This window comes from Chryseobacterium sp. 2P, from assembly GCF_059579425.1.
The window spans coordinates 1,672,468-1,729,685 of the sequence record NZ_CM184194.1; the positions used below are offsets into that span (position 1 = coordinate 1,672,468).

62 protein-coding genes and 1 tRNA gene (2 of these 63 only partly in view) are annotated in these 57,218 nt (G+C 35.5%); 52 read left to right on the plus strand and 11 right to left on the minus strand.

From position 1 onward, the window contains the following. A protein-coding gene (locus AC52CF_RS07625) for an NADP-dependent glyceraldehyde-3-phosphate dehydrogenase (protein WP_214590146.1) crosses the window boundary here: on the plus strand, window positions 1–411 show its end. The gene continues 1,218 nt to the left of window position 1, outside the view; the window shows 411 of its 1,629 coding nt (coding positions 1,219–1,629); its start codon lies off the left edge, out of view; the stop codon is at window positions 409–411. A 303-nt stretch (window positions 412–714) separates the two neighbouring features. On the opposite strand, the gene AC52CF_RS07630 is transcribed toward AC52CF_RS07625, so the two are convergent. After that, window positions 715–1,569, minus strand: coding sequence for an alpha/beta fold hydrolase (locus AC52CF_RS07630; RefSeq protein WP_496518028.1), 855 nt, complete (start codon window positions 1,567–1,569; stop codon window positions 715–717). Window positions 1,570–1,671: 102 nt separating this feature from the next. On the opposite strand from AC52CF_RS07630, the gene AC52CF_RS07635 reads away from it, so the two are divergent. From AC52CF_RS07635 to AC52CF_RS07655, 5 genes are all read left to right on the plus strand, one after another. Next, window positions 1,672–2,175: an RNA polymerase sigma factor gene (locus tag AC52CF_RS07635; RefSeq protein ID WP_214590144.1), complete on the plus strand. Its 504-nt coding sequence runs from the start codon at window positions 1,672–1,674 to the stop codon at window positions 2,173–2,175. Window positions 2,176–2,191: 16 nt separating this feature from the next. After that, window positions 2,192–3,010 carry a hypothetical protein gene (locus AC52CF_RS07640; RefSeq protein WP_214590143.1) on the plus strand — a complete coding sequence of 273 codons (819 nt, stop codon included), beginning with the start codon at window positions 2,192–2,194 and terminating at the stop codon, window positions 3,008–3,010. 95 nt (window positions 3,011–3,105) lie between these two features. Then, window positions 3,106–5,118 carry a M4 family metallopeptidase gene (locus AC52CF_RS07645; protein ID WP_290266218.1) on the plus strand — a complete coding sequence of 671 codons (2,013 nt, stop codon included), beginning with the start codon at window positions 3,106–3,108 and terminating at the stop codon, window positions 5,116–5,118. A 122-nt stretch (window positions 5,119–5,240) separates the two neighbouring features. Then, on the plus strand, window positions 5,241–5,738 hold the full coding sequence (locus tag AC52CF_RS07650) for an RNA polymerase sigma factor (RefSeq protein WP_214590141.1): 498 nt from the start codon (window positions 5,241–5,243) through the stop codon (window positions 5,736–5,738). A 20-nt stretch (window positions 5,739–5,758) separates the two neighbouring features. After that, complete coding sequence (locus AC52CF_RS07655; RefSeq protein ID WP_214590140.1) at window positions 5,759–6,355, plus strand: hypothetical protein; 597 nt, start codon at window positions 5,759–5,761, stop codon at window positions 6,353–6,355. 39 nt (window positions 6,356–6,394) lie between these two features. On the opposite strand, the gene AC52CF_RS07660 is transcribed toward AC52CF_RS07655, so the two are convergent. Continuing rightward, the gene (locus tag AC52CF_RS07660; RefSeq protein ID WP_290266220.1) at window positions 6,395–6,958 is read right to left on the minus strand and encodes a YdcF family protein; all 564 of its coding nucleotides are present in this window, start codon (window positions 6,956–6,958) and stop codon (window positions 6,395–6,397) included. A gap of 3 nt (window positions 6,959–6,961) precedes the next feature. After that, window positions 6,962–8,443 carry a S41 family peptidase gene (locus AC52CF_RS07665; RefSeq protein ID WP_250902165.1) on the minus strand — a complete coding sequence of 494 codons (1,482 nt, stop codon included), beginning with the start codon at window positions 8,441–8,443 and terminating at the stop codon, window positions 6,962–6,964. A 499-nt stretch (window positions 8,444–8,942) separates the two neighbouring features. Here AC52CF_RS07665 and AC52CF_RS07670 point away from each other — a divergent pair, with 499 nt between their 5' ends. Further along, the gene (locus tag AC52CF_RS07670; protein ID WP_214590137.1) at window positions 8,943–10,040 is read left to right on the plus strand and encodes an MBL fold metallo-hydrolase; all 1,098 of its coding nucleotides are present in this window, start codon (window positions 8,943–8,945) and stop codon (window positions 10,038–10,040) included. A gap of 1 nt (window position 10,041) precedes the next feature. Here the strand turns inward: AC52CF_RS07670 and AC52CF_RS07675 are convergent, their stop codons facing one another. Continuing rightward, on the minus strand, window positions 10,042–10,329 hold the full coding sequence (locus AC52CF_RS07675) for a GNAT family N-acetyltransferase (protein ID WP_087710810.1): 288 nt from the start codon (window positions 10,327–10,329) through the stop codon (window positions 10,042–10,044). A 245-nt stretch (window positions 10,330–10,574) separates the two neighbouring features. Between AC52CF_RS07675 and AC52CF_RS07680 the strand changes: the two genes are divergently transcribed. The 22 genes from AC52CF_RS07680 (at window position 10,575) to AC52CF_RS07785 (ending at window position 26,959) form a co-directional block, all read left to right on the plus strand. Continuing rightward, on the plus strand, window positions 10,575–10,997 hold the full coding sequence (locus AC52CF_RS07680) for a hypothetical protein (RefSeq protein ID WP_194304437.1): 423 nt from the start codon (window positions 10,575–10,577) through the stop codon (window positions 10,995–10,997). A gap of 120 nt (window positions 10,998–11,117) precedes the next feature. Continuing rightward, window positions 11,118–12,011 carry a helix-turn-helix domain-containing protein gene (locus tag AC52CF_RS07685; RefSeq protein ID WP_076394570.1) on the plus strand — a complete coding sequence of 298 codons (894 nt, stop codon included), beginning with the start codon at window positions 11,118–11,120 and terminating at the stop codon, window positions 12,009–12,011. Window positions 12,012–12,099: 88 nt separating this feature from the next. Further along, on the plus strand, window positions 12,100–13,101 hold the full coding sequence (locus tag AC52CF_RS07690) for an aldo/keto reductase (protein ID WP_496518029.1): 1,002 nt from the start codon (window positions 12,100–12,102) through the stop codon (window positions 13,099–13,101). 75 nt (window positions 13,102–13,176) lie between these two features. Continuing rightward, window positions 13,177–14,367, plus strand: a complete 1,191-nt coding sequence (locus AC52CF_RS07695; protein WP_214590135.1) for an MFS transporter — start codon at window positions 13,177–13,179, stop codon at window positions 14,365–14,367. Between the two features lie 286 nt (window positions 14,368–14,653). Then, window positions 14,654–15,151 carry a thiol peroxidase gene (tpx, locus tag AC52CF_RS07700; RefSeq protein WP_214590134.1) on the plus strand — a complete coding sequence of 166 codons (498 nt, stop codon included), beginning with the start codon at window positions 14,654–14,656 and terminating at the stop codon, window positions 15,149–15,151. A 120-nt stretch (window positions 15,152–15,271) separates the two neighbouring features. Further along, window positions 15,272–16,483: a DUF763 domain-containing protein gene (locus tag AC52CF_RS07705; protein ID WP_214590133.1), complete on the plus strand. Its 1,212-nt coding sequence runs from the start codon at window positions 15,272–15,274 to the stop codon at window positions 16,481–16,483. A gap of 244 nt (window positions 16,484–16,727) precedes the next feature. Then, window positions 16,728–17,318: a Crp/Fnr family transcriptional regulator gene (locus tag AC52CF_RS07710; RefSeq protein WP_214590132.1), complete on the plus strand. Its 591-nt coding sequence runs from the start codon at window positions 16,728–16,730 to the stop codon at window positions 17,316–17,318. Window positions 17,319–17,394: 76 nt separating this feature from the next. After that, the gene (locus tag AC52CF_RS07715) at window positions 17,395–17,802 is read left to right on the plus strand and encodes a VOC family protein (protein ID WP_214590131.1); all 408 of its coding nucleotides are present in this window, start codon (window positions 17,395–17,397) and stop codon (window positions 17,800–17,802) included. Window positions 17,803–18,145: 343 nt separating this feature from the next. Beyond that, window positions 18,146–18,577 carry a VOC family protein gene (locus tag AC52CF_RS07720; protein ID WP_214590130.1) on the plus strand — a complete coding sequence of 144 codons (432 nt, stop codon included), beginning with the start codon at window positions 18,146–18,148 and terminating at the stop codon, window positions 18,575–18,577. Between the two features lie 74 nt (window positions 18,578–18,651). Beyond that, complete coding sequence (locus tag AC52CF_RS07725; protein ID WP_185204943.1) at window positions 18,652–19,065, plus strand: SRPBCC family protein; 414 nt, start codon at window positions 18,652–18,654, stop codon at window positions 19,063–19,065. 42 nt (window positions 19,066–19,107) lie between these two features. After that, window positions 19,108–19,344, plus strand: a complete 237-nt coding sequence (locus AC52CF_RS07730) for a helix-hairpin-helix domain-containing protein (RefSeq protein ID WP_250902164.1) — start codon at window positions 19,108–19,110, stop codon at window positions 19,342–19,344. 215 nt (window positions 19,345–19,559) lie between these two features. Then, window positions 19,560–20,426 (plus strand): VOC family protein, encoded by an 867-nt coding sequence (locus AC52CF_RS07735; protein ID WP_214590128.1) that lies wholly within the window; start codon window positions 19,560–19,562, stop codon window positions 20,424–20,426. Between the two features lie 133 nt (window positions 20,427–20,559). After that, window positions 20,560–21,393: an SDR family oxidoreductase gene (locus AC52CF_RS07740; RefSeq protein ID WP_214590127.1), complete on the plus strand. Its 834-nt coding sequence runs from the start codon at window positions 20,560–20,562 to the stop codon at window positions 21,391–21,393. 38 nt (window positions 21,394–21,431) lie between these two features. Continuing rightward, window positions 21,432–21,860, plus strand: a complete 429-nt coding sequence (locus tag AC52CF_RS07745; protein WP_214590126.1) for an SRPBCC domain-containing protein — start codon at window positions 21,432–21,434, stop codon at window positions 21,858–21,860. A 17-nt stretch (window positions 21,861–21,877) separates the two neighbouring features. Further along, complete coding sequence (locus tag AC52CF_RS07750; RefSeq protein ID WP_214590125.1) at window positions 21,878–22,324, plus strand: SRPBCC family protein; 447 nt, start codon at window positions 21,878–21,880, stop codon at window positions 22,322–22,324. A 106-nt stretch (window positions 22,325–22,430) separates the two neighbouring features. After that, entirely contained in the window at window positions 22,431–22,889 is a 459-nt protein-coding gene (locus AC52CF_RS07755) for a DoxX family protein (protein ID WP_214590124.1), read from the plus strand. 456 nt (window positions 22,890–23,345) lie between these two features. After that, window positions 23,346–23,900: an RNA polymerase sigma factor gene (locus tag AC52CF_RS07760; protein WP_250902163.1), complete on the plus strand. Its 555-nt coding sequence runs from the start codon at window positions 23,346–23,348 to the stop codon at window positions 23,898–23,900. 13 nt (window positions 23,901–23,913) lie between these two features. Then, window positions 23,914–24,255 carry a hypothetical protein gene (locus AC52CF_RS07765; protein ID WP_214590122.1) on the plus strand — a complete coding sequence of 114 codons (342 nt, stop codon included), beginning with the start codon at window positions 23,914–23,916 and terminating at the stop codon, window positions 24,253–24,255. 87 nt (window positions 24,256–24,342) lie between these two features. Beyond that, window positions 24,343–24,615 carry a hypothetical protein gene (locus AC52CF_RS07770; protein ID WP_214590121.1) on the plus strand — a complete coding sequence of 91 codons (273 nt, stop codon included), beginning with the start codon at window positions 24,343–24,345 and terminating at the stop codon, window positions 24,613–24,615. A 14-nt stretch (window positions 24,616–24,629) separates the two neighbouring features. Then, window positions 24,630–24,773, plus strand: coding sequence for a hypothetical protein (locus tag AC52CF_RS07775; RefSeq protein WP_496518030.1), 144 nt, complete (start codon window positions 24,630–24,632; stop codon window positions 24,771–24,773). Between the two features lie 141 nt (window positions 24,774–24,914). Next, window positions 24,915–25,877, plus strand: a complete 963-nt coding sequence (locus AC52CF_RS07780; RefSeq protein ID WP_496517329.1) for an IS256 family transposase, variant Zn-binding type — start codon at window positions 24,915–24,917, stop codon at window positions 25,875–25,877. Between the two features lie 434 nt (window positions 25,878–26,311). Then, window positions 26,312–26,959: a J domain-containing protein gene (locus AC52CF_RS07785; RefSeq protein ID WP_375181729.1), complete on the plus strand. Its 648-nt coding sequence runs from the start codon at window positions 26,312–26,314 to the stop codon at window positions 26,957–26,959. A 289-nt stretch (window positions 26,960–27,248) separates the two neighbouring features. On the opposite strand, the gene AC52CF_RS07790 is transcribed toward AC52CF_RS07785, so the two are convergent. The 3 genes from AC52CF_RS07790 to AC52CF_RS07800 all read right to left on the minus strand — a co-directional run bounded on the left by AC52CF_RS07790 (window position 27,249) and on the right by AC52CF_RS07800 (window position 32,244). Then, window positions 27,249–27,320 (minus strand) — tRNA-Arg (locus AC52CF_RS07790). 87 nt (window positions 27,321–27,407) lie between these two features. After that, complete coding sequence (locus tag AC52CF_RS07795; RefSeq protein ID WP_375181730.1) at window positions 27,408–29,174, minus strand: TonB-dependent receptor; 1,767 nt, start codon at window positions 29,172–29,174, stop codon at window positions 27,408–27,410. A gap of 106 nt (window positions 29,175–29,280) precedes the next feature. After that, entirely contained in the window at window positions 29,281–32,244 is a 2,964-nt protein-coding gene (locus tag AC52CF_RS07800; protein WP_375181731.1) for a tetratricopeptide repeat protein, read from the minus strand. Window positions 32,245–32,493: 249 nt separating this feature from the next. On the opposite strand from AC52CF_RS07800, the gene AC52CF_RS07805 reads away from it, so the two are divergent. The 4 genes from AC52CF_RS07805 (at window position 32,494) to AC52CF_RS07820 (ending at window position 35,525) form a co-directional block, all read left to right on the plus strand. Further along, window positions 32,494–34,164 (plus strand): APC family permease, encoded by a 1,671-nt coding sequence (locus AC52CF_RS07805; RefSeq protein ID WP_496518031.1) that lies wholly within the window; start codon window positions 32,494–32,496, stop codon window positions 34,162–34,164. A 4-nt stretch (window positions 34,165–34,168) separates the two neighbouring features. Then, the gene (locus AC52CF_RS07810; RefSeq protein WP_375181733.1) at window positions 34,169–34,720 is read left to right on the plus strand and encodes a hypothetical protein; all 552 of its coding nucleotides are present in this window, start codon (window positions 34,169–34,171) and stop codon (window positions 34,718–34,720) included. 63 nt (window positions 34,721–34,783) lie between these two features. Beyond that, on the plus strand, window positions 34,784–35,122 hold the full coding sequence (locus AC52CF_RS07815) for an Mpo1-like protein (protein ID WP_375181734.1): 339 nt from the start codon (window positions 34,784–34,786) through the stop codon (window positions 35,120–35,122). A 55-nt stretch (window positions 35,123–35,177) separates the two neighbouring features. Beyond that, window positions 35,178–35,525, plus strand: a complete 348-nt coding sequence (locus AC52CF_RS07820; RefSeq protein ID WP_375181735.1) for a DUF4377 domain-containing protein — start codon at window positions 35,178–35,180, stop codon at window positions 35,523–35,525. Between the two features lie 35 nt (window positions 35,526–35,560). Here AC52CF_RS07820 and AC52CF_RS07825 read toward each other — a convergent pair whose 3' ends face one another. Next, a complete protein-coding gene (locus AC52CF_RS07825) occupies window positions 35,561–36,511 on the minus strand; it encodes an SPFH domain-containing protein (protein WP_375181736.1) in 951 nt (316 codons plus the stop codon). Between the two features lie 235 nt (window positions 36,512–36,746). Continuing rightward, window positions 36,747–38,102 carry a deoxyguanosinetriphosphate triphosphohydrolase gene (locus tag AC52CF_RS07830; protein ID WP_375181740.1) on the minus strand — a complete coding sequence of 452 codons (1,356 nt, stop codon included), beginning with the start codon at window positions 38,100–38,102 and terminating at the stop codon, window positions 36,747–36,749. A gap of 162 nt (window positions 38,103–38,264) precedes the next feature. On the opposite strand from AC52CF_RS07830, the gene AC52CF_RS07835 reads away from it, so the two are divergent. The 13 genes from AC52CF_RS07835 to AC52CF_RS07895 all read left to right on the plus strand — a co-directional run bounded on the left by AC52CF_RS07835 (window position 38,265) and on the right by AC52CF_RS07895 (window position 48,957). Next, a complete protein-coding gene (locus AC52CF_RS07835; protein WP_214590097.1) occupies window positions 38,265–38,807 on the plus strand; it encodes a hypothetical protein in 543 nt (180 codons plus the stop codon). A gap of 92 nt (window positions 38,808–38,899) precedes the next feature. Continuing rightward, on the plus strand, window positions 38,900–39,715 hold the full coding sequence (locus AC52CF_RS07840; protein WP_290266224.1) for an SDR family oxidoreductase: 816 nt from the start codon (window positions 38,900–38,902) through the stop codon (window positions 39,713–39,715). Between the two features lie 7 nt (window positions 39,716–39,722). Continuing rightward, a complete protein-coding gene (locus AC52CF_RS07845; protein WP_214590096.1) occupies window positions 39,723–40,094 on the plus strand; it encodes a DoxX family protein in 372 nt (123 codons plus the stop codon). Between the two features lie 69 nt (window positions 40,095–40,163). Next, complete coding sequence (locus AC52CF_RS07850) at window positions 40,164–41,081, plus strand: helix-turn-helix domain-containing protein (protein WP_214590095.1); 918 nt, start codon at window positions 40,164–40,166, stop codon at window positions 41,079–41,081. 175 nt (window positions 41,082–41,256) lie between these two features. After that, window positions 41,257–41,991 carry an endonuclease gene (locus AC52CF_RS07855; protein WP_214590094.1) on the plus strand — a complete coding sequence of 245 codons (735 nt, stop codon included), beginning with the start codon at window positions 41,257–41,259 and terminating at the stop codon, window positions 41,989–41,991. A 15-nt stretch (window positions 41,992–42,006) separates the two neighbouring features. Beyond that, the gene (locus tag AC52CF_RS07860) at window positions 42,007–43,089 is read left to right on the plus strand and encodes a hypothetical protein (RefSeq protein ID WP_214590093.1); all 1,083 of its coding nucleotides are present in this window, start codon (window positions 42,007–42,009) and stop codon (window positions 43,087–43,089) included. Between the two features lie 935 nt (window positions 43,090–44,024). After that, window positions 44,025–44,741: an AAA family ATPase gene (locus tag AC52CF_RS07865; RefSeq protein ID WP_214590092.1), complete on the plus strand. Its 717-nt coding sequence runs from the start codon at window positions 44,025–44,027 to the stop codon at window positions 44,739–44,741. 39 nt (window positions 44,742–44,780) lie between these two features. Beyond that, window positions 44,781–45,119: a hypothetical protein gene (locus AC52CF_RS07870; protein ID WP_214590091.1), complete on the plus strand. Its 339-nt coding sequence runs from the start codon at window positions 44,781–44,783 to the stop codon at window positions 45,117–45,119. 60 nt (window positions 45,120–45,179) lie between these two features. Then, window positions 45,180–45,893 (plus strand): ankyrin repeat domain-containing protein, encoded by a 714-nt coding sequence (locus tag AC52CF_RS07875; RefSeq protein ID WP_214590090.1) that lies wholly within the window; start codon window positions 45,180–45,182, stop codon window positions 45,891–45,893. Window positions 45,894–45,904: 11 nt separating this feature from the next. Further along, window positions 45,905–46,732, plus strand: coding sequence for a tetratricopeptide repeat protein (locus AC52CF_RS07880; protein ID WP_250902160.1), 828 nt, complete (start codon window positions 45,905–45,907; stop codon window positions 46,730–46,732). Between the two features lie 4 nt (window positions 46,733–46,736). Continuing rightward, the gene (locus tag AC52CF_RS07885) at window positions 46,737–47,618 is read left to right on the plus strand and encodes an SMI1/KNR4 family protein (RefSeq protein WP_375182199.1); all 882 of its coding nucleotides are present in this window, start codon (window positions 46,737–46,739) and stop codon (window positions 47,616–47,618) included. Window positions 47,619–47,716: 98 nt separating this feature from the next. Further along, window positions 47,717–48,289: a tetratricopeptide repeat protein gene (locus AC52CF_RS07890; protein WP_375182198.1), complete on the plus strand. Its 573-nt coding sequence runs from the start codon at window positions 47,717–47,719 to the stop codon at window positions 48,287–48,289. A gap of 50 nt (window positions 48,290–48,339) precedes the next feature. Further along, entirely contained in the window at window positions 48,340–48,957 is a 618-nt protein-coding gene (locus AC52CF_RS07895) for a leucine-rich repeat domain-containing protein (protein ID WP_214590087.1), read from the plus strand. A 126-nt stretch (window positions 48,958–49,083) separates the two neighbouring features. Here AC52CF_RS07895 and gcvP read toward each other — a convergent pair whose 3' ends face one another. Together gcvP and AC52CF_RS07905 are read right to left on the minus strand one after the other, a co-directional pair. Further along, the gene (gcvP, locus tag AC52CF_RS07900) at window positions 49,084–51,942 is read right to left on the minus strand and encodes an aminomethyl-transferring glycine dehydrogenase (RefSeq protein ID WP_214590086.1); all 2,859 of its coding nucleotides are present in this window, start codon (window positions 51,940–51,942) and stop codon (window positions 49,084–49,086) included. Between the two features lie 372 nt (window positions 51,943–52,314). Further along, the gene (locus tag AC52CF_RS07905) at window positions 52,315–52,686 is read right to left on the minus strand and encodes a response regulator (RefSeq protein ID WP_214590085.1); all 372 of its coding nucleotides are present in this window, start codon (window positions 52,684–52,686) and stop codon (window positions 52,315–52,317) included. Between the two features lie 177 nt (window positions 52,687–52,863). Here AC52CF_RS07905 and AC52CF_RS07910 point away from each other — a divergent pair, with 177 nt between their 5' ends. From AC52CF_RS07910 to AC52CF_RS07935, 6 genes are all read left to right on the plus strand, one after another. After that, a complete protein-coding gene (locus AC52CF_RS07910; protein WP_290266234.1) occupies window positions 52,864–54,174 on the plus strand; it encodes a PQQ-dependent sugar dehydrogenase in 1,311 nt (436 codons plus the stop codon). A 196-nt stretch (window positions 54,175–54,370) separates the two neighbouring features. Then, window positions 54,371–54,964, plus strand: a complete 594-nt coding sequence (locus AC52CF_RS07915) for a Crp/Fnr family transcriptional regulator (RefSeq protein ID WP_496518032.1) — start codon at window positions 54,371–54,373, stop codon at window positions 54,962–54,964. Window positions 54,965–55,134: 170 nt separating this feature from the next. Beyond that, on the plus strand, window positions 55,135–55,515 hold the full coding sequence (locus AC52CF_RS07920; protein WP_496518033.1) for a response regulator: 381 nt from the start codon (window positions 55,135–55,137) through the stop codon (window positions 55,513–55,515). An 80-nt stretch (window positions 55,516–55,595) separates the two neighbouring features. Further along, window positions 55,596–55,862, plus strand: coding sequence for a hypothetical protein (locus tag AC52CF_RS07925; RefSeq protein WP_375182276.1), 267 nt, complete (start codon window positions 55,596–55,598; stop codon window positions 55,860–55,862). A gap of 71 nt (window positions 55,863–55,933) precedes the next feature. Further along, window positions 55,934–56,533: a Crp/Fnr family transcriptional regulator gene (locus tag AC52CF_RS07930; RefSeq protein ID WP_214590080.1), complete on the plus strand. Its 600-nt coding sequence runs from the start codon at window positions 55,934–55,936 to the stop codon at window positions 56,531–56,533. A 449-nt stretch (window positions 56,534–56,982) separates the two neighbouring features. Then, window positions 56,983–57,218, plus strand: partial view of a zinc-dependent alcohol dehydrogenase gene (locus tag AC52CF_RS07935; protein ID WP_496518034.1) — the start only. The gene runs 931 nt beyond the window's last position; 236 of the gene's 1,167 nt are visible here — the first part of the coding sequence; its start codon is at window positions 56,983–56,985; its stop codon lies off the right edge, out of view.

Below are 57,218 nucleotides of genomic sequence, written 5' to 3' on the forward strand. Positions count from 1 at the left end.
GTAAATCATGAGATGAAACTGTATCATGAAGAGCAGTTCGGTCCTGTAATTCCGGTGGTTCCTTTTGATGATATCGAGGAACCTATCGATTATCAGGTAAATGCAGATCACGGGATGCAGGTAAGTATTTTCAGTGAAGATGCGATGGAAGTTTCAAAATTAATTGATCCTTTTGTGAATCTGGTAAGCCGTGTGAATATCAATTGTCAGGCTCAGCGCGGACCGGATGTTTTCCCGTTCACCGGAAGAAAAGACAGTGCAGAAGGAACGCTTTCTGTTTTTGATGCGCTTCGTTCGTTTTCAATCCGCTCTCTGGTTGCTGCAAAAGTTACAGATTCCAATAAAAATCTCCTGAACACGATTGTGAGAGATCATGATTCTAATTTCCTGAGTACGGATTATATTTTTTAATCACTGATCTTTTAACCTGATTTTGAAACTTTATTAAAAGTTAACAGGCGTAAGAGTTTTTTTAAAACACATAAGGCATATAAGATTTTATAATAATTTTAAGCTTTATATCAGAACACATTAGTTTGTGAAAATCTTTGATTTTCTTCTTTTAATCAATTGATTATTCTTAAGCTTAGCTTTATTTTTTTCTGGCTTAATTTGAAATTAGTTAAATAACGACCATAAAACAAAATCCGCAATCTGAAAGGACTGCGGATTATTTGATTAGTAAAAATCAAAAACATATATTTGGAAGAAAAGTTATTTTTCTGTTAGAAATCTGCTGATAATGCTGTTTAAATCATCTGCATGCGTTACATTTAAACCGTGAGGCGCGCCTTCAATAATAACAAATTCATTATTGGCAATTCCCTGTGCAGCCTGTTTTCCTGCTGTATCAATGGGAACAATATTGTCTGCATCTCCATGAACGATGAGTGTTCTTACGTTCACGTTAGCTAATTCGGGACGGAAATCTGTATTTGCCCAGCTTTCAGCACATTTTATGGTGGCAATAGGATTGGCAAAAGAAGCAATTGCCCAGTCGAAATCCAGCTGTTTCTGGCTTACAGGTTTTGAAAGCATTCCGAAATTATAAAAGTCTTTGTGGAAAGATTCAAGAAAAGTGATTCTGTCTGTTTTCAAAGCATTCATGATTTCATCCAGTTTTTCCTGGGGAACTCCGTCCGGATTGTCGTCTTTCTGCTTAACAATCGGAATAATGGATGAAATTAAAGCAACCTTATCTACATTTTCTGCGCCGTAATTCGTTAAATAACGCACGACTTCTCCACCTCCCATAGAAAATCCGAAAAGGATCACATTTTTAAGGTCTAATTGTGAGATAATTTCATGAAGGTCTTTTGCCAGTCCATCATAATCGTATCCGTCATAAGTTGGTGAAGATTTTCCGAAACCTTTTCTGTCGTATGCAATAACGCGGTATCCTAAATTTAAAAGTACCGGAATCTGCATTTCCCAGGATTTTCCGCTTAAAGGCCATCCGTGGATTAATATAATGGGTTGTCCGGATCCGAAATCTTCATAGTAAAGCTGAACGTTCTGATCGTTCTGTTTTGTAATGTAAGGCATATTTATATTTTTGGTGTTACTCATCAATTCCAAATATTAAGCCATAAATAAGGGATATTTAAAAATTTAAGATAGTTTGTGTAACAAAATACCACATTTCCTACTAACTGAAATACAGCCTAAATAATGTCTTTACTGGAAATGGAATTCTTAGAGAAGATTGAAAAGCATAAAGGTGTAATTTTCAAGATCTCGAAGATGTATATGGATAATCCCGACGATCAGAATGATCTCTATCAGGAGATCATCTATCAGGCGTGGAAATCTTACAGCGATTTTCAGAAGAAGAGTGAATTTTCGACATGGTTATACAGAACCGCGCTTAATACTGCCATTGTATTTCTCCGAAGCGAAAAAAAACGTAGTTTTATACAGAATCAGAGCATAGAAAATCTTAGTGTTCATCAGGAGTCTTATAATGATGCAGACGACAGGAATATGAAGCTGATGTACGAGGCAATCCATCAGTTGAGCGCGATTGACAAGGCATTGATTTTTTTCTATCTGGAAGATTTTCCGGGAAAGGAGATTGCAAAGCAACTGGGAATAACGGAGGTAAATGCAAGAGTAAAGCTGAACCGGGCGAAAACCAAACTGAAAGAAATTATTGAAAAACAAAAGGCTATCTAAACGTAAAGAAAAAGGTATGGAATTAGAAAATTTTAAAGAACTCTGGGACAAAGATCATCAGGAACTTCCGGAAGTTTCTTTGGAAAAACAGAATGAAATACATTCGCCGCTGGAAATGATCAGAATCAACATGAAAACTGAGTTTTGGCTGATGATTCTCACGCTTCCAATGATTTTAATCGGTTTTCCTTTTGCAACGGAAGATTTTAATGTAAAGACCATTTCGGTTTTAGTGGCATTTCTTACGATAGCTATTATTATTTATTTTTATTCAAGATTCATAAAGCTGTATAAGATGCTCAAGAAGACGAGTATTAATACCAATTATGATCTTTTCAATATCAAAACCCAACTGCTGGTTGCCAAAGAAATTTATATTTCATACTACATCTCTTATATTCCTTTAGCGTTTGTTTCTTCTCTTGAGCAGATTGATTTTCAGTTTAATATAGATTACCATTTTGCTGTTTTTGTCGTTAGTTTTTTGATCGCCATTTTTGTTTTGTTTATTTTAATAAAGTACTGGATCTACTATATGTACGGAAAATATATTGAAGATGTCGTACGGCTTGTGGATGAACTTAATGGAGTTGAAGCAGAGATCAGACAAAGAAAAAACAGGGATAAAACATGGTTTGAACGTTCCCAGAAATATTTCATCAAAAAATTCGGAATTAAAGGAAATATCCTGAACACGGTATTGTGGTTTGTTTCCGCTTATATTTTTATTGTTATTTTTTTTACCATTGTTCTGTTTGCGGTTATTTTAATCGGTGTGAAGCTTGATTTTATAGACGTTCATATCCTTCTGAAAGCTTTAAAAAAGGGGAGTTAGAAAGTAATATTCATGAATTTTAAAAAAAATGCTGTCCTTTTTGTAACAAATTTTATCTTTTTCTACTAACTGTCAGATTTAATCAAAAAAATAATATGAAAAAGACAGTTACAATCGTTAAAGCATTGATTTTTTCATTTGCTATCGGTATTGCACCGCTTTCTCTGGTGAAGGCTCAGAAGAAAGACCGCACAGAACTTTCTGTGAAAAATTTTCCTAAGCGTATTACTACTTCATCAATGGGAAATTTCAGTGCTGATTTCAGCGGGCAGAATATTCCTTCGGATTATCTTATTAATCATTTAGGAGAGTGGCTGGAAAGTAATGGAGATCACTCTTTTTCACTGGTAAAGACTACTACGGATGAATTGGGAATTAAACATTCATCTTTTCAGCATTATTATAAAAATGTAAAGGTTGCAGATGAATTAATTCTGGTTCACGAGAAAAACGGGATTCTTACTTTTGTAAACGGAGAATTTACAGATAATATAGATTTACAGATCTCACAGCCGCTTACGAAATCTGAGACAGAAAATATTGTAAGTAATGATATGAAAGCTCCGAATCTTTCCTTTACCGATTTTGAGCAGGTTATTACAAAAGTGAATTCTGCTAAAGGGGTAAAGCTGTATTTTGCATCTCAGATTAATGCACTTTCCCTGAAGGCTCTGAAGAGTTATTTGTACTATGTAGATAATTCAACGAAGCAGGTTGTTAAAAAATTAGAAAAGATTCATCAGCATAATAATGAAATCATAAACATCGCAAAACCTTTTGCAGATACTCCTTCTACAAGTGCTACTTTCTACAAAGGAAATCAGCAGATAACTGTGGATTCTTACAGCGGATCTTACCGATTGAAAGATAATGCGAGAAATATCCATACTTTGAACGGAACCAACTGGGACGGAAACGGAAATACTGCAACCGGTGAGCTTACAGGTGCGATCACTGAATATACGAGTACAACACCTAACTTCACAACAGCAGATACAAAACCTCCTGTTGAAGTTCACTGGGCAATGGCAAAGGCTCATGATTACTATGTGAGCAGACATAACAGGAATTCTTATGATGGCAACGGATCCATTGTAAGAAATTATTACAACATCAATTTTGCAAGTGCAGGACAACCTGCGAACGGAGTAAATGCTGCCGCAATCGATACACAAGGGATTGTAGCGATGGTTTATGGAAGCGGTGTTTATCAGGGATTATCCGGATATTTTAGCCCGTTTGTGGGAATAGATGTTGCAGGTCATGAATACTCTCATTTAATGGTGAGCCGGACAGCAAATCTTGCTTATCAGGGCGAATCAGGAGCTTTAAACGAATCTTTTGCAGATATATTTGGAGCATCAATAGAATTTTATTCCAATATCAGTCCGAACTGGACGATTGGTGAGGGGATTCCGAATCCGGCTCTGGGCTTTACATTTTTAAGAAGCATGTCTAATCCAAACTCGGGTCCTGCAGTATTGGGTTCGCAGCAACCGGATACTTATCAGGGAACTTATTGGGTAGATCCCACAAGTTCTACTGATAGCGGGGGAGTTCATACAAACAGTGGGGTAGGAAATTACTGGTTTTATCTTTTATCAGCAGGTGGTTCCGGAACAAATGATATCGGAAATGCATTTAACGTAACAGGAATTACAATCCAAAAAGCTGAAAAAATAGCGTACCGGACACTTGCAAACTATCTTACTGCAAACAGCCAGTTTATAGATGCTTATACAGCCAGTAAACAGGCGGTTACAGATCTTTATGGAGCAACAGGTAACGAACAGCAGCAAAACGTGAAAGCATGGTATGCAGTAGGCATTGGCAATGGGCTTCTTTCGACCAATGAAGTTAAAAATAATTTAGAGAGTCAATTTAATGTTTATCCAAATCCTGTTAAAAACGGAGTGTTCACCATTGAGAATAATAAAAACGATGCGGCTTTTGAAATTTATGATGTTTCAGGAAAACTGGTAAAACAAAATGAAAAATTAAATAAAGGAATCAATAAAATTAATATCTACGGATTACAAAAAGGAATTTATATCATTAAAATTAGTGTAGATGATACTGCTGTTTCTAAAAAAATAGTAGTAGAGTAGGTTTTCAGAATCAAGAAAACAAAATCAATGCCCGACGGAATATTCTGTCGGGTTTTTTATTTTAATTAAAAAAACTGTAACATTTTTATGAAGGGTAAACTAATTCTATAGAGCGCAAAACTATGACCTCATTAGAACAGGATTTTTTAAGAGAAATAGAAAAACATAAAGGAATCATTTTTAAGATTTCTAAAATGTACATGGACGAAAAAGAAGACCGCGATGATCTTTTTCAGGAGATCACCTATCAGGTCTGGAAAGCCTATCCCAAATTTAAAGGAGAAAGCGAATTTTCTACATGGCTGTACAGAATTGCCCTGAATACGGCCATTATTTTCCTTAAAAACGAAAAAAGAAGAAGCTTTATAGGAAATGAAGATTTTTCGGAATATAAAATTATTCAGGAAGAATTTGATCATGAAAAAGAAGAAAAACTGAATGCCATGTACAAAGCCATTCATCAGTTGAATCCCATTGATAAAGCTTTTATTTTCTATTATCTCGAAGATTTTTCCGGAAAGCAGATTGCCGAACAGATGGGGATTTCCGAAGGAAATGTAAGGGTGAAAATGAATCGCGCCAAAAATAAGCTGAAAGATATCTTGAACGCAAATAAATAATAACATTTAAATTAGACATTATGAATATAGACGACCTTAAAAATACATGGAATGAAGATCATTCTTTTGGAGAAACCCCTGAAATAAGCATCGAGCAGAAAAACAGAATCCATCTTCCGCTGGAAAAAATCCGTAAAAATATGCGGATGGAATTTTGGTCTACCGTGGCAATTTTTGTTTTTGCTTTTGCCTTAATTGCAGTCTGTGCAGGATCTTTTAAGTTTAAATTTTACATCACAATTCTTATAGGATCTATGGTTTTTGTAACCTTTTTCTTTTACAGTCAGTTTTTTAAGCTGTATAAAAATATGAGCGAGACGATGATGAAAACCTATGACAGTCTGCAGGATCTTTTGCATCAGTTTAACCTGAATAAGCAGTACTATCTTTCTTTTTATCTGTCTTTTGTGCCGTTCTTGGTCTGTGAACTTATTATCGTTCTGGAATTTATTCCACGACCGGTTCCTTTAACGGATACACAAATTGCCATTGCGCTGATTTCTACCATGATCATCACCATGCCTTTGCTGTTTTTACTGGGGAAAGTCTGGTTCAATGGTTTCTACGGAAAATATATTAAACAGATTGAAACGCTTTTCTCTGAACTGAAAAAATAAATTTTGATTGGTTTTCGGCGGCGAAGCCGCCGAAAACCTTTACTGCGTATAATAAGCCGGAAATTCACGCAAAATCGAATACAGATCCCGCCATTCAAAATAAGCCGGACTTGCTGAACTTACCTCTTCAAAACCCTGGTCTTCAAACAGTTTTTTGGTTCGGGTAACATGGAAATATTGGGAAACAACGATAATGCTCTTAAAATCTAACTGAGGCTCAAGTTTAAGCGTATTTTCAACGGTTAATCTTGTGTTATCTCCCTTATTATCAACAATAATTACAGAATCAGGAATTCCTTTGCTAAGGAGAAACTCTTTCATTTTATCCCCTTCGTAAAATCCTTCCTTTCCCAATCCTCCGCTCACGAGAATCTTTTGGATTCTGTGTTGCTGATACAACGCGATTCCGGTTTCCAGACGTTTTTCAAGCCTTGTCGATAAAGTACCGTCTTCATTCACCTTATTTCCCAGAATAACGGCAAGATCGGCACGTTTTCCCTGATCAGAAAGACCATCGGTAACAATATAAATGGAGTGAATGATAAACCATAAAAACAGAGCAGTAGCTATGATTTTTAAGATTTTTAAAATACTTTTTTGCATCAGTTATGGGTGTTTTTCTTTTTCAATTTCAGTCATGATCCAATCCAACTGAGGATCTTTTTTCTCAAGAATATCCTCCATGGTTTCAGAAACTTTTACATCCGGAACAACCCCCTTTTTAGTATCAGTAAACGTAATATTGGGCTGTACCAGAAGAACTCCAATGGGCAGATCGATCTTGGAATTAGGCAGCGTTTGATAAGAGTAAAATCCTGCAACCGTACCGTCATTGGCTCCTCCGGTTTCCTCACCTACAAGAACTGCTTTTTTATCATTTTTAAGCTTTGAGGTTAAAATAGAAGATGCTGAAAAACTCGAGCCATTAATAAGCACAAAAACTTTCCCTTTAAAAACATCATTTTTGGGTTTAGATACTTTGTCGGCTCTCGTTTTGTAATAAAATTTGCCGTCTTTTTTATACGTGCTGAAAGTCTGTCCGAAGAAAAATGCAGGATACATCAATGTTTTGAAAGCATACTGCAAAAAACCTGATTTTCTGAAATAATTGGTTTTCAGAGGTGCCGATTTTGAAGTTACCTGTGACGGTTTTATCAAAGTGTACGGCTCAGAACTCAGGTAAGAATACAGATTATTGATTTCTTCAAGCGAACCGCCGTAATTGTTCCGAATATCAATAATTAAATATTTTGCATTCGCTTTTTTGATCTTTCTGAACGTTTCTTTATAAAACTTCGAAGAAAAAATACCCGAGAAACTTTTCACCTGAATGTACGCAATCGTACTGTCCTGATCTAAAAATTTAAAATTCCGGTTGTAAGAATTGCTGAAAGCAACGTAATCATTCACTTTTTTCTCCTGCGTCCGCTTTTTGTTTTCCTTATCTTTCCTAAGATCCTCTTCAGATTTTGATTCTCTCGTGAGTTCGTAAGTCTTTTTTTCTCCCTTATAAACTGTTTCCAGAGTTGCGTGGTCTTCGTAGCCTTTTTCTGCAACATAATAATTGAAGAAAACATCTTTCAGGAAATAAGGCTGAAAAGTCGTGTTGAAACCATCACTGCTGATCAGTTTTTTATACCGTTTAATATATTCAGAAACAGGAACCTTATCGATCGAGAGAATTTCTGTTCCCGGCTTTATATTTTGGATCGAATCTTTATTTTCGATAATGTAAAGCCTATCGTTTTTCACATAATATTCAAAACGGCTGAACATTCCTTTTTTCCCTTCCAGCGTTTTAATTTCCTTTTTGGTGATTCTCTTGGACGGAATTCTCAACGAAAGATGACCTTCCCTTATTTCCGCAATCACAGGCTGCAATTTAAAATAAAACTGAAGCGGCGTAAGCGGCTCCCGAAGCGTTTGCTTAAGACTGTCAAACTTAAAATCCAGCGTTTCCTTGGTAATGTACCAATACAGATTTGGGTGCGTTTCTTTCAGTTTGGAATACGCAAAATCTACATCCTCTTTCAGTTTTTCGGGAGAAATACACACTTTCTGCTGCTCATTGTGCTTTTTTACAGACACACAAGAGCATAGCGAGACAATTAATACTAATATGAAATAATTTCTAAAGCGCATTTTCAATTTTACCAATGCTAAAATAATTACTTTAACACAATGAATTGTTGATGTTTACCATAAACAATCAAAATATTTAAAATTTTAACATATTTCTAAATAAATAACGCATTTTGGATTTCTTCACTTTGTATTACTTATATAAGTGAAACGCCCTTGTTTGACTTAATTTTCCATTATTCAAATCAATTTTGTCTTTCTTTGCGGTTTAATTATTGAAAAAGAGCTTCTTACAATAAAATCATGCATCATTTCCTTTGTGACATCGGAGATTCAAAGAAATCAACTGTAATTCCGAACTAAATATATCACAAAAATATCAATAAATCCACTGCAAACCAGACGTTAAAACAATTACTAAAAATTATTCGGATAAAAATAAAGGAATTTCAATTTTAAATCGTCATAGCTTATAAAGTCATACATTTGACAATTATTTTAAGAAATGGTTTATACAATTATTGCAGTCGCAGTTTTAGTGGTTTTATTATATTTTGTAATTACAGGACAGGAAGTCTTTGGCGCGGAAGCAAAAGGAGAGAGGTTAAAAAGAATGCAGCAGTCCGCTCATTACAGAGATGGTCAGTTTCAGAACCTCAGCGAAACACCCTCTCTTGCAGAAGGATATTCCATGCCGAAAGTAATGTTCGATTTCTTCTTTGCCAAAAAAAATCCGCTTTTAAAGCCACTGAAAAATATTCCATCCATTCATACAAATTTAAAAAATCTTCCTAAAAATGAAGATATTTTTGTGTGGTTGGGACATTCATCGTATTATATTCAGACCGATGGCGTTTCATTTCTTATTGATCCGGTGCTAAGTTCTTACGGTTCGCCGTTTAAGTTTTTCAACAAAGCCTTTTCCGGAGCCGATATTTTTAAGCCCGCAGATATTCCGGAACTTGATTATCTGGTGATTACCCACGATCATTACGACCATCTGGATTATCCTACGGTAAAAGCCATTAAAAATAAAGTAAAAAAAGTCATTTTACCATTGGGAGTTGGTTCACATCTGGAAAGATGGGGTTATGAACCGGAACAGCTCATCGAAGAAGAGTGGGGAAGTGAAGTTGTTTTGAAGAATGATCTTAAAATAATTTATACTCCTGCAAGACATTTTTCAGGAAGAAAAGTCAAAAGAAATGTCACACTCTGGACTTCCTATGTTTTGGAAACTCCTACAAAAAAACTGTTTTTAGGCGGAGACAGCGGCTACGATACCCATTTCAAAATGATCGGTGAAAAATACGGACCTTTCGATTATGCGTTTATGGAGAACGGACAGTATAATGAAGCATGGAAATACATTCATGCGTTGCCGGAAGATGTTATTCACGCAAGTATTGATGTAAAGGCGAAAAATATCATTCCGGTACATTCGTCTAAATTTGCATTGGCGCTCCATGCATGGAACGAACCGCTGGAAAAAGTAACGAAATTCGGAAAAGATAAAAATCTTAATATTTTAACACCCATGATCGGCGAACCCGTTGATCTGAATGCTTCAGATAATAAGTTCAGAGTCTGGTGGAAAGATTAATTTACGCGTGCCAAATGTCTTTGTAACGGGCAGGATGATTTTCAAACTGCTGTCTTACAAAATCACATTCAGGATCTACCAGAAGATCTTTTTCTTCGGCATAGCGAACAAGCTCATCCAGAAGCATTTTGGCGTAGCCTTTTCCCTCATGCTCCTCTTCAAGTTTGGTGTAGTAGACAATTAAAAGTCTGCCGTCGATCTCAATGGACATATAGCCCGACTTTTTTCCGTCAATAAGTATCTGCAATTCATCCTGATAAGGAGATACTTCAAATTTTATATTTTCCATACGATTGAGATTTTTGGTGAGTAAGAAGTATTGAAAACTTTCTTCTTTTAAAATTACAAATTAAAACTGAAATCTGCGAAAGTTTTAAGAATTTTTAAAATCATTAAGAAAAATTTATGAATGGTTTGTATCTTTTAGATAATCAATAATTTATGAATGTTTTCTGTTGCATTTAGAAATTGTTTTAAATGGTTTGGCATTCAAATTGAAAATTTATATTCAGTTTAATTTAAAATGAATGAAAGATGAAAAAGTTAATCATAACAATGATGCTGGTAGGAACTTTTGGTTTATCCTACGCACAGACAGACTATTATAACGACTACAGAAGAAGTATTACCGATGTCAATTGGCAGAGTGTAATTTCAGATCTGGTGCTTTCAACAACACAGGCAAACCAAATTTATGCGCTGAACGACCGTTACAGAGATTATGATTCCTGGAACAGAGTATATGATAATAATCCTGATCGATGGAGAAATGACCGTTATGTAGAGTTGGAAAGAATTTTGGGAAGGGATAAATATGCTAAATTTAAAAACAGATATTACAAAGGACAAAACCCTGTAGCAGTTTACAATAGAAATAAAAATAATGACAAACGCTATAAACACATGGATAAAAAAGCCAAAGTTTACAGGCATAAAAACGGAAAAGGTCATCATTAGAACCAATTAATCAATTATATTCAATCTTAAAACGGCTGGTCGAAAGATCAGTCGTTTTTATTTTATCTATCGCTGTTATTTCATTACTGAAATTCTGTTTGAATTTTATAATTTTGAAAAATGGAATCTAATGAAACCGTAAAAGGATTTTACCAGCGCGTCGGTCTGGAATGTATCAAAACTCCCGGAGTAGGACATTTTAATGTCTTTTCACGCGAAAATTGCTCACTCATTACACCGTACAGCAGAAGAGATTATTATAAAATTTCTTTGATTATCGGGAAAGGAAAACTGCATTATGCCGATAAATGGATCTATGTGGATCAGCCGGCTTTGCTCTTTTCAAATCCGGTGATTCCTTACTCATGGGAAGCAGAAGATAATGATCAGAAAGGTTTTTTCTGCCTTTTTACAGATCATTTTGTGCATGACGGAAACCGTCTGGGAAATCTTCAGGATTCCCAGCTCTTCAAAATTGGCGGAACTCCCGTATTCTTTATCAATGAAGAACAGCAGAAAACCTTTGCCGATATCTTTATTAAAATGATGAACGAAATTCAGTCTGATTATCTTCATAAATATGATATGCTGCGTGCTTACCTTCATCTTCTGATTCACGAAACGATGAAAATGCATCCTGCGGAAAATTTTGAACCTTATCAGAATGCTTCGCAGAGAGTCGCTTCCTTATTCATGGAACTGCTGGAAAGACAATTTCCCATTGACAGTCCCGAAAGATTTTTAAAACTGAAAAGTCCTGTAGATTATGCCGAAAGCCTTTCCATTCATGTTAATTCATTAAACCGTTCCGTAAAGGAAATTACAGGAAAAACGACAAGTCAGCAGATTGCGGCAAGAATTATTCAGGAAGCTCATGCCTTATTAAAACATACCGACTGGAATGTCTCTGAAATTGCCTACGGATTAGGCTTTGAAGAACCTGCCTATTTTACCAATTATTTTAAAAAACAAACCGGAATGACACCCAATGCAGTAAGAACTGCGCTTGTTTGAATTTTATAATTCTTCGTTTGAATTCTATATTGAAATCATTCAGCGGCTGTTATAATTTTGTACTGTAACTTTTAAATCACAAACTATCATGAAATTTAGAAAATTAGGAAACACAGGTGTAGAATTATCGGCGATCGGTTTGGGCTGTATGGGAATGAGCTTTGCTTATGGACCAACGGATGAACAGGAAAGCATTAAAACCCTTCATAAATCGTTGGATCTTGGGATCAACTTTTGGGATACAGCCGATATGTACGCCAACGGAGAAAATGAAAAACTGATTTCAAAAGTTTTGGTTCCGAACCGTGACAAAATTTTTATCGCAACCAAGTTCGGATTCAGGTTTAAAGATGGACAAGCCGGTCACAGCGGCGCTCCGGGAACTTATTTCGACGGTTCACCGGAATGGATCAAAAAGGCAGTAGATTTAAGCCTTCAACGCCTGAAAATTAATGAAATCGATTTGTACTATGCACACAGAGTAGATCCCAATATTCCTGTGGAAGAAACGGTAGGAGCAATGGCAGATCTCGTAAAGGCAGGAAAAGTAAAATATCTAGGTTTATCCGAAGCTTCTGCGGAATCGATCAGAAAAGCACATAAAATTCATCCGATTACCGCGTTGCAGTCAGAATATTCTCTGCTTACGAAAGATGTGGAGCGTGAAATTCTGCCTGTAATCCGTGAACTGGGAATCACTTTAATTCCTTATTCACCTTTAGCAAGAGGACTTTTTTCGAATATTAATGAAGCTCAGAATTTTACAGATGAAGATTTCAGAAAATCTTTACCGCGTTATCAGGAAAAATATCTTGAAAATAACAGAAATTTAGCTCAGGAGATCAATGGTTTTGCGGCTTCAAAAGGTGTAAAAGGAACTCAGCTTGCTTTAGCGTGGGTTTTGAATCAGGGAGAGGATATCATTCCGATTCCGGGAACGAAACGCATCCAATACTTAGAAGAAAATATTGAAGCAACCAAAATTGAGCTTTCAGAATCTGACCTGAAAACAATAGATTCTATCTTAAAAAAATATCCCGACGTTGGTGAAAGATACAGCGAAGGATCAATGAAATTAGTCAATAATTAAAATTGCATGAATTCATATTTTCAGGATCTTTTTCCGGAAATCTGGATTTTCAATTGATAATTTTTAACATCAGCAATGGTTACCCTTAAAGAAAAAAACAAATTTATTGCTACAGTTTTGGCATTTGCGGTTATTCCGATGTCCGGACTGGCAACGGATATTTATCTTCCTTCCATGCCGAGTATGGCAACAGAACTGCACCAGACGGAAAGCAATATCCAGCTTACTTTATCCATATTTTTAATCAGTTACGGTCTTACCCAGTTTTTCGCCGGAAGTATTGTGGATTCTTTCGGAAGATATAAAGTTTCCATGATTTCTCTGGCGCTTTTTGTCGCTTCTTTTTTAATTACCGCTACAACGCAGAACATTTTTGTGATCTATGCAATGCGTGTTTTGCAGGGTGTTTTATCGGGTTTCGCAGTCGTTGCCAAAAGAGCTTTTTTTGTAGATGTTTATGAAGGAGAAGAGCGGAAACATTATCTCAGCATCATGACGATTGTATGGTCAGTTGGACCTATTGTTGCACCGTTTATCGGAGGATATCTGCAGAAAAACTTTGGATGGCAGTCAAATTTCTACGTTTTGGCAGGGTACAGTTTGTTATTGCTGATTCTTGAATTTATATTCTCTGGTGAAACATTAAAAAAGAGAAATCCTTTTCATGTGGAATTCCTGATTAAAGAATACAACTCTATGTTCAAAGCTAAAGATTTTTTCTACGGAATGATTATGTGTGGTTTGAGTTACTCGATGATTATGTTTTTTAATCTTTGTGGTTCCTTTATTATTGAGCATAAAATGGGCTATTCCGAAGTTGTGGCAGGATATGTTTCTCTTATTCTCGGTTTTGCATGGATGACGGGCGGATTTTTAGGAAAGGCATTAATTAATAAAGCTTTTTTACCTAAAATAAGAAACGCCAATTTTATTCAGTTGCTTCTGATTGCTGTTATGTTTGCCGCTTCGTATTTCTCCAATAATATTTACAGTCTGGTTGCTTTTGCTTTTTTCATTCACGTAACAGCAGGATTTATTTTCAACAATTATTTTTCCTACTGTATCGGAAGATTTCCCAATTCTGCAGGAATTGCAGGCGGTTTAACGGGTGGAGTAGCCTTCATTATTACTTCAGCATTAAGCTATGGAATTGCCGCTTTCATAAAACCTCAGATTCAGCTTCAGGTTGCGGAAGGTTATTTTATTCTGGGACTTTTAGGTCTGTTTATTTTAAGCATGATTAAATTCAGAAAAGCTCATGCTTAATATTTTTTATTTATTTAAATTTTCCACGACATAGTTTTCATAATAAATCCTCTCATTTTCGGGAGGATTTGTTTTTTACTTTTCATATTTTTAATAGAAAAAGCCCCTTTATAAAAGGAGCTTCTGTTAAGTATATTGTTAACAATTTCGGATACTATTTGAAACCCATTGAATGTAAAAGACCCGTTATTGGTATTTCTTTCCGGTTTAATTATTTTTTAACCATTATTTGATGGGAAAAGTTTTCTTTTTTAGCTAAATTTGAAAAACATTAAAAAAACAAATTATGTCAAGTATTACATTAAAAGGAAATGCAGTAAATACAATAGGAACTTTACCGTCAGTAGGAAGCACAATTAAAGATTTTGCTTTGGTAGATTCAGGGCTTAATGTGAAAACTCTGGAAACTTTCGAAGGAAAGAAGAAAGTATTCAACATTTTCCCAAGTATCGATACCCCGACTTGCGCATCATCTGCAAGAAAATTCAATGAAGAAGCTTCAGCTTTAGAAAATACAGTCGTTATTAATGTATCTAAAGATTTACCTTTTGCTTTGGGAAGATTCTGCGCTGCGGAAGGTCTTAATAATGTAGAAACGCTATCAGATTTCAGAAGCAGTTTTGGAGACGATTACGAAGTAACCATTACAGATTCGCCAATGAAGGGACTTTTAAGCCGTGCTGTCATTGTAGCGGATGAAAACAATAAAGTGGTGTATACAGAGCAGGTATCAGAAATTGCAGATGAACCCGATTATCAGGCTGCATTAGCTGCGTTGAAATAAAAACCGATCCATAAAAAATCGGAGTCCTGCACAGTCTGCAGGACTTTTTCTTTCCTGTTTTCCATAAAATTACTGATCACAATCATTAAAAATTAAAAACATTCCGCTTACATTTACACAATGAAACGTTCCGGAACCGCAGATTTACCCCTTCACTATGGCAAAGTACCGCCGTGGTTGTATGAACGGATGTCGATTCTCGGGCTTTCTATTGTTGAGGTAATTCTCATGGAGTATGGAAAAGACGAAGTTCTCCGTCGACTGGCAGATCCTTTCTGGTTTCAGAGTTTTGGCGCGGTGATGGGAATGGATTGGCATTCTTCAGGAATTACAACTTCGGTAATGGGTGCTTTGAAGCGTTCCATCAATCCAAATTCCCAATCATTGGGGTTGTATATTTGCGGCGGAAAAGGAAAATTTTCCCGCGAAACACCTTCAGAATTACTTCAGATTGCTGATAAAACAGGATTGAACGGAAATGATCTCGTAAAAGCCAGCAAACTTTCGGCAAAAGTGGATAATACGGCAATTCAGGATGGATATCAACTGTATCTGCATAATTTTATTCTGTCGGATAACGGAAACTGGAGCGTTGTTCAGCAGGGAATGCACGAATCGGACGGAACGGCAAGACGCTATCATTGGCATTCGGAGAATATTAAATCCTTTGTGGAAGAGCCTCACACCGGAATAAACGGAATTTCAAGAGGAACTATTTTAAACCTTACAGATGCGGAAGCTTCCGGGAACAGAAAAGGAATTCTGGAAATTTCCCACACCGATTCCGCAGAAATCATGAGCGATTTTTCAAGATTAATTCTTCCTAATCATCACGATGTTCAGGCTTCTGATGTTGATCTGAAACGACTTGGAGCACTTTTATATGTAACCAGAGAACAGCAGCCGCAAAATTTCGAAGATTTGCTCATGCTGGAAGGCGTTGGTCCGCGAACAATGCAGTCTCTGGCTTTGGTAAGCGAAGTCATTCATGGTGCGCCGTCAAGATTCAAAGATCCTGCGAGATTTTCATTCGCCCACGGTGGAAAAGATGGTCATCCGTTTCCGGTTCCTACGAAAGTGTATGATGAAAGTTTGCAGATTTTAAAATCAGGAATCGAAAGATCCAAACTGGGAAATTCAGATAAATTAAAAACGTTAAACAAGCTTCACCAGATTATTGAATCAACTGAAAAAGATTTTACTCCCGATTTTGATATTCGGGAAGTCATTGAAGAAGAAAGACAGAATTCATGGCGGTTTGGAGGAAAAACTGTATTTGGAGATGCCCAGAAACCTTCCAGTCCAAAACCTATACAGCTTTCTCTGTTTTAAATTTTAGATTTGAAAGTTTTTCTTTTTAATAATAGATTTTGTGATTTCAAAAGAATCTACGCAAAGGATTTATAAAGATTGACACTTCTTTGTCATTAATTGTAATTGGTGGACAGATCCGGAATATACTTATTGTAAAGGATTACGCAAAAATAAGCTACCACAAATCATCACTTTGTTTAAGAATTGCTTCATCAGTTCCGGGAAAAATTTTATTTTTAAAACTTTGAAAAACATTTACTTGATGAGCAATAAAGCCTTACAAATCTGCTACGATTTCCCTTTTTTCCTTGATGATGAGCTGGATGAAATATTTCAGGCACATGAAAAAGTTTTTTTTCATAAAGGAGATTTTATACTGAAAGAAGGAAAAACAGCCAACGAATATTATATTCTGGAGAAAGGTCTTGCCCGCTCATTTGTCAACGATTTTAACGGAAATGATGTAACGATTAATTTTTTTGTTGAAAATGAAATCATTATTGAAGTTTCATCTTTATTTCAGAGAATTCCCACTCAGGAAAATATTGTCTGCATTACAGACTGCGAGTGCTGGAAGTTTGATTTTGAAACTTTTCAGGAACTGTTTCATAAAATTCCGAATCTCAGAGAATGGGGGAGAGCATGGATGTCTCAGCAGCTTTTCATTGGTAAACAGCGTTCTGTAGAGATGTTTACCCTTTCCGCAACCAAACGTTATCTCAATCTTTTAGAGCAGAAGCCGCATGTAGTACAGTTTGCTCCCTTAAAGCAGATTGCCTCGTTTCTGGGAATTACAGATACTTCCTTAAGCAGAATCCGTAAAGAGCTGGTTTCCCATCCGAAGAAAATTTAAATCTTGTCTTATGGCAAGTTGATTTTTATTTTAACTTGATAACTTTGAGTATAATTTTAACAGTAAAAACAGCAAAATGAAAATCAATCAGATTTATGTGAATCTTCCGGTGAAAGATGTACAGAAAACAAGAGAATTCTGGACAAAATTAGGCTTCCCAACCAATGATGAAATGTCCAATGACCAATCCGTTTGTATTGTTATGAACGATAATACTTACGTGATGTTTTTAACGGAAGAATTTTTCCAGACTTTTTCAGAAAGACCTGTTCCGAAAGGAGATACAACGCAGGTTTTGGTTGCCATCAGTTTAGATACCCGTGAACAGGTAGATCAGATGGTAAATACTGCTGTGGCGAATGGTGCAACACAGCATGAAGAACCGCAGGATTACGGATGGATGTATCACAATTCCTTTTGGGATATCAACGGACATGGCTGGAATGTAATGTTTGCAGATCCGTCCCAAATGCCTAAAGAGTAAAATTTAAATCAATACCATTAATTCTTACATAAATTTTAGTAAAAAAAATTTGTGCGGATATTTCTTTGTTATTTTTAACGGAAATTCTCTTGAATGATCTGATATTAAAAAAATGATAAAATAGATTCTCCCTTCGTTAGAATGATAAATTATCCGTTTGATGAAAACACTAATCAAAAAAAACTCTACACAAATTCCACAAATAGTATTAGTGGTATTCGTAAAAAATATTAGAGCTATTTGTGTTTAAAATATTAATACACAAATTCCACAAATATTATTCGTGGTATTCGTGAAAAAATTAGTGCTATCTGTGTTTAACTAAAAAAAAATAAAAAAAATCATGGCTAAATTAAATCCTTACTTAAATTTTGATGGAAAAGCAGAAGAAGCTTTCAATTTTTACAAATCCGTTTTCGGCGGGGAATTCGTTGGTGAAATTTACAGAATGGGCAATGCTCCCGGAACTGAACATTTATCGGATGAAGAGAAAAACAGGGTAATGCATATTGCACTTCCGATAGGCGGAGATTTACTGATGGCATCAGACATCGTTCCAAGTTTCGGACAAAAACTGAATGTGGGAAATAACAATTACGTTTCTGTTTTTCCGGATTCCAGAGATGAGGCCGACAGAATTTTCAAAGGGCTTTCTGAAGACGGAAATGTGGAAATGCCCATTGAAGACCAGTTCTGGGGCGATTATTTCGGAAGCTTTCAGGATAAATATGGTGTACACTGGATGATTAATTATAACGAAGAATACGTAAAATAGACTTATCTTTAAACTAATTATATTGAAAGGGCAACTGAACTTTGGTTGCCTTTTACACCTTTAAAAATAATATTATGGAACCAATTCACATCGATATTACAATTCTGGCACCTGTTCAGAAAGTCTGGGACTATTACAACGGTCCGGAGCATATTACCAAATGGAATTTTGCCCACGAATCCTGGGAATGTCCGAGTTCAGAAAACGATCTCAGAGTCGGAGGACAGTTCAAAAACAGGATGGAAGCCAAAGATAAAAGCTTTGGATTCGATTTTGTGGGAACTTATGATGAAGTGATACCGTATGAGAAGATCAGATATCACATGGAAGACGGAAGAAAAGCAGAGATAACTTTTGATAAGATGGATGAAAATACAACCAGCGTACAGATTATTTTCGATCCGGAAACACAGAATCCCGTAGAAATGCAGAGAGAAGGATGGTATGCAATTCTGAACAATTTTCATAAGTATGTAGAAAACAATTAAGAAAGATTTTTAATTTTCAGAATCATGATCAATTTAGTGATAATGGCAAAATGTTTAAGTTCCATTTGCGCGGTGAGTCATGTAGTTAACGGAACTTTTTTACAGGGAATTCTTGCCGCTCCTGCCCGAAGAGCTCTGGCAAAGGAAAAGATTGATTCTCTTGAAAAACTTTCAGAGTATTCTGAAAAGGAAATCCTGCAGCTTCACGGTTTCGGAAAAAGTACAATGTACAAACTCAAAGCCTATATGCAGGAAAACAATGTTTCCTTTAAAAATTGATATAGAACACAAACTGCACCAATATCTGCATACATTTTCATTATAAATTTTGATTAAATGCTTTGATAAGCTCAGCATGACATGCATCAGTTATATTGCTAAATAAACTGTTGGTATCAGAGATGCCAAGCTGAACCTTTCGAATCATTTGTGATTATTCGTGAAAAACATTTGAAGCTATTGGTGTTCAAAGCAAAAAAATAAAATTTAAAAATATGAACAACACTATTTTCCCGTGTCTCTGGTATGACGGAGACGCAAAAGAATCCGCAGAATTCTACTGCAGAATATTTAACGGAAAAATTACCGCAGATACTCCGATGGTGATGAATATCGAGCTTTTCGGTCAGAAAATGATGATGCTGAATGGCGGTCCTCATTTCAAAAAAAATGCATCGGTTTCGTTTATGGTGATTTGCGAAACGGAAGATGAGGTGCAAAAGTATTGGGACGGGTTATTGGAAGGCGGAATTGCTTTAATGCCTCTGGATTCTTATTCCTGGAGCAAAAAATATGGCTGGCTGAAAGATAAATATGATGTAACGTGGCAAATCTTTTTAGGTGAAAAACAAACTGAACAGAAAATAATTCCTACCTTAATGTTTATTCATGAAAATAACGGAAAAGCAATGGAAGCGATGGAATTGTACACTAAAGTTTTCCCGAATTCTAAAATCGGAAATATTTTAAGATATGGCTATGGAAGCGAAGGACATCCTGCTCCTGAACCGGCAGAAAATATTCAGCATGCCCATTTTGAAATTGATGGATACAGTTTCTTCTGTATGGATAATTCTTACGATCATCAGTTCGATTTCAATGAAGGAATTTCTATGGTCGTAATGACAGATGATCAGGAACAAACCGATCATTATTGGAATGCTTTAACGGCAGATGGAGGAAGAGAAAGTATGTGTGGCTGGCTGAAAGATAAATTTGGTTTGAGCTGGCAGATTGTTCCCAAAAGATTGCTGGAACTGATGAACGGATCAGATCCGGTAAAAGGTCAGCAAGTATTTCAGGCGATGATGGGAATGCACAAAATTGTTATTCAGGATCTGGAAGATGCCTATAATTCTTAGGATTCGATTGAAGAAGGAAGCAGGGAGGTTTGAAGCTTTTTAACCGTTACAAAACTTTCTGCTTATATTCTTCAACGTCATAATTTTTCCGTTTCGGCTTGCTGTTTGATGGGTATTCATAAAAGATTTGCTTATGAAGACACAGAACAAGTCAGACTCAAAGTCAAAAGTTCCTGAAGAAGGGGTATTTCCTGAAATCATCCGTGAAAATTATAAAGGAAGCGATAGACTAAAGGGTAAAAAAGCCTTAATTTCAGGTGGAGACAGCGGAATCGGACAGGCGGTTGCGGTTCATTTTGCGAGAGAAGGAGCAGATGTTGTGATTATTTACAAAGAAAGTGATGACGATGCAAAAGAAACTCAGAATCTCGTAGAAAAAGAAGGGCGGAAATGTATTCTGATGAAAGGAGACGTCTCCGAAAAGTCCTTCAGAAAAAAATGCATGGATTCGCTTAAAAAAGACTGGAAAACCTTAGATATTCTTGTAAACAATGCAGGTATTCAGTTTCCGGAAAATGATATTAAAAATATTTCTGATGAGCAGATTCTCGAAACTTTTAATGTCAACATTATTTCTATGATTGCTCTCACCAGAGATCTTTTAACCCTGATGAAAAAAGGGAGCCGGATTATCTGTACCACTTCAGTAACGGCATACCGAGGAAGCGATCATCTGATTGATTATTCCGCTACGAAGGGTGCTATCGCAACTTTTATTCGTTCTCTGGCAACCAATATCGCAGAGAAAGGGATTTTAGTCAACGGCGTTGCTCCCGGTCCGATCTGGACTCCTCTTGTGAAGGAAACTTTCGACGATCTCTCAACCTTTGGAAAAGATAACCCGTTAAAACGTGCAGGACAGCCATCGGAAGTTGCTCCGGCTTATGTTTTTCTGGCTTCGGAAGATTCCAGTTTTATAACGGGAGAAATTATTCACATTAACGGCGGAGATTTCGTAGGCGGGTAACATCGTATTTAAAATAACAGCTAGTTTATATATTTTTTATGGAAAAATTACATTTTGATATTCAGATCAATGCTGAGCCGGAAAAAGTATGGAGTGTGCTCTGGGATGATTTTTCTTTCAGACAATGGACTTCTGCATTCAGAGAAGGTTCTTTTTATCAGGGAAATTTAAAAGAAAATGAAATTATTAAATTTCTGGATCCTCAGAACAACGGGATGTTCAGCAAAATTGTGAAGCTTGTTCCCAATGAAGAGATTACCTTTCAGCATCTTGGCGAAATTTATAATGGCGTTGAAACACCGCAGAACTTTAAAAGTGGGACAGAAAATTATATTTTAACAGAAAACGAAAATACAACGCATCTTACCGTTGAAATTCAGACTTCAGAAGAGTTTAAAAGCTTTTTCGAAGAAAATTTCTCCAATGCACTTTCCAATGTGAAGCATTTATCTGAAAATCAGTTTTAAAATTGAATAAAAACATTATGGAAACTTTATCGTATGAAATTATCATTAACGCTCCGAAAGAAAAAATATGGGACGTTTTGTGGAATGAACACACCTACAGTGAGTGGACGAAATTTTTTAATCCAAATTCGGCTTCTTTTATGAAATCCGACTGGAAAGTAAACGGGAAAACCTATTTTACAAATGCAGAAGGAGCAGGAATGGTTTCTACAATAGACAGTTTGGAAAAGCCTGATCAGATTGTTTTCAAACATTTGGGAATGCGAGATGAAGCAGGTAACGAAGATACAGAAAGCATGGAGGTGAAACAGTGGAGCGGCTGCTTTGAAAAATATTTTTTAATCGATTTTGATGGCAAAACAAAACTTCATGCCGAAGTTCAGACTGAAAAAGATTGGGAAGAGCATATGAATACAGGCTTTACAAAAGGTCTGCAAATTGTAAAAGAACTTGCTGAAAAATAATTATTTTCTACGATTTGCACTTATTTTAAACTATATTTATAGTTGATAAAATTACTATTAATCATAGTGTAAATCTTTGTATCTACTGGAAACAAAAAGACATCTTATGAAATTGCTGACCATTCTTTTTACCACATTTATTTTAGCTTTATTGGCAACCAGAATTTTTCAGGGAGACTGGAATTTTGTGTTTTCCGGAAATCTGGGAATGGCTGTTTTCATCATATTTACAGGATTTTCTCATTTTAAATTTCAAAAGGGAATGGCAATGATGATTCCGGATTTTATCCCGGCAAAACTATTTTGGGTATACATAACAGGAATTATTGAGATTGCAGCCGGAATCGGATTGATGATTCCTTCCATTCGTGAACTGACTGCTGTTTTACTGATTGTTTTTTATGTTTTGGTTTTCGTTGCGAATATCAATTCTTCCCGAAAAAAAATCAATATTTTTAAAGCGGATTTCACTGGTCCCGGAATGAATTATCTGTATAAAAAAAGAATTCCGATGCAGATTATTTTGATTGTCTGGACTTGGTACTTCGGAATTTATCTGAATTAAAACTTATCATTCAAAATACAAACGGAAGGCTTAGCTTTTCGTTTTTTTGTTTAAATACAAATTAGGACATATATCTTTTAAAAATTTCATACTTAACCTGAGTTTTGGATAAGTCTTCTTAAACGCAAGGTTAAACAAAGAGATTCAATTATCAGGAATTTAGCTTTAAGATATACAAAGGCGTAAAACTTATCAAAATAATACTATTTTGTTTTTCTTTGCGATAAATTAATATAATGCGATAAATCAATTATTTAAATTTATTTCTTATCCCGAACTTAGGTTACATAATAATAGGATTTGTGTTATTAGCGAAAAAAAGTTTGCTTTATTCATGTTTCAAAATACGGATGAATAAAACAAAATCTTAATTTCTCAAAAATTATTTTAAATTTATTAAAGTAAAACAAAATTTTCAATCGTCATAGCAATATGGAGATTGTCGAAAAAATAACAATGCCACAGAAGGAGAAGGAAAATATCATCTCGCAGACCGTTTCAAAGTACGGAGGAAAGCTGATGTCGTACATTCGTCCGAAAGTGAAAAATACGGAGGATGCGGAAGATATTCTGCAGGAAGTGTGGTATCAGTTCAGTAGTCTTACCAATCTTTCTGAGATTGTGAATGTTGGCGGTTGGCTGTACAGAGTAACGGCAAATAAAATCACGGACAAATACCGCAAGAAGAAAACCGAGAATCTTGAAGATTTCGTGTATGAAGATGAAGACGGAGATTTTTCCATCAAAGATATTCTGCTGATGGATGAAAGTGCAGGCCCCGAAATTAAAATGTTTCAGGACGAGATCTGGAAAAAGCTTTTTGAAGCTCTGGATGAACTGCCGGAAAAACAAAGACTCGTCTATGTGGAAAATGAACTTAATGACAAAACCCTTCAGGAAATTGCGGATGAGCATGGTGAAAACATTAAAACGATTATTAGCCGTAAAAATTACGCCGTCAAACATTTAAGAAACAGATTGAGAAAATTATACGAAGATTTAAACAGTTAGTAAATAAAAAGATATGAATCATAAACATAAAAAAGGCTGGATTTTTCTGATTCTTTGTCCGCCATTGATTTTTTTAGGCGTTACATGGATCGTGATGGCGCTCTGGAATTGCCTTCTCCCTGAAATTTTGGGTGTAAAATCCATTACTTTCTGGCAGGCAATGGGAATTCTGATTTTAAGTAAGATTCTTTTCGGAGGATTTCATTTCGGAAAAGGAATGAGGGATTTTAAAGAAAAGAAGATGAGAGAAAAAATGATGCATCTTACTCCCGAAGAAAGAGAGAAATTCAAAGAAGTGTGGAGGGACAAATGTTCAGCAGGTTTTTTCAACAGGCACAACAGAACAAACGAATAAATAAAAATTTAGAAGTAGTAAAGTAAATTCAGCATTTATTCGTCTATATAAAAAACAAAAAGTAGTAAAATTTAAAATTTTGAAAAAATGAAAAATTCAGTATTAAAAGGCGCTTTAGCTGCTTTAGCCGTAGTAGGAGTTGCAGCAGTTGTTAAAAAAGCAGCGCAGAGAAAAAGATTTGTAAAGGGTATTTTTGAGGAATACGGAATCAAAGAAAAATCTCCTTTCGGATTGGCGGATAAAATCAGAGAAATGAATGATGAGCAATATCAGGAGCTGAAAGGAAAGTTTAAAAAAGAATTCGCTTCAAGATGCCGCCACAGAGGTTTCGAAAGAAAAGAAAACGTTGCAGAAGCATAATAAAAGTAACTAAATTGAAATTGTTTAATTCCGGCTCGGGAAGCGAAGCTTCCCGAGCCGGAATTTTTTACAGTCATTGCGATGAGCGAAGCGAAAAAGCAATCTCGGAAAATAGGGTTTCGGTTCAGGCGGCTTCGCCGCCTGAACCGAAACATTAAAAAGATTTAAACAAGCAAGCTTGAAATATTTGGCATAATACTGAAAAATAGTTGGTAGAATTCTATCAAAACCTCATTGTTAGGCTGCTTGGAGGAAGTTTTATGAAACGTGTTTCATAAAACTTTTTCTTTGTCTGAAAAATGGCAAAAAAACGTTGTTGGTCTTGTTCAAGCCTGGAGGTAATTCGTTGGGGAAAACAAGGGGGAAAGCAAAGATTTAAATGTAAAAATTGCGGGATTTTATTTACTCAAAACAGAACGGAGCAGAGAATTAAAAATCGTTTTATCTGGTTCAAAAAATGGGTATTGGAAAGGCAGACCTACAAAACGCTTTGCAGAGACAGCGGTTATTCGAAAGATACTTTGCAGAAAACATTTTATACCATTTTAGAGCAGTCTCCTACCTTAAAGATCATCAAACGGGAAAAGGTGAATTTAAGAATGGATGCAACTTATTTTGCTCAGTTCTGTTTAATTGCTTATCAGGATGATTTTGATGGATATACACAGCTTATCCGTTTTACCGATGGAGAACATTATGAAGAAATCAGGGAAGATTTAAACAATCTTTTACGGCTGGGCGTAAAGCTGGAAAGCATTACTACAGATGGACATAAAAGCGTTTTGAAAGCCATAAATAAATCTGATGGAGACATCATTACTCAGAGATGTCTGGTTCATATTCAGAGAATGTGCCTGATCTGGCTCACAAAGTTTCCTAAACACATTGCCGGTCAGGAACTTCGAAAACACGTTTTATTATTACTGAAAATTAAAACACAAAACGATAAAATCTGGTGGAAAAATGAACTCAACGACTGGTATTTGAGACATCAGGATTATATTAATGAAAAAACAATTAATCTTGAAACCGAAAGATACTGGTATACCCACAAGCTTCTCAGACGATCGTATTTTACTATAAAACGGGCATTGCCCAATATGTTTCATTATCTGGAAAATCCCAATATTCCTAAAACAACCAATGGTATTGAGGGATATTTCAGCCATTTAAAAAATCATCTCGACCTGCACAGAGGTCTCACATTGAAAAACCGAATCAATTTCATCAAATGGTATATTTATTTTTCTAACGAAAAATAGAGTTTTTTTAGCCATAAGGTTCATCCGATAATAAACGAAAAGGTGAGGGAAACCTCACCTTAAAACTATCGTTTTGAACATTAATCCTATTGCTGAAAAGTTGATCTCCACCAGTGCTTTTGTCCTCTTCGGATTAACATCCATAATTTATTAAAATATATCCTGAATTTCACCAACTATTTTTCAGTACATTACCAAATATTTTGATAAATGTTCTAAGATGGCGTTCCTACGGAACGCCGAACGTCCTCTTAATATGATTTCTACACAGATAAAACTCCAAAGAGTTTTTAGAAATTTTACTTTATACGACTTTTTGTCTTTTAAAGAAAAAAATTAAAAGCATAGCACAACATTATTCGAGCTATTTGTGAAATTATTCGTGCCATTTGCGTTTAAAAAAGAAAATAAAATCCCTATTTTTGCATAGCTTAATGAAAGATTACTACTATTTTCTCGGAATTTCTCACGATGCTTCGGAAGAAGACATCAAAAAAGCCTATCGGAAACTATCCTTAAAATATCACCCTGATAAAAATGATAACGATGATTTTTTCGCAGACCGGTTCCGTGAAATTCAGGAAGCTTATGAAACATTGAGTGATAAAAGCAGAAGACATTCTTACAATCAGAATTTAGAAAGTCATCAGAAAAGCTTCAGGTACAATATTCCGCCTTCTATTAAAACTTTTACGGCAAACAAAATTCATGCGAAAAAAGGAGAGGAGATCATTATCAATTGGCAGACTCAAAATGCGGATGTGGTGAAAGTGTTACCTTTCGGACTGGAAAAACCTTATGGAGAAAGAGTTTTTAAAATAACGGAATTTAAAGACGGAAAATTCCAGATTCTGCTTCATGCTACGAATTCTTTATTGCACAAAACAGCCGTTCAGGGCATTACAATTACCGAAGTTTTTGAAAACAATTCGGAAAAATTTAAAGATAAGGCAGAGGAATTATTTAAGTCACAGCCAAGAACTGTTGCAAATCCTCACGGACAGCCAAAAATCGCGAGAATTATTATCGGGTTGGTCTTATTAATTCTGGCGGTCTATTTCCTGTTAAAAAGCTTTAATTAAGCCATTTTCTTTCTTCCCGGACACTTCTTGCATCTTTTTCCCTTTTTAAATTTTTTGCAGCATGATTTCTTGTCACCGCAATACATTTCTTCTGTATTCATTGAAAAAGCAGGAGCTAATGGAGCTACTTTGAAAGGAACGATCATATTCATGATGCAAATATATTAATTTAGAATAAATCCAGATAATAAATTTGACAAAAAATTAATGATAGATATCAAAGAGATTTAAATGATTGGCAATGATAATCAATAAAAAAGGACAAACATCAAATGTCTGTCCTTAAAAGTGACCGCAGAAGGATTCGAACCCTCACTGTCGGAGCCGAAATCCGAAGTTCTATCCATTAAACTATGCAGCCTATTTGAGTTGTAGGGTTTGAGACTAAGAGAGCTTTAAATCTGAATAAATAAACACTCAAACACAAAAACTCTCCCACCCTAAGACTCTAGAACGTAATCTTCACGCCTCCCAAAACCTGTGCACCCAGAACTTTATAGCCTTGGTACGTCTGATATTTTGAGCTCAGAAGATTGTTTCCAAGCGCGAAAATACTGAAATTTTTGTGAATTTTATACTCTGCAGACAAATTTAAATCTGCATAACCTCCCACTTTATCGTTGGTGTTCTCTGTTGACTGATAGAATAGAGGACTTCCAACTTCCTGAATCATAAATGAATTCGTTGTTCTGTCGCTGGCAAAAATCCCTTTAAAACCTAATAATAATTTTTGATCTAACATGGTATATTTTGCTCCGATTGTTGCCGTAACCAAGGGAACGTTATAAATATTTTCGTAATTTTTAAGATCAAACTTGGTAAATTTCACTTCTCCGTCCAACACTAAATTTGCCAGAGGAAAATACTGCAAACTACCGTTGATATCTCCTACATTTCCGTCATCATACACCGCAGAAAAAGTATTCGCGAAGTTATAGGCAGAACGGTTCAGAGTGAAATTCGTGTCAAAAAGATCATTTGCTTTAAAGAACATAATGTCTCTCATTTTTCCGTACCCTGCAGAAACATCATACTTAAAAGTTTCATCGATATCTCCTCTTAAACCTACATAAAAATGATATTTTGTTTCGGTAGGTCGTAAATACTGGTCAGAAACGATGAAAGGATTCTGCTGCAGTAAATCCGAATAGGTATTCAGCTTTAAACCTCCGTCAACTCCTCCGTAAAATTTAAACTCCTGTGCTGCAGCAACCTGAAATTCCGCTTCCGGAAACCAATAGGTTTTATTGTTTTTCATTTGCTCAGCCATCAGATCATTCTGGTTTTTATCATTCAGAAACGCGAACTGAGATCCTAATTTCAGGTAAGAATCCCCTTTTCTGAAAGTAACTTTCGGGCTCAGACTTGTATTAAAAAAGTTGGACGAATTTTTATCTCTGATTGAAAATTCAGTTTTTACCGTTTCTAGACCAACGCCTAAATCTGCATTCAGACTGATACCTGATTTGCCGATTTCAACCCCATGTTTCGAAAAGTTAGCCAAAACGGAAGCCTGATTTTCCTGAGCATCAAAATGGTCTTTTAAGAAGGAAGATTTCACCCTCACATCATTCAGAATTTCGTTCGAATAAAAGTCATAATAACCATTTACTTTAAACTGATTGACTCTTTGATCCAGATCAACATCATTGCTCGGAGTCAGTGCATAAATTCCGTAATAATTATAGCTGTTTAAACCATATTCTGCATTCAGATTGAATTTTCCTTTATCTCCGTAAGAATTCAGAAAAGCTCCTAAAGTGGTTGAACTCTGCTTAGAATCCCAGTCGTATTCCTTTTTTAAACCCTGTGTTGAAAGAAAATGAGCATCCACTCCAACCTCAATTTTATTTTCCAGCGTTTTCGAAATATTTGCATCCCCCAGAATTTTACCGAAATTTCCCATTCCGAACTGGATGTAGTTGTTTTGCGCTGAACCTTCAAATTTCGGAGTAACATCTGCTCCCTGAATGGTTGATGTTTTAAAATCCGAAACCGCAGGAACATCCGTAATGTTGTATTGTACAGGATTCTGAGATTTTTCTTCCGGCGGATAATTTTTGATGGTTTCTACCGAAGTTTTCTTTTTTTCGATCTTCTTTACTTCCGGTTCCCTTTTTTTATTGAGAATCAGTTTTTCTTCTTTTATCTGGGAAAACGCTACCGACGAAACCCCTAAAAATATGATGGATAATAATTGAATTCTTTTATTCATTACTTTTTGTATTAATAATGTACCAATTTATCAATGCAGCAATCCGGCAATGTAAAGTTTGATTCGTAAACTGTTACATTGATAAATTGATACATTAAATATATTTTTACTTTTTAATCTGCTTTTTAACTTCCTTCGCTTCCGCTACAATTTCAGGGAAATCTTTATAATTCTCAATGATCTGATCACAAGTGTAACTTGCCTGATAATTGTCTTTCAGACCAACATAGTTTTTCGCCATCAGAACAAGTGCTTTTGCACCCCAATATTCTTCGGAAGCATAATTATTGGCTAATTTAAAGATCGTTTCATTGGATGATTTAAACGCTTTTCCTTTGTTTTGATAATAAGCTTTTGCGTACAGAGATTCTGCGGCAACCGAGGTATTGGATGATTTTTCAAGAGAAGCGTAAGCCGACTGTGCGTCTTTGTCTTTTCCTGAATTCATCAGACTTCTTGCCTTAATTACTTTTGCCGTCTCAATAACCGCCGCAGAGTTTTTATTGTTTGCAATCACCGCATCGGCTAATTTTTCAGCCTGAGAGAAGTTCTTTTCATCGGCATAAACTTTCATCAGCTCAACATTGGCGTAATTTTTAATATTAACGTCTGATGAGTTTTTAATATTTTCAAGATATTTTTTAGCTTCAGCAGTATTCCCCTGATTGACATAAATTTGCGCTAAACGGGTTTGTGCATCATCCTGATAATCATTCTGAACATTGGCAACTTCCTGTAAAACCAACAGTGCTTTTGTAGTATCTTTGGTCTGATAATAACTTTCACCCAGCTCATATTTTGCCTGATAAAGCCCTTCTCCGGTCGGATTCTGCGTTAAATATTTTTCGTAGTAAGAAATCGCGTTTTTGTAATCTTTCTTCGTGAAATACTGTTTTGCAGTCGATAAGTTAATTTCATCAATTTCTGATGCATCAATATTAACTCCTAAATTTCTTGCGAAAGTTTCATAGCCGGAAACATCTCCGTTCTTTGTAAAGATCGGTTTTGCAGCCTGAACGATTTTTTCCGCATACGCTGTATTTTTATATTGTTCTCCAAGAGATCTCAGTTCAGACAAAGCTTTATCGCTTTGGTTCTGATCAATGTAATTCTGTGCTCTGTAAATCGATGCATTGGCAACCAAATCTTTATCAGACGAAGTTTTAATCACTTTGTTAAAGTAATCATTTGAATTACTGAAATCGTCCTGCGCTGCGTAAGCTGTCCCGATTTCGTATTGTGCATCATCATAATAATCAGAATCAGGATATTTGGATAAAAGGTTTTTCAGGTTGGAAATTTTCGCCTGTGTATCTCCTTTAAATCCTAAAGCCATTGCTTTCTGATACAGCGTATAATCTGTTGCGTCTTCGTTTTTATCATAAATGGCAATCGCTTCGTTCAGGTTATTATTCGCGTAATTAATATCTGCCAAACGAAGTTCTGCATCATTTTTAAACTCAGGTTTCGGATTTGCTAAATATTGCTTGAAATACGTTTCCGCCTGATCGAATTTTTTAGATTTGAAATAAGCATAGCCTAAATCATAAGGTAATTGTTGTTTTTCAGGGAAATTTTCACCCAGTAATTTTTCATAACGGGCGATTGCGGAAGGATAGTTTCCTTTCTGGTAATACACCTGTCCTAACCAATATAAAGCTCTGTTGTTGAATTCTTTATTGATGTTAAATCCTAAACTTCTTAAGAAGTAATTTTCCGCTTCATCATAATTTCCTTTGTTGAATTCTTCCGTTCCCAAAAGATAAGAAACTTCCTGATCGATTTTATTGATTTCCGGCGTTGAGCTCTGTAAACGGTCAATCGCGTTCAGGGTTTCCTTATAATTTCCGGAATATAAATAGGATTTTACCAAAAGCGATCTCATTTCCGAAGCATTCGCGCCGTTTTGGTTTTCATTAATATAATTCTGAATTACTGTAGAAGCACTTTCAAAGGGATTTCCGATGTCGTAGCTTAATTTAGCGTATTGTTCATGCGCAAGCTTTTTCACATTCTTATCATAATTCATCTGATACGCAGAACGGAAAGCCGAAAGTGCTTCCTGTTTTTTACCGACCGCCAGATAAGCATTTCCAAGCTGATAATAAGCATTCTGAGCCAAAGCCGAATTGCTGTTCAGTAATTGGTTGTAGTAAGAAACCGCTTCGTCATATTTTTTAAGCTGAGCCGCAACAAATCCCATCTCATAAAGATCATTCTCGGACGGATTTTGCTGAACGCTCAGATAATCTTTTAAATGTGGGTATGCGGAAGTGTAATCATCTTTCATGAAATAACTTTCACCAATGATCTTGTGAACTTCCGCTTTGTAAGATTCCGAGATATCTTCATTCAGTAAAGCAGTTCCTTCAGAAATCGCTTTATCGTAATCCTTATCATTGTAGTACATCTGAACATAATAAGGACGCACCAGCTTAGAATATTTCGGTTCTTCTTTAATGGAATCAAAATAACGGAACGCTTTATCATTCTGTCTGTTGGAATAATACAAGTGTCCCAACATATAAGCAATATCGCCTTTTTGAGACTGATCTGCCGTTTTATAAGCTTCTTCCAGTGCATCTGTTGCGCCTTTGGAATCGCCCATCATGAATTTGGCGTATCCCAGTTTCAGAATGTATTGTGTATTTTCCTCTTTGGAAAGCTGATACTGGTTTACTTTTTTCAGGGTTTCCAGAGCTTTGGTGAAATCTTTTTTAGCTAAATAATAATCAGCCAATGGTAAATTTGCCTGTGCAAAATACGCGGAATTCGGATATTCTTTCATGAAAGCGGTTAATCCTTCTTCCGCATGATTTTTCTGAAGAATGACGCCGATCACATTATCAAAAAACTGCGCAGCCTCTTTTCTCGAACGCGACAGATGCTGATTGTAGAAATATTGTCTGGCGTATTCGTATTGTGAAGCGTTGTATATTTTGGTCTGATAAAGATTTTCAGCGAGATTGAATCTGTAGTTTTCTTTTTGGGTAAAGTACTGAGACTGTTGCGCATCGGAGATCCCGAAATACATTACAGCAGCCGCTAAAAGTATTTTTTTCGATTTCATTAATTTTAAATTTTAACATGAAGAAGCCTGAAAATCAGGTTCAGATATTTAAAATTACGGGAATATTTATCCACAATTTATCAACGAAAATATTGAAAAGATATTGTATAAGCAAGCGTTTTAACACATTGTTAGTAACCAAAATTTTTTTTAAGACTTCTTAACTTTTTGATAAGAAAGATTAAGAAAATAAAAATTATTTCGGAGAAATAATTACATTTGCTTTTTTCGAATCAAATATAGAATTGAATGAATCAACTTTTTAGAAGAAAAATCTATTCAGAGACAGACACATCTACGAGTTTATTGAGGGTTTTGGGTGTTTGGGACATCGTATTTTTTGGTATTGCCGCCATCATCGGAGCCGGAAGTTTCAGCAGTTTGGGAGAAGCCGTCTTCAGAGGAGGTCCCGGTGTGATCTTACTATATTTGATTTGTGGTTTTGCGTGCGGTTTTACAGCACTTTGCTACGCAGAATTTGCGAGCAGAATCCCGACTGCGGGTTCCGCGTATACTTACGCTTATGCAAGTTTCGGGGAATTAATTGCCTGGATCATCGGCTGGGCGCTGATTATGGAATATTCTTTTGGAAATATCTACGTCGCATTTTCGTGGTCCGATTATTTTACAAGTTTCCTGCACCGCTTAGGAATGCATATTCCTGATTATCTTACGTGCAGTTATACGGAAGCTAAGAAAGCTTTTATGAGCGGTTCCGAGAATAAGGAACTTATTAATGCATGGACGAACGCTCCGTTAATCGGAGGTTTAAAATTCATCGTTGATGTTCCGGCATTGGTCATCAATGGATTGATTACATGGCTTTGTTATGTAGGAGTTAAGGAAAGTAAAAATTTCAATAATGCGTTGGTAATCCTGAAATTAGCGGTGATTGTTTTGGTGATTTTAGTAGGATTTGCGTACATCAACACAGATAACTGGACACCTTTAAACCCGGAAACTCAGGTTACTTCTTTCATGCCGAATGGTTTTGCAGGCGTAATGAGTGCTGTTTCGGGAGTTTTCTTCGCTTATATCGGGTTTGATGCGCTGAGTGTACTTTCGGAAGAAACAAAAGATCCTCAGAAAACGCTTCCGAAAGGAATGATTATTTCTCTGGTATTATGTACTTTTATTTATATCGCTTTAACGCTGGTTCTTACCGGAATGGTGGATTACAGAAAATTCGATGGGGTAGGAGATCCGCTTTCCTTTATTTTTGAAAAAGGAAATGCCAATGTTGCATGGATGGAACTTGTTGTTTCGTTTGTAGCCATTGTAGCGATTACAACTGTTCTTTTGGTATTCCAGATGGGACAGCCGAGAATCTGGTACGCCATGAGCCGTGACGGACTGATGCCGCAGAAATTTCAGACGGTACATCCGAAATATAAAACACCTTCGTTTGCGACCTTGGTTACAGGGATTGTGGTGGGAATTCCGATTTTATTTACCGATAAATCTTTCATCCTCGATTTTACAAGTATCGGAACCATTTTTGCGTTTGTTTTGGTTTGTGCAGGAGTTTTAATGCTTCCGGCAAAAGAAAAAATCAAAGGAAGATTTCATTTGCCTTACATCAACGGAAAGCTTATTTTTCCTCTTATTTTTATTGGTGGATTAGTGGTTTTCTATTTCTGGCAGCCTGATTTTTTCCATAATTTAATGGACTGGAAAGATCCTAAAGAAGGAGAATTCAGAGCTTCTATTTTCTTTTTTATTCTGGTTAATTTACTGCTTTGTGTATTGGCATTTGTTAAAAATCTTTCACTGATTCCGTTAATCGGTTTAAGCTCATGCTTATATCTTCTTACAGGAATGAGCCATGACAACTGGTTCTGGTTTGGACTGTGGTTTGCTATAGGTTTGGTAATTTATTTCTGCTACGGATACAGAAACAGCAAATTGGGTAAAGCTTAATTGTATGATGAAATATCTGCTTGTTTTTTCGCTTCTGATATTGGGAGGCTGTAAAAAGACATCTGATCATGAAGGCAATTCCCAAACAAACCGTGCAGAAGTAAAACGAAGTTATAAGGAATGTTTAACAGCAATTCATCAAAAAACAGAAGCAGAGAAAAAGCAGTATTTTTTTAAATTTATCAATAATGATGTTCCTCAATACTGGGCAAAAACGCCATGGTCTTTTGCAGGAACCTCCAGAGAACCGCAAAAAGGCAGTATTGCCTGCGGATATTTTGTAACGAATACTTTATCGGATTACGGTTTTGATATCAACAGAACGTATCTTGCACAGCAGGCTTCGTCTGTAATGATTAAAAAACTTTGTACAGAGATAAAATATTTCAGCAAAAGACAGGATCTGGAGCATTATATTTTAGGTAAAAATAAAAATCAGGTATATATTGTAGGACTGGATTTTCATACAGGTTACATTACCCGCGAAAACAGAGACACTTATTTTATTCATTCCAATTACATTAAGAATGAAGGGGGTAATAAAGGAACTGACTAAAAATTCACGTGCATTGAATGCTTCTGAAACTTTTATGATTGGAACTTTAAAGTACAAATAATCATGTCTGAAAGAATTAAAACCTTCAAAGAGTTCTATGAGTTTTATCTTACGGAACACAGTAAAACAGGAACCCGCATCTTTCATTTTCTGGGAACCCTGCTTGTCTTTTTCGTCATAGGATATGTTATCAGCTCCGGAAAAGAAAGATTTCTCTGGTATGTCCCGATTTTCGGGTACGGATTCGCGTGGTTCAGTCATGCAGTGATTGAAAAAAATAAACCTGCAACCTTCAAATATCCTCTTTGGTCATTGATTTCAGACTTCAGGCTGTTTTTTGAACTGCTGATCGGGAAACAGAAATTTTGGGGAGTTTCAGATAAAAAAACTACTGAAAAGTAAATTTTAAGATCATTTCACGGCACAGTAATTGCAACCCAGTCCTAAAATTTTATTTATGAAAAATTTCACAACATTTTTAAAAGTAACGTTTTCGGCAATTTTTGTTATGATTCTTACGCAGTGTACAAGTTCTTCCAACGTTGCTGCTGCGAACGAAAAAACATTTATTGTAGGTCCTGAAACCGCAGACTGTACCGGAGTTGCACCCATGAAATGTCTTCAGGTAAAAGAAAATGCTTCAGATTCGTGGACAAATTTTTATACCAATATCGAAGGTTTTACTTATGAACCAGGTTATGAATATGTTTTAAAAGTAAAAACGGAAAAAATAGAAAATCCTCCGGCAGACGGATCTTCCATAAAATATACTTTGGTAAAGCAAATATCTAAAACTAAAAAATAAACAATAAAACCTCCGGAATTTCCGGAGGTTTTGTTTTATGTATTGCTGTTCGCATTGTGATCGTGATCTTTCGGCGGTTTAGGATAATTTCCTTTGGTCATTTCTCCTACTGTATTGGCAGTGGTCATGGCGGCCACAAGATCATTCAGCATTCCGCTTGCTGCGGTAGGAGAATTGGGCAGTAAAACAAGATTGCTCCTGTTGCTTGCTCCCACAGAATGAAGTGTGTCGTAATGCTGCGTGACAACAATAAGCGCAGAGGCTTCGTGAGAGTTGATATTAACGTTGTTCAGCATTCTTACAGACTCTTCAAGCCCTTTTGCAATTTCTCTTCTCTGGTCTGCAATACCTTGTCCCTGCAGTTTTTTAGATTCCGCTTCGGCTTTTGCCACGGCTACAATTCTTATTCTCTGGGCTTCAGATTCGTATTCTGCGGCTGTTTTTTCTCTTTCCGCAGCGTTGATTCTGTTCATGGCGTGTTTTACCTGCTCATCCGGATCGATATCTGTAACCAGAGCTTTGATGATATCATATCCGTAACTCTGCATGGCTTCCTGAAGTTCTGCTTTTACAGCGATGGCAATATCATCTTTTTTTAAGAATACATCATCCAGTTTTAATTTCGGAACTTCGGCTCTTACGACATCAAAAACATATGATGTAATCTGGTCGTGCGGACTTTCCAGCCTGTAAAAAGCATCGGCAACCTGAGTTCTGATGACCTGAAACTGAACGGAAATCTTCATTTTCACAAAAACATTATCCAGAGTCTTCGTATCAATCATTACATCCAGTTGCTGGATTCTGAGGTTCATCCTTTTTGAGATTCTGTCCAGATAAGGGATTTTAAGCTGCAAACCTGCATGACGGACGGAGTGAAATTTTCCGAGTCGCTCTACAATTGCCGCGGTTTCCTGTTTCACTGTGAAAAAAGAAGCAAATAAGGTTACCAATCCGATAAAAACAATAATTCCTAAATATGTCATAATTTGATTTTTTATTGGTGTAAATTTTTTAATTAACTGAAAAACATTTATTTGTGTTTGTTTAAATATATAAAAAATAATTTAAACGTTACAGCTATGACAATCAACAGTTGATATGCACGGAGAAAAAAGAAATTTACGGTGAGTTCAGGGTATAAAAAAACTTCAACAATTTTAAATTGAAGAAGTTTTTTATTTTTAAATCCTGTTAGTAGTTTTTTTTACTAAAAAGCAATTACACCGTCATTCCGATGTCGATTCCTTTAATTTTACGGTAAAGATCGGTTGCATAATTATCCGTCATTCCGGAGACAAAATCTATTACACCCAGAACTTTCTGGTAATCTGTTCCATCGTCGTATACAAACTGTTTAGGTAATAGTTTTAACGCTTTTTTGTCGTAAGATTTCCTTTCATCATGTGATTTGAGAATAGAGGGAATAAAATGATCCAGCAATTCGTACATTACATTATAACCTGCATTTTCAATTTCCACCACCGCTTTATGGTTGTAGATTTTTTCTATCGAGAAAGATTCAATATCCTGCAAAGCATTATTTTCGTACTTATAAATATCCAGAAGACCTTTTTCTAAATTTCCCTCCAGAATGGTATTAAAGTTATTTTTATAAAGCTCAATCGATTTGTTGATTAATGCATTGATTACTTTGGCTCTTAAATAAGAAATCTGTTCGTTTTCATTTCCTATGGAATCCAGCTTGACTTTTACTCGATTTATATCGTCGGTTTCAGATTTTACCAGTTCAAAGAACAGGTTTTTGCAGTCCGCGGTAGAAACGATTCCCAATCGGTGTGCATCTTCCATGTCGATAATATTGTAACAGATATCATCTGCAGCTTCAACCAGCCAGACAAAAGGATGTCGCTTAAAAATATAAGGTTCTTCGCTTTCTGAAATTAAATTTGTGCCTTTTGCAATTTCAAGGAAGATATCTTTTTCGTTCTGAAAGAATCCGAACTTTTTACGGTGAATGATTCCTTTCTTTTTAGCAATGGCTTCACACGGATATTTGGCGATACTTGCCAAAGTAGAAAAGGTAAGCTGAATTCCTCCCGCATCTTTTCCCTGCTGTTGCTGCGCCAGAACTCTTATTGCATTCGCATTTCCCTCAAAATTCACCAGATCCGCCCATTCTTTTTCGTTGAATTTCGGCTTTAAATCAGATTCATTTCTTTCAAAATAACTCGCAATCGCATCTTCTCCGGAATGTCCGAAAGCGGGGTTTCCGACATCGTGACACAGACACGCCGCCGCAATAACGTTGCCTAAATTGTGAAGGTAAAAGTTTTTGGAATCTTCTGTAAGATCATTTTTAAACTCATCGTGAATAAACTCACCCATGACACTTCCCAGACTTCTTCCGACAGAAGAAACTTCCAGCGAATGCGTTAAACGGTTGTGTACAAAAACACTTCCCGGAAGCGGAAAAACCTGCGTTTTATTCTGCAGTCTCCGGAAAGCCGAAGAGAAAATAATTCTGTCAAAATCCCTCTGAAAATCCGTTCTTGAAGCCTTTGTCTGTGGATTGTTTCCGGTACGCTGATTCGTGAAAATCTGGTTTAAGTTCATCATTTTTCAAAATTACTTCAAATTTTATTTTTTACGAACTAATCGGAAGGATTTTTCTGAAAAATATCGTGTTTCCCGCTTTTGTTTTTCCGTAAAATACCTGTGACATTTTGCTGATTTTCATCGTAATTTTAGGATCATTAACTCCAAAAAACTGAAATCATGTCCGAATTTTTTAAACAAATCCTTGGAAGCACGATTGTTACAGGATTTTTCACCGCAATAATTGCTTATTTCTTTCACAAAAGAACAGAAAAATACAATTCCGTTTTGAAAAGGGAATTTGAAGCGTTATCCAAAAAAGATACGGCTTATTTTGAATGGCGGAAAAATACGGTAGAATTGTTAGGACAGGTTTACATTCATCTGAACCGTTTAAAGCTCGCTTTTCAGAACAAATATTCCAAAATACAGGAATATGACAGATTCTATGAAGATGAAATTATTTTAAAATCCAATCAGCACATCAGAGATCTGCTCATCAATAACGGTCATGCTTTACCTCCTGAATTATTGGACGAAGCCACAAAACTGATTGAGCATTTCGATGTGTGGTTAACGAAATACAACCAGATCAGGATTTCAGATCAAGATCACGCAACCAGACAGATTTACGTGGGACCCGATGGTTTCCGTTTCCCTGAAAATGCCGAAAAGCTGTTCAAAGAGAAATATATTGAAATGTTTAAAGAACTTCATCGCTAGTTTTTGGATACAATATTCTGAGATTTGGCTACAAATATCCGGACAGATCGGCTGAAATTTGTATCATCATTAACAATTTAAATAAAAAAAAGATGGAATCAAAAATCTGGCTGATCACAGGAGCATCAAAAGGTTTTGGAAAAGTATGGGCAGAAGCTGCATTGAAGCGAGGAGATAAAGTAGCGGCAACGGCACGAAATACTGAAACGCTGAAAGAACTGGTATCTGAATATGGTGATGCCGTATTACCTGTAACATTAGATGTAGACAATAGAGAAGATTGTTTTTCAGCCGTTGAAAAGGTAGTCAGTCATTTTGGAAAATTAGATATCCTTATTAATAATGCAGGGTATGGACATTTCGGATATGTAGAAGAAATTTCTGAAGTTGAGGCAAGGCAGCAAATTGAAACCAATGTATTTGGTTCTCTGTGGATGATTCAGGCGGTTTTGCCTATTATGAGAGACCAAAAAGCGGGACACATTTTACAGGTATCAAGTATTGGCGGAGTAATGGCGTTTCCAAGTCTTAGTATTTATCATGCTTCAAAATGGGCTGTAGAAGGAATATGTGAGTCTCTAAATCAGGAAGTTGCTCAGTTCGGCATCAAAACAACCTTAATAGAACCTGCTGCTTATGCAACAGACTGGGCTACGACTTCAGCAAGCCACAGCAAACCCATCGAGGCGTACAGCACACTAAGGAACGCTATGCTTGAAAACAGCAAAAATATGTCTTTTGGTAATCCGGAAGCAACTGCCGATGCTATTTTAAAATTGGCAGATGCCGAAAATCCGCCATTGAGACTGTTTTTAGGATCGCTTCCTTTGATGATGATTGAACCTGCTTACAGCAAAAGGCTAGAAACATGGAAAGAATGGAAAGAAGTTTCAGAAAATGCTCAATAGGTAAAAAATGAAAAAAGTAAAAATTATATTGCTTTATCTTTTAGCTGCTTTTTACTTTCTTATGGGTTTGATGCATCTCATTAAACCGGAACAGTATAATGCGATGATGCCTTCGTGGCTTCCATCGCATTCACTGCTGATTTTATCAAGCGGCGTTGCCGAAATTGCATTGGCGGTTCTGCTTATTCCGTTAAAAACCAGAGCAATGTCGGCTCAATTAATTATTGTAATGTTACTTGTTTTTTTCTTTGTAATCCACATTCCTCAAAGTGTTGATTATTACAGAACCGGTAACGAGAATTTTACAGCAAGCATAATAAGGCTGCCTTTTCAGTTTTTGCTGATTGCCTGGGCTTGGCTGTTTATAAAAGACAAATAATAAGAATCGACATCATTAAAGCAGGACAGGATTTTGTTTTGCTTTAATGATTTTTTATAAGTTTGAAAGATGGGAAATAAAATACCGAATATAAAAATAAATTCCGTTTCTGAACTGCACAGCCTGTTGGGACTTTCAAAGCCATTGCATCCTCTGATAAGTCTAATAAAAATGGATGATATTGGACGTTCTGATACCAAAGGAAAAGTAAATTTTAGTCTTAATTTTTACGGAATATCTCTGAAGAAAAATCTGAAGGGAAAACTAAAGTATGGTCAAAATTATTACGATTTCGATGAAGGTGTATTGGGAATGACCGCCCCTCAACAAGTCTTATCGGCTGACAGCGAAGATAACTATGAAGTTTCGGGTTGGTGGCTGGTTTTTCATCAGGATTTTATTTTGAATTATCCGCTGGGCAAAACCATTAAAGATTATGGTTTTTTTTCGTATTCTATAAATGAAGCCCTTCATTTATCGGATAAAGAAGAAAAAATGTTAGAAGGAATTTTCAAAAGTATAGAGCAGGAATATCAGACTTCAATAGACCAATTCAGTCAGGATGTCATGGTTTCCCAACTGGAATTATTGCTTAACTATTGCAACAGATTTTACAACAGGCAATTTCTTACCCGCAAAAAAGCAAGCAATGATTTGCTCGTTAAAATGGAAACTTTGCTTGATGAATATTTCAACAGTCATAAGATCATCGAGTCAGGACTTCCGTCTGTGCAGTATCTTTCGGAGCAGCTTCATGTTTCGCCCAATTATCTGAGTGATATGCTGAAGTCGCTAACGGGACAGAGTACGCAGCAACATATTCATCATAAAATTATTGAACAGGCTAAAGTGATATTAACCTCTACCAATTTATCCGTTGGTGAAATAGCTTATCAGCTTGGTTTTGAGCATTCTCAATCTTTCAATAAATTATTTAAAAGCAAGACCAATTTAACCCCGAAAGAATTCAGGGCTTCATTTAACTGAGAAGCGGAATGATCATAAAAAGATTCATTCCGGTCATTTGTTTAGGCTTATCCAGTTTTAAATTTATTATTGCCGGCAATCTTCACAAAAATCTGTCCCGAAATCCAAAACGTTTATGAATAAATAAAAATTCATGGCAAAATAATTGTTGTGTACATTCTCAAATTCATATTCTATGCCCGAAGGTCCACCGATTGTTCTGATGAAAGAAGATCTGCAGAAATTTGCAGGCGAAAAAGTAATGGAGGTAAAAGGAAATTCGATTACTGAAACAACAGGAATTAAAGACCATTTTTTACGCGAAATCAAAACCTTCGGAAAGCAGACGTTTTTAATTTTTGATAAAGCGAATATCCGAATTCATTTGCTGATGTTTGGTTCTTACAGCTTATTTGAAAGAAAAGATCAGGCGCAGAATCTTCGTCTGGGCTTAATCTTTAAGAACGGCGGAATGTTTTTTTATACCTGCAATGTAAAAACGGTAAAAGATAAATTTTTAAAAGATATCGATTGGGAAGCCGATGTGATGAGCGATCTGTGGAATCCCGAAAAGGCAGAAGAAAGGCTGAAAGCAAATCCTGAAATGATGGTTTGTGATGCTTTGATGGATCAGGATATTTTTGCGGGAGTGGGCAATATTATCAAAAATGAGGCTTTGTTCAGAATTGAAGTTCATCCTGAAACGCTTATTAAAAATTTACCTTCAAAAAAATTAAAGGAACTGATTGCAGAAGCCAGAAATTACAGTTTCGATTTTAAGAAATGGAAAAAAGCGAATGTCCTGAGAAAACATTTTGAAGTGTATCATCAGGAAAAATGTCCGAAATGCGGTTTGGAAATTGTGAAAAAAGAAACCGGAAAAGGGAAGAGAACGAGTTTTTTCTGTGAAAAAGATCAGAAATTGTATTAGAAAAATTAATCAGCCATGAAACTCACGTATATTTTAATTGCTCTTGTGTTGTTTTCCTGTAAACAGTATGAAATTGACAGAAACTGCTTTGAAAGCGAAAATAAAAAAGAATCTCAATACAAAGAGTTTGAGTTGGATCAGCCTGAAACCATTATCAAATCCAATCCGAAACATGTAAAATTTTCTGTCGATGCAAACGTTAAAAGTTTTGAGGAAGAACAGGATGAAATTAACAGTAATTTCTTTGATGAAAAGGAAAGCAAAAAGCGGATGGATGAATATGACCTGAAATTTTCTGAACTGAAGAAAAATTTCGGCGATCAGTTTTATTATAAAAATATTCAGAAAGAAAATGGTCTTATCTATGGAATTGGTGAAAACCAGTTCGGATACTGGCTTCTTGAAATTAAAAACAATATTCCCAATGCTTATTATCTGGGTTTGAGTAAGTTTACCCATCTTAATGAAAATCAGCCTGAAATTTTTGTTTCCGGAAACAGCATCATACTTTCCGGAAGTTTTGTAAGAATAAGCGGAAATTGGGCATATCCCGAATCTCCTTCAAAAGAAGCTGTAAAAGACAGGCTGGTTTTTGATATTGATCTGAAAGAAGTTTTAAAAGACAGCGATAAAGACCGCTTTAATGACCTGTTTGAAAAACTAATCTTATTAAATCCGGATTCAGCAGATACGGATAAAGACGGAATAAATGATTTTACCGATAAAAATCCCCTGTACAAATCTGAAAAATCAAAGTTTTCGGATCTGTATTCTCAAATTGTGAATGACGATTACGAGCAGTTTCATTTCTCTGAAAGCCATTACTTTTTCGCAGGATATTTTTCTGACTGCGATTATTTTCAAAAGATGAATCCGGAAAGTATAAAAGTTCTTATTTATCCAGAAAAAGAACAGTCTCATTTAGAATCAGATTATCGTCTCGGAATGTTTCCTGATTATGTCGGAAAGATTAAAAAAACCGATGATAAAGAACGGTTTCTGATCGATTACGGAAGTGGGGCGGGCGGCGGATTTATAGAAGCTGTTTTCAAAAGCGGTAAATGGACATTAAAAAAGACACAGACGATCGTAATTTGATTTATCAATCTCTGGATCTGATTCCTCTTTATAATTGAATGAGTTTATATATTCCGCTTTTAACATTTTCCTATATCATCCGGAAAAAATTGTAGGAAATAACTATTCTTCTTCAAAAATTTCTGCTATGTTAACAGGAAATGAGAAAAAATACTATCATTTTTCGTTCTGAAAAAAGCTGTTTTTTTCTTTACTCTAAAAAATTTTATTCAAAAAAAATACTCGAAAATGTGCCTTGTAGAGTTTCTATGCTAACATTTCTTAATATTGCGAAAGTTAAATATCAAAAATAAGTGAGATATTATTGTCCCCGAAAATGTTATTATGTATTGCATTTTTTCTTTTTTGGATTATCAACTTTTAAATACAAGCTGCAAAATATTTAACAGATCAATAATTTTTTGCACATAAATCAAAAAAAGCCATATTATTTTTTCATTTTTATATTAATTATTTGTAAACTATTTTTATCTAAATCTTAAACAAAAACTACTTAAAACACTGATATACATCATGATTATTTATTTTGGAACCTTGTTTGAAAGTCGTAATATTGCAAATGTAAAATTGATAATAAATAGTCAAATAATTAAAAATTAAACAAAATGATCACTTACATCGGAATTGCAACATGTTTAGTAGTATTCGCCTCTTATTTCGCAGCAGCAAGAAGAGAAAGAAACTAATTAGAAAGTTCTGATCTGGAGAAATTCAGTTCCTGAACAAAGACGAAATTATATTGTTATATGTTTTCAATCTGCAAAGATTGACTGCTCTTTTACTCAGCGCGAGTAAAAGGGCACAAAAAACATACAGCAAGATTTTACACTAAGGAAGATAATTTTAATTTTTATAATAGCCGATAGAAAGTCGAACATTCATTTGTTCGGCTTTTTTGTTGGATAACCTTTATCTTTGCATATAATTTTCGAAAAATGAATCTGTACAATCTTATTATTCAAGACAAAGAAGAAGTTACCCTTAATGATGTTTTCCTTGATCCCCACAATAAAGAACAGCTTGTACAGCTCATAAAAGAAAATACATTTTCCAAAGAACTTCTGGAATTTGGTCTTCCGGTTAACAACAAAATTCTTCTTCAGGGAAGTTCAGGCTGCGGAAAAACAATGACGGCAAAAGCCATTGCCAATGCTTTGGGAAAAAGCATCATCATCCTCAATTTAAGCAATATCGTTTCTTCAAGAATCGGGGAAACTTCCCAGAACATCAAAATGATCTTTGATAAAGCGGCAAGAGAAAGATCTGTCCTGTTCCTTGATGAACTCGACCAGATTGGGAAAGCAAGAGGAAGCGACGATAAAGATGTGGGCGAAATGAGACGTCTCGTAAATACTCTTATTCAATTGATTGATTACTTTCCGGAAAATGCGCTTCTTTTATGTGCGACCAATCATCCTGAAATCATTGATACGGCTTTATTAAGACGTTTTCAGCTTAAAATAGATTATGCACTGCCTTCAAAACAATTTTTAGATGATTTTTACGACGACTTGCTTGCGAAATTTCCTGAAGATTTGAGATATATTGAAAGAAAATATGATATTTCTTTTGCGGAAGCGAAAGATTATGCTTTTACTTTGGTGAAAGGGAATTTGATAAAATCATTGGAAGCTAAAGCGGAAAAGATATAGTTTCCCAAATGAAATCAGGCTTTTTTTCAAGTTCTTCTGATGTTTTTGCTTTCATGCTCTGAAAAATATAGTGGAGAAATTACTTTCAAAAACTGTAAAGTCAACTATCCTTTGCATGGTGAAGAAAAAGAAATAAAAATTAATGATCAAGCTGTTACAAATCAGTGGGAGTATGAGTCTGCTTTACGCGAATTAGCACTTTGTCTGTGTGATGAATACGATCGTAAACCTAACAAGGAAGTCAAAGATAAGATTATTGAAATTTACAGGTATAAATTCGAATATTACAGCAGAAATGATTCTTTTGAGAAGATAAATTTTGATTCTATTTTAATGGACAGGAAAAGAATTTTTGGTCCGGCAATGATAATTGATTAATAAGATATTGTTTTATATTTGGAAATTATAAATTTAAATTTCAAATAAAACTTTAACCTTATGAAAACCAAAAACCTCTTGGTCGCTTTATCTCTATTTACGTTCAACTCTGTATTTTCTCAAAAAATCTTTAATGCTATTGAAAGTCAGGACATCGAAAAGGTAACAAAATTATTGGAGAAAGGAGAAAATATAAATCAAAAATCAAAAGAGGGTATAACGCCTTTATATTCTGCAGTAGGAACTGGAAACGTAAAACTGGTTGAACTTTTAATAAAAAAAGGCGCCGATGTTAATGCGCCTTTAGAAAGCACTGCCACTCCGCTGAATTTTGCTTCTCAGGAAGGATTTATAAAAATTGTAGAATTACTTCTAAGCAATAAAGCAAATCCAAATTTTCAGGATGTTAACGGATGGACTGCATTACGTTTTGCCACAAGAAATAACAGATTTGAGGTGGTAAAATTTCTAGTCGAAAATAAAGCTACAGTAGACTCCAGAGCAAAAGATCTTGCAACACCTTTCGCAAGCGCAATCAGCAAAGGCTATTTAAACATCGCGGAATATCTTATAAAAAACGGCGCCGATATTAATAATATTGATGCTGACAATGAAACCCCAATTATGTACTGCGCTCAGGGTGGAAATTTGGAAACGGTGAAATTTCTGCTTCAATACAAGCCTGATTTAACAATTAAAAATAAGGACGGCAAAACAGCTTTGGATATGGCAAAAGAGAAAAATAATACAGAAATTATAAAGCTTTTACAGTAAAAATAATATAAATGATGAAAAAATCATTTCTTACTTTTGGGTGTATTCTTTTAATTTTAAATTCCTGCCAAAATAAATCAGAGGAAGCAAAATCTGTAACAAATGATATTGTTTTTAAAGATAAAGCAGGTCATATGATTACGAAAAGTGAATTAGAAAATACAACAGGAAAAATAAATTATGAAATTATGGATAATAAAAATATTGATCCAACAGCAAGAAAACTGCATAGAGAAGCTAGAGAACTCGGGCAGTCAGGAAAATATGATCTTGCCATTTCGAAACTTGAAGAAACCATAAAAATTCAACCCGACTGGTCATATCCTATCTATGATCTTGCTTTTACTTATCTTTTAAAAGGGGATTTCGATAATGCTTTAAAATTTTATAAAAAAACTGATGATCTTTCACCTAAAGGATTTTTCACTACAAAAACAGCTTTATACACTCTTCAGGGAGAGCAGTCGGGAAAATTTCCTAAAGGTCTCTATTTAGCTTATCTGCAAATAGAATGGACGGATGATAAGGAACAGAAATTAGAAATTGCCCAAACCTTAACCGAAAAAGTTCCTGATTTTGCTCCTGCATGGAAAGAACTTGCCAATCTTATGGATAACAAAGCAGAAAAGTTTAACGCTATTGAACAAGGTCTGTTAAAAAATCCTGACGCAGATACCAAAGGAATTCTGGAAATAAATAAGGCAATTTTACTAGACCAAAATGGAAAGAAGGAAGAAGCCAAAAACCTTCTAGGACATCTTATTTTTTTATCTGATGCTACAACAGCCAATATTGAGCTTGCAAAATTTACTCTAAACTCAATAACTGAAAAAAAATAGCAGAATGGAATTGATCAGAAAAGAAATCGAAGGAAGACAGATTGAAGTATATACAGAGTCGAAAAAATTTATCCTTGCCGGTAAGAAAGGTGATGTTAAAAATAGGCTTGAGAATTATGGAGCCGTAGTGAAAAAATTTAACAAAGATCAGGATGTTTATTTGCTGATCGGTCGCGATTTCTTTGTTTCCGGTAATTACAGTTATATCAACCGCAACTATCTTTTTGAAGATGAACTGCTGGAAAATCACTTGTCACTCAGTTTTTTCCCCAATCTTAAAAGAGATTTCTATAACATGATCCGAAGCCTGCTTCAGCGTGAAGATCTTTACATCCACTATTTTTCGATCGGAAAACCTCTAAGCAATGAGGATTTTGAAAAATATGAGAAAAAATTAAAACGGAAAATTCCTTCGGCTGTCAAAGAATTTTACAGCCTATTCGGTCACATTCAAATTTTATGGGATTATAAGGAACCTTACGTGGACAGAAGGGTAAGAGCGGGTAAAGCTTGGAATTTAGATGCTTATGACAATCATATCGGATCTATCCAGATACTGCCTTTAAAAACGGTTTTATTTGAAAAATGGGAAGAGCATTTCGATGTGGATGATGACCTGAAAATATTTGATTTTTATTCGGAATACAATATGATTGCTTTAGATCTTAATTCTGATGACGATCCAACTGTGTATAAAGGAGATAACTACGGCAATTCTTTTACAGACCATTCTACAATGAGCTTTACTGACTACATTTCTTTAACATTAAATCTCCACGGCTTGAGAGAAAGAGGAGGTTATTTTGTACATTTTTCCAGCAATAACCATTCAAAGACCAAATTAGGAGATGCGATTAAAAAATCATCTGAAATACCTTCACGATAAATTGAAAATCTTAGAATTATATAAAAATTTTCATTAAATAATAGCTGAAATTAAACATTTTTAATACTTTAGGGCTCTAAATTTAAAACTAATACGCTATGGCAATCAATTTTGCATCAGAAGAAGAGAAAAACGGTTTCTGGGAACTTTCTAATACCATTCAGGAAGGAAACTACGAAGAAGCTTTAAACCTTTCTAAAAATTTACTCGAGAGATTTCCCGACAATAAAGCTATCTACCATAATCAGATCGGCGCAATGATCTATCTTTCCAAGAATGATTACTGGGGTGCAACATCGCATTATACCAAAGCTTTAGAATATGGTTTCGATGCGGAAGCCTGTGAAGAAAACATCTGGGAATCTGCGGTAGATTCTTACAAATTTCTTATTGACAGTGAAGAAGGTTTCTGTTCACTGATGATTAAAGATACGCACGAATTTATTGCCGCCAATGATTTGGTTCAAAAATACGAAAATCTCTTCCCGAATGGAAAATATGTAGATGAAGCTAAAGAACTCAATTACATTTTCAGCTTATCAGAAGAACTGCTGGAAAGCAATAACTACAATTCTTCGGCATTACAGAAAAACTATTCGGAAAAATACCCGAATGGAAAACAACGCGAAGTGGTGACGGCTTTGTGTGAAATTATTGATAACAATACGTAATATATTTTAAGAAAAATTATTAGTAGTAACAATTCAGAGATATCTTCAATATGAATACTTTATTACCTAAAGATTATTTTTCATTTGACTTGGGAAATGATGAAAATTGGATAGGAAAGTCGTCTCAATTACCGGAGGATATAGAGAAATATATAAATATTACCTGTTTTGAAATTGGTTATAATAAATTTGAGATTTTACCGGATAGTATTTTTAGAAGTTTATTGAAACTTGAGGAAATTTATATTAATAACAATAGAATTAAAGAAATCCCAAGATCTATAGGGTTATTAAAAAAACTTGAAATTTTAACGATAAATGATAACCCCATCAGATCAATACCAATTGAGCTTACAGAGTGTGTTAATTTAGAAAGTTTTGCAGCAATTAATTGTGAATTGGAATCACTTCCTGAAGAGTTTGGAAACCTGAGTAATTTGCGGTTTTTATTACTAAATGAAAATAATATTAGATGGTTACCAATATCGATTTGTAATTTGAAAAAGTTACATCGTCTAGAATTGAGAGATAATAAACTAACAAATTTACCGGATAATTTTTTTAATCTATTAAATTTAAGACAATTAGACTTGAAAGGGAATAATATAGAAAGAAATGAATTGGATAAATTACAAAAAGCGCTTCCTAATTGTCAGATAAAAATATAGATTACTTATCTGGTTTTCAGTCTTAATAAATTACAACAAGATTGCTTCGTCGCTTCGCTCCTCGCAATGACATAAAAAATCCCTCTCATCACTGAAAGGGATTTTTCTATAACTAAAAACTTTTAATTACATATAAGCTTCAATCGGCTCACAGGTACAAACTAAGTTTCTGTCTCCGTAAGCTTCGTCCACTCTGGAGACTGTAGCGAAGAATTTGTGGTCTCTTACCCAATCTAAAGGATAAGCTGCTTTTTCTCTGCTGTATGGTTTATCCCAGGAATCGGAGATTACCAATTGTTCCGTGTGAGGAGCGTTTTTCAATACGTTATTGGCTGCATCTGCTTCACCATTTGCAATCTCATCAATTTCCTGTTTGATGGCAATTAAAGCTTCTGCAAAACGGTCAATTTCTGATTTGCTTTCAGATTCAGTCGGCTCAATCATTAAAGTTCCTGCAACCGGGAAAGAAACCGTAGGAGCGTGGAAACCATAGTCCATCAGTCTTTTCGCCACATCAGCAACTTCAATTCCTAAAGATTTGAACTGTCTGAAATCTACGATACATTCGTGGGCAACTCTTCCGTTTTCGTTTGAATATAAAATCGGGAAATGTTCTGCTAAAATTTCTTTTAAATAATTAGCATTTAAAATAGCGTGTTCCGTTGATTTTTTCAATCCTGAATTTCCTAACATTTTAATATAAGCATAAGAAATATTCAGAATTAAACCTGAACCGTAAGGCGCTGCTGAAATACCTTCAATTGCGTCTTTTGATCCGATTGTGATATTGGCATTGGAAGGTAAGAAAGGAACTAAGTGTTTAGCCACACAAATCGGACCAACTCCGGGACCTCCTCCTCCGTGAGGAATTGCGAAAGTTTTGTGCAAATTTAAGTGACAAACGTCTGCTCCGATGTTTCCGGGACTGGTATATCCAACCTGAGCGTTCATGTTGGCTCCGTCCATATAAACCTGTCCTCCGTGTTCGTGGATCAAAGCGGTAATTTCTTTAATGTTGGCATCGAAGAATCCGTATGTAGATGGATATGTGATCATTACGCAAGAAAGATTTTCAGAATGCTGTTCTGTTTTTGCTTTTAAATCTTCGAAATCGATTTCTCCGTTCTCAAGGTTTTTAACCACAACAATCTTCATTCCTGCCATTGCCGCAGAAGCAGGGTTGGTTCCGTGTGCAGACTGAGGAATCAATACAACGTTTCTGTGACCTTCACCTCTTGAAATGTGATATTCTCTGATGACCATCAATCCTGCATATTCTCCCTGAGCTCCGGAATTCGGCTGAAGAGAAGTTCCTGCAAAACCTGTGATTTTAGCTAAATCTTTCTCCAGTTCACGGATCATTTCCTGATAACCTCCTGCTTGATCAACCGGTACAAATGGATGAACTGAACCCCAATTGTCCCATGAAAGCGGTAACATCTGCGTTGCGGCGTTCAGTTTCATCGTACAGGAACCTAAAGAAATCATTGAGTGTGTCAGCGATAAATCTTTTCTTTCCAGACGTTTGATGTAACGCATCAATTCTGTTTCCGTATGGTATTTGTTGAATACTTCTTCCGTAAGAATTTCGTCTTTTCTTAAATTCTCTTCCGGAATGCTGTATCCTTCTTTAATTTCTAATTTGAAAGTCTGCTTGTCTTTGAACTGGGCAAAAGAAGCCATCAGATAATTTAATTTATCCAATGTTGTACTTTCGTTGATCGCAATACTTACAACTCCTTCTGTGAAGTAATTTAAGTTTAATTTGTGATCAAGCATCATTCTCATCAGTCTTCCTTTCTCATCTTCATTCATCGTGATTTTTACCGTATCAAAGATCGGTTCTTCCACGATTTCATATCCTAAAGCTTTCAGGCCTCCCTTCAAAGCATTGGCTTTAAAATGAATCTGATCTGCGATATAATTTAATCCTTTCGGACCGTGATAAACAGCGTACATTCCTGCCATAACAGCCAAAAGAACCTGAGCGGTACAGATGTTTGAAGTCGCTCTTTCTCTCTTAATGTGCTGTTCTCTGGTCTGCAAAGCCATTCTCAAAGCACGTCTTCCGTACATATCCTGAGAAACCCCGATAATTCTTCCCGGAATATCTCTCTTATAATCTTCCTTACAAGAGAAAAATGCTGCGTGAGGACCGCCATAACCCAATGGAATACCAAATCTCTGCGTTGTTCCCACTGCACAGTCTGCTCCCATTGAAGCCGGAGATTTTAACTTCACCAAAGCCATCGGATCACAGGCAACAACTACCTGAAGATCTAATTTTTTATATTCTACGATGTTTTCTGTATAATCTAAAACAATTCCGTTTTTCCCGGGATATTGTAATAAAACTCCGAAGTAAGAACCGTCAAACTCATGCGTTTTGTGATCTCCTTCTACAATTTCGATCTCAAGACCTTCTGCTTTTGTTTTTAATACAGAAACCGTTTGAGGAAGAACAAGATCGGAAACGAAGAACTTGTTTGCTCCCGCTTTTTTCTGATCCTTCGTTCTGTTATTGAAGAACATATGCATTGCTTCTGCAGCCGCAGTAGATTCATCCAGCAATGAAGCGTTTGCCAGAGCAAAACCCGTAAGATCACACACAACAGTCTGGAAATTAAGAAGAGCTTCCAGTCTTCCCTGTGCAATTTCCGCCTGATATGGAGTGTAAGCGGTGTACCAGCTCGGATTTTCAAAGATATTTCTCTGAATAGCCGATGGCAGCAAAGTGTTGTGATATCCGAACCCGATGTAGCTTGTATAATCAGTATTTTTCGATGCTAATTCCTTAGAATGGATCAGCATTTCGTATTCTGAAAGCGGTTCTGAGATTTCAAGATCTTTTTCTAAACGGATAGAAGAAGGGATGGTTTGAGAGATAAGCTCCTCGATACTTGAAACGCCAACTTTTTCCAGCATCGCCTGTTTATCGGCTTCATTCAGGGAAATGTGACGGCTCACAAACTGTTCTGTATTCATTTTTATTTATTAGATTTTTTAAGTAAAAAAGATTCGTAAAATTACGCATTTTTAGAAAATTGTACAACTAAATTAAAATCATAAATAAATAATCTAAAGTGTTTTAACTTATTTAAAATTAATGGCTTTTTGTTGAGTTATTGAACATAAAATCTGTTAAAAATAATCGATGGAAATAAATTTTTACCGACAGTAAATTGTCCGAAATTAAAAAATAGTGGATATTACAAGTCCTTTATTTTCAAACTTGTCAGGTTTTAACATTATTTAAATGTTAAATTTTTTCAACCGCCTGCTGAAAATTTTAATATCAGGAATTAAAAAAATCCTCCAAATCGAATGGGAGGATCTTGTATGGATTGTGGGTGATAATTACTGAAGATTAGGTTCTTTTACCAGATTTTCAATTTTTACGATCACATCATCAATGTCAAAAGGTTTAGGGATGAAAACATCTGCTTTGCAGGAATTTACCACATGGGCTGCTTTTGCATGAGCGCTGATAATCATGACAGGAATTTGAGCTGTTGCAGGATCTTCTTTAATCTGGTTGCACAGATCCGTACCCAGACCGTCCGGTAATTTTACGTCCATGATAAAAATATCAGGAATTACAGAGTGGTCTCTGTTATTAAACGCTTCCGCAGTGGCAAAAGAGCGTACATCATAATTCTCAAATGACAGGAGTAGCTGTAATGCATCTCTGATGCCTGTCTCATCTTCAACGATAAAAATTGTCTTCATATCCGTTTCGTGGCAAAAACAAAGCCAATCTTAAATAAATATTAAAATCATTGTAATTTATATCTGATTTTTACTTCATTTAAATAATACCTCTTAATGATATTCACGAATAATAGCCTTTTTCTTAAAGGAATACTTTTTGTAATCTCTCAGAAACAAAATCACAACTTATAATATATGAAAAACTACATTCTACCAGTGTTAGCTTTACTGATGTTGAGCTGTAAAGAGAATAAAAATGATAAAACAGGAAGCGATACTGCAGTCACCAAAACAGATACTCTGAAGCTTCCTGCACCGGATGAAAAAAACAGTAAAACAAAATTCAGCAATGTTCTGGGCTGGGCAAAAGGAAAAATGCCTGTGGCTCCGGAAGGATTTACCGTAACCAGATTTGCAGAAAACATTAAAAGCCCCAGAAATATGATTCAGGCTGAAAACGGAGATGTTTTTGTGGTTTTATCCAATTCTGAACGTACTGTTTCGGAGAAAATTAAAAATGACATTAGTGGAAAAAGTGATGCTGAAGTAGGAGGAAAATCTGCCAACAGAATCATTCTCTATCGTGATGCCAATAAAGACGGAATTCCTGAATCTTCCAGCGTATTTTTAGCCAATCTTAATCAGCCTTACGGAATGTTGATTATTAAAGATCAGTTTTATGTGGCAAATACCGATGGTTTATGGGTTTATCCTTACAAATTGGGAGATACGAAGATTACAAAACCGGGGAAAAAGATTGTAAATCTTCCTGCGGGTGGATATAACAATCACTGGACGAGAAACCTGATCGCCAATAAGGATCAATCTAAAATCTATATTTCCGTAGGTTCGGGAAGTAATGTAGGAGAAAACGGGATGGATAAAGAGGTGAGAAGAGCGAATATCTTGGAAGTAAATCCCGACGGAAGCGGGGAGAACATCTATGCAGCTGGTCTCAGAAACCCTGTCGGAATGAGCTGGAATCCCGTAACCGGAGAACTCTGGACTGTAGTAAATGAAAGAGATGAATTAGGCGATGACTTAGTTCCGGATTATCTTACCAGTGTAAAACAGAATGCTTTTTATGGCTGGCCATATTCCTATTTCGGTAAAAATGAAGATCCGAGAAGAAAAGGAGAAAGATCGGATCTTGTACAGAAAACAATTGTTCCGGACGTTTCTTTGGGAAGTCATACTGCCTCTTTAGGTTTAACATTTTATACAGGTTCGCAGTTTCCCGAAAAATACAAAAACGGAGCATTTATCGGACAGCACGGATCTTGGAACAGATCTTCTTTAGTAGGATATCAGGTTGCATTTGTTCCTTTTGCCAATGGTAAACCGGCAGCTTCTTATCAGCCTTTTCTTACAGGATTTATAGCAGACGAAGCAAAAGGTGATGTGTACGGAAGACCTGTCGGAGTCCTTCAGATCGCAGATGGTTCTCTTTTGGTGGCAGATGATGTAGGAGGGATTGTCTGGAGAGTTTCCCGCGCCGGTAAATAACATCATCTTAAAAATTATATGGAACAGTCCGGAAGGGCTGTTTTTTTTGGTTAAATAAATTTTGTATAATATTTAATTTCACAGGATTATGTATTTAATTATGCATTTCTCTCTAATTAAACGATAATATTTTGAATAATTATTAAAATAAAACGCTAAATATTGTTATATTCAAAGAAGAAATTTTTTAAATGCCATGGGTACTTTAGACAATATTGCGGAAACATTGGGAAAGATAATTCCGGGTATGCAGGATACTGATATTCTGAATTATAAAGGCAGAGTAAAAATAGAATATCATAAAAACGGAAGCTTATTAATTTATCCCGGAGATAAGGTGAAGTCTTTATATTTCATTAAAAAAGGAGTGGTGAGAGCATATTACTTTAGTGATGAAAAAAATATGGAAAAAACGGTATACATAAGGATGGAAAACTATTTTTTTGGCGATTACTGCTCATTAATATTAAATTCTTCGGCAAGACTTTATTATGGATGCGAAGAAGACTGTATCCTTTATAAGTTTAATTTTGATGATGTAAAGGAATACCTTCGGCAAAATTCAGGGTTGATGAAGTTCAGTTTACATTATACCCTGTTTTTACTGGGAGAGCATCTTTCCCGTAACGAAGATTTTATTTTTTTAAACCCCGAAGAAAGATACCTTAAATACGCAAAAGAAAATCCTGAAATTATGAAGCGCATACCAGAAAAGCATATTGCCTCTCTTTTGGGAGTGGCTCCCGCATCGTTGAGCAGAATAAAAAGAAGGCTTTATCCTAAAAACTGATTTCATCCAAAGAATTTATCTGATTGGAATTAACATAAGTTAATTTTCTTCCCGAAATAATATTTTTTCTTTGCTGTGAGAAATATAACGTTTAAAAAACTATTTTTTTTCAGTTTCACTTTATTATTTGCTATAAAATATAAAATTGAATTGTTTTATTTCCGAACACGATGAATAAGAATAAAATTATGATTTTCGATGATAATTATGCAACTTTTAAAGTGTTGCAGGATATACTTGAGCAGGAAAACTACGTGGTTCAGTCTCAGGATAAAAATAAAGATGCTGTAAAACAGATAGAGCAATTCGCTCCGGATATTGTTATTGTAGATATGCTGAACTCATTGTCGGGATTCGGGATTATCAGAAAAATCCGTGAACAGCAGACGCTTAAAAAACTACCCGTTATAGCGGTTTCGATAGACAGCCTCAAAAGAAAGGAAGCATTCGAAGCGGGTGCAGACTTCTTTATTGGTAAGCCTTTCGGGCTTGATGATTTGTATTCTACCCTGTTTTCTCTTGCGCACAGGAGAACTTCAGACAACTGTTAACACACTTTTAGAATCTCAGAAATTCCTATTTGCTTTATGGGTTCTCTTAAAGAAATACACAGAGGCAAATTATTTTTACTGTGTTCAGTGAAACAAATAACGGAAGATTACAGAATTTCTACAACTACTCTTCATCAATGAATAAAAAAATACAAAAGATAAAAACCACTGATTGCCATAGATTTTATGCAGATCTTTTAGAAAAGAAATGCCTTGAAAAGAAAAAAGTTAGAGGAATTATCATGAAAAAAAAGAATCTGTTTTACAAAGATATGGAATTTCTGAATCAGCTTAATTTCGGAATTCCCGATAAAAATCGGGCACTGCAAAAAAAAATCATCGTTTAATGATTCCATGAATTTATTACCCATTTTTTATTCGTCCCTCAAAACAAAGTGTTACCGTAAAATTATGATCAATGCACGATAAAAAGGAAATAGCAGAAGCTATGGCGGACAAAATAAAAAGTATTTCTTACGATGATGTCTATCATTATCCGGGAAAAATAGCCGTTGAAACCTATACCGCCGGTGCTATCTTCATAGAGCCGGGAGATGTTTGCCAATACTTTTACTTTATTAAAAAAGGTATTGTACGGACGTATTATGTTTCAGGCAAAAATGAGCTTGAAAAAACCATTTTCATAAGACTCGAAGGAGACCATTTCGGAGATTATTATGCTTTGATCCGTAATCTGGAAAGCAGATTGTACTTCGAATGTCTGGAAGACTGCATTTTCTACCGGTTTGAGCTCTCCGAACTTCAGTCTTACGTTTATTCCAATGAAAGGATGCTGTCTGTAGCTTTCGATTTTATGATGAATTTAATCGCAGAATATATCATACGGCAGGAAGATTTCATCTTTTTCACTGCTGAAGAACGGTACATTAAATTTTCTAAAGAATATCCGGAAATTATCAGTCGGGTTCCGGCAAAATACATCTCCTCACTTTTAGGAATTACTCCCGTATCGTTAAGCAGGATAAAAAAAAGAATTCAGAGAAGATCCGAAAAATAAAGCACACCGGAATCTCTTCAGAGGTAAGACAAATAAAAGACAGATAAAATTCAATATCTGTCTTTCTCGAAATAAGATCTCTATTTCATTTGGGTTTTAATAGGTTAATCAAATTTTCCTTATTGTGTATCTTTATATAACAAAGGAAAGTAAAATCTAAATGACCCGAATTATCATTTGTTAATTTCACACAAGTTTGATAAATTATATTACAAGTAAAGAAAAGATCACTATTTTACAGCCATATCATGATTCGATAAACTACGATCATGCCATTTGTTTTAGGTTAAATTACTGATAATGAGCAAGTATTATTTAGTAATGCTTTTCAGGGAATAATGTTATGACACAGGTCATAAACTGCAGCACCGGATACAAGGTATATTTGGGAATGAAAGGATTTAAAATTCCTTCAGATTAATTACACACCAAACCTAAAATAGTAAAATATGAAAGCAGCAGTTATTCATTCGCCGGGAAATATCACCTGCGATACAGTGGATGATCCTATTATCAAAGACCAGAACGACATTATTTTAAGAGTAACTTCCACAGCGATCTGCGGAAGCGATCTTCATATGTATTCGGGAGGAATTCCTCAGGCAAGACCCATGGTTATGGGGCACGAGTTTATGGGGATTGTAGAAGAAGTCGGAAAAAACATTACCAGTTTAAGAGTAGGAGA

Excerpts from the sequence above, each read along its gene's own strand:
- AC52CF_RS07630 (WP_496518028.1), bottom strand. The coding sequence starts at position 1,569 with ATGAGTAACACCAAAAATATAAATATGCCTTACATTACAAAACAGAAC.
- AC52CF_RS07635 (WP_214590144.1), top strand. The coding sequence starts at position 1,672 with ATGTCTTTACTGGAAATGGAATTCTTAGAGAAGATTGAAAAGCATAAA.
- AC52CF_RS07640 (WP_214590143.1), top strand. The coding sequence starts at position 2,192 with ATGGAATTAGAAAATTTTAAAGAACTCTGGGACAAAGATCATCAGGAA.
- AC52CF_RS07645 (WP_290266218.1), top strand. The coding sequence starts at position 3,106 with ATGAAAAAGACAGTTACAATCGTTAAAGCATTGATTTTTTCATTTGCT.
- AC52CF_RS07650 (WP_214590141.1), top strand. The coding sequence starts at position 5,241 with ATGACCTCATTAGAACAGGATTTTTTAAGAGAAATAGAAAAACATAAA.
- AC52CF_RS07655 (WP_214590140.1), top strand. The coding sequence starts at position 5,759 with ATGAATATAGACGACCTTAAAAATACATGGAATGAAGATCATTCTTTT.
- AC52CF_RS07660 (WP_290266220.1), bottom strand. The coding sequence starts at position 6,958 with ATGCAAAAAAGTATTTTAAAAATCTTAAAAATCATAGCTACTGCTCTG.
- AC52CF_RS07670 (WP_214590137.1), top strand. The coding sequence starts at position 8,943 with ATGGTTTATACAATTATTGCAGTCGCAGTTTTAGTGGTTTTATTATAT.
- AC52CF_RS07675 (WP_087710810.1), bottom strand. The coding sequence starts at position 10,329 with ATGGAAAATATAAAATTTGAAGTATCTCCTTATCAGGATGAATTGCAG.
- AC52CF_RS07680 (WP_194304437.1), top strand. The coding sequence starts at position 10,575 with ATGAAAAAGTTAATCATAACAATGATGCTGGTAGGAACTTTTGGTTTA.
- AC52CF_RS07685 (WP_076394570.1), top strand. The coding sequence starts at position 11,118 with ATGGAATCTAATGAAACCGTAAAAGGATTTTACCAGCGCGTCGGTCTG.
- AC52CF_RS07690 (WP_496518029.1), top strand. The coding sequence starts at position 12,100 with ATGAAATTTAGAAAATTAGGAAACACAGGTGTAGAATTATCGGCGATC.
- AC52CF_RS07695 (WP_214590135.1), top strand. The coding sequence starts at position 13,177 with ATGGTTACCCTTAAAGAAAAAAACAAATTTATTGCTACAGTTTTGGCA.
- tpx (WP_214590134.1), top strand. The coding sequence starts at position 14,654 with ATGTCAAGTATTACATTAAAAGGAAATGCAGTAAATACAATAGGAACT.
- AC52CF_RS07705 (WP_214590133.1), top strand. The coding sequence starts at position 15,272 with ATGAAACGTTCCGGAACCGCAGATTTACCCCTTCACTATGGCAAAGTA.
- AC52CF_RS07710 (WP_214590132.1), top strand. The coding sequence starts at position 16,728 with ATGAGCAATAAAGCCTTACAAATCTGCTACGATTTCCCTTTTTTCCTT.
- AC52CF_RS07715 (WP_214590131.1), top strand. The coding sequence starts at position 17,395 with ATGAAAATCAATCAGATTTATGTGAATCTTCCGGTGAAAGATGTACAG.
- AC52CF_RS07720 (WP_214590130.1), top strand. The coding sequence starts at position 18,146 with ATGGCTAAATTAAATCCTTACTTAAATTTTGATGGAAAAGCAGAAGAA.
- AC52CF_RS07725 (WP_185204943.1), top strand. The coding sequence starts at position 18,652 with ATGGAACCAATTCACATCGATATTACAATTCTGGCACCTGTTCAGAAA.
- AC52CF_RS07730 (WP_250902164.1), top strand. The coding sequence starts at position 19,108 with ATGGCAAAATGTTTAAGTTCCATTTGCGCGGTGAGTCATGTAGTTAAC.
- AC52CF_RS07735 (WP_214590128.1), top strand. The coding sequence starts at position 19,560 with ATGAACAACACTATTTTCCCGTGTCTCTGGTATGACGGAGACGCAAAA.
- AC52CF_RS07740 (WP_214590127.1), top strand. The coding sequence starts at position 20,560 with ATGAAGACACAGAACAAGTCAGACTCAAAGTCAAAAGTTCCTGAAGAA.
- AC52CF_RS07745 (WP_214590126.1), top strand. The coding sequence starts at position 21,432 with ATGGAAAAATTACATTTTGATATTCAGATCAATGCTGAGCCGGAAAAA.
- AC52CF_RS07750 (WP_214590125.1), top strand. The coding sequence starts at position 21,878 with ATGGAAACTTTATCGTATGAAATTATCATTAACGCTCCGAAAGAAAAA.
- AC52CF_RS07755 (WP_214590124.1), top strand. The coding sequence starts at position 22,431 with ATGAAATTGCTGACCATTCTTTTTACCACATTTATTTTAGCTTTATTG.
- AC52CF_RS07760 (WP_250902163.1), top strand. The coding sequence starts at position 23,346 with ATGCCACAGAAGGAGAAGGAAAATATCATCTCGCAGACCGTTTCAAAG.
- AC52CF_RS07765 (WP_214590122.1), top strand. The coding sequence starts at position 23,914 with ATGAATCATAAACATAAAAAAGGCTGGATTTTTCTGATTCTTTGTCCG.
- AC52CF_RS07770 (WP_214590121.1), top strand. The coding sequence starts at position 24,343 with ATGAAAAATTCAGTATTAAAAGGCGCTTTAGCTGCTTTAGCCGTAGTA.
- AC52CF_RS07780 (WP_496517329.1), top strand. The coding sequence starts at position 24,915 with ATGGCAAAAAAACGTTGTTGGTCTTGTTCAAGCCTGGAGGTAATTCGT.
- AC52CF_RS07785 (WP_375181729.1), top strand. The coding sequence starts at position 26,312 with ATGAAAGATTACTACTATTTTCTCGGAATTTCTCACGATGCTTCGGAA.
- AC52CF_RS07795 (WP_375181730.1), bottom strand. The coding sequence starts at position 29,174 with ATGAATAAAAGAATTCAATTATTATCCATCATATTTTTAGGGGTTTCG.
- AC52CF_RS07800 (WP_375181731.1), bottom strand. The coding sequence starts at position 32,244 with ATGAAATCGAAAAAAATACTTTTAGCGGCTGCTGTAATGTATTTCGGG.
- AC52CF_RS07805 (WP_496518031.1), top strand. The coding sequence starts at position 32,494 with ATGAATCAACTTTTTAGAAGAAAAATCTATTCAGAGACAGACACATCT.
- AC52CF_RS07810 (WP_375181733.1), top strand. The coding sequence starts at position 34,169 with ATGATGAAATATCTGCTTGTTTTTTCGCTTCTGATATTGGGAGGCTGT.
- AC52CF_RS07815 (WP_375181734.1), top strand. The coding sequence starts at position 34,784 with ATGTCTGAAAGAATTAAAACCTTCAAAGAGTTCTATGAGTTTTATCTT.
- AC52CF_RS07820 (WP_375181735.1), top strand. The coding sequence starts at position 35,178 with ATGAAAAATTTCACAACATTTTTAAAAGTAACGTTTTCGGCAATTTTT.
- AC52CF_RS07825 (WP_375181736.1), bottom strand. The coding sequence starts at position 36,511 with ATGACATATTTAGGAATTATTGTTTTTATCGGATTGGTAACCTTATTT.
- AC52CF_RS07830 (WP_375181740.1), bottom strand. The coding sequence starts at position 38,102 with ATGAACTTAAACCAGATTTTCACGAATCAGCGTACCGGAAACAATCCA.
- AC52CF_RS07835 (WP_214590097.1), top strand. The coding sequence starts at position 38,265 with ATGTCCGAATTTTTTAAACAAATCCTTGGAAGCACGATTGTTACAGGA.
- AC52CF_RS07840 (WP_290266224.1), top strand. The coding sequence starts at position 38,900 with ATGGAATCAAAAATCTGGCTGATCACAGGAGCATCAAAAGGTTTTGGA.
- AC52CF_RS07845 (WP_214590096.1), top strand. The coding sequence starts at position 39,723 with ATGAAAAAAGTAAAAATTATATTGCTTTATCTTTTAGCTGCTTTTTAC.
- AC52CF_RS07850 (WP_214590095.1), top strand. The coding sequence starts at position 40,164 with ATGGGAAATAAAATACCGAATATAAAAATAAATTCCGTTTCTGAACTG.
- AC52CF_RS07855 (WP_214590094.1), top strand. The coding sequence starts at position 41,257 with ATGCCCGAAGGTCCACCGATTGTTCTGATGAAAGAAGATCTGCAGAAA.
- AC52CF_RS07860 (WP_214590093.1), top strand. The coding sequence starts at position 42,007 with ATGAAACTCACGTATATTTTAATTGCTCTTGTGTTGTTTTCCTGTAAA.
- AC52CF_RS07865 (WP_214590092.1), top strand. The coding sequence starts at position 44,025 with ATGAATCTGTACAATCTTATTATTCAAGACAAAGAAGAAGTTACCCTT.
- AC52CF_RS07870 (WP_214590091.1), top strand. The coding sequence starts at position 44,781 with ATGTTTTTGCTTTCATGCTCTGAAAAATATAGTGGAGAAATTACTTTC.
- AC52CF_RS07875 (WP_214590090.1), top strand. The coding sequence starts at position 45,180 with ATGAAAACCAAAAACCTCTTGGTCGCTTTATCTCTATTTACGTTCAAC.
- AC52CF_RS07880 (WP_250902160.1), top strand. The coding sequence starts at position 45,905 with ATGATGAAAAAATCATTTCTTACTTTTGGGTGTATTCTTTTAATTTTA.
- AC52CF_RS07885 (WP_375182199.1), top strand. The coding sequence starts at position 46,737 with ATGGAATTGATCAGAAAAGAAATCGAAGGAAGACAGATTGAAGTATAT.
- AC52CF_RS07890 (WP_375182198.1), top strand. The coding sequence starts at position 47,717 with ATGGCAATCAATTTTGCATCAGAAGAAGAGAAAAACGGTTTCTGGGAA.
- AC52CF_RS07895 (WP_214590087.1), top strand. The coding sequence starts at position 48,340 with ATGAATACTTTATTACCTAAAGATTATTTTTCATTTGACTTGGGAAAT.
- gcvP (WP_214590086.1), bottom strand. The coding sequence starts at position 51,942 with ATGAATACAGAACAGTTTGTGAGCCGTCACATTTCCCTGAATGAAGCC.
- AC52CF_RS07905 (WP_214590085.1), bottom strand. The coding sequence starts at position 52,686 with ATGAAGACAATTTTTATCGTTGAAGATGAGACAGGCATCAGAGATGCA.
- AC52CF_RS07910 (WP_290266234.1), top strand. The coding sequence starts at position 52,864 with ATGAAAAACTACATTCTACCAGTGTTAGCTTTACTGATGTTGAGCTGT.
- AC52CF_RS07915 (WP_496518032.1), top strand. The coding sequence starts at position 54,371 with ATGGGTACTTTAGACAATATTGCGGAAACATTGGGAAAGATAATTCCG.
- AC52CF_RS07920 (WP_496518033.1), top strand. The coding sequence starts at position 55,135 with ATGAATAAGAATAAAATTATGATTTTCGATGATAATTATGCAACTTTT.
- AC52CF_RS07930 (WP_214590080.1), top strand. The coding sequence starts at position 55,934 with ATGCACGATAAAAAGGAAATAGCAGAAGCTATGGCGGACAAAATAAAA.